General features: G+C 60.9%; 50 protein-coding genes (1 of these 50 only partly in view). 30 read left to right on the forward strand and 20 right to left on the reverse strand.

Annotation, left to right across the window (positions count from 1 at the left end; all coding sequences use genetic code 11):
• Nucleotides 1-805 precede the first annotated feature (805 nt).
• Nucleotides 806-1213 carry an NIPSNAP family protein gene (locus Q363_RS09055; RefSeq protein ID WP_035349495.1) on the forward strand — a complete coding sequence of 136 codons (408 nt, stop codon included), beginning with the start codon at nt 806-808 and terminating at the stop codon, nt 1211-1213.
• A gap of 425 nt (nt 1214-1638) precedes the next feature.
• Here Q363_RS09055 and Q363_RS40340 read toward each other — a convergent pair whose 3' ends face one another.
• The 5 genes from Q363_RS40340 to Q363_RS09085 all read right to left on the reverse strand — a co-directional run bounded on the left by Q363_RS40340 (nt 1639) and on the right by Q363_RS09085 (nt 10603).
• Complete coding sequence (locus Q363_RS40340; RefSeq protein ID WP_157466679.1) at nt 1639-1887, reverse strand: hypothetical protein; 249 nt, start codon at nt 1885-1887, stop codon at nt 1639-1641.
• Nucleotides 1888-2260: 373 nt separating this feature from the next.
• Complete coding sequence (locus tag Q363_RS09070) at nt 2261-5521, reverse strand: vitamin B12-dependent ribonucleotide reductase (RefSeq protein WP_035349498.1); 3261 nt, start codon at nt 5519-5521, stop codon at nt 2261-2263.
• A 596-nt stretch (nt 5522-6117) separates the two neighbouring features.
• A complete protein-coding gene (locus Q363_RS09075) occupies nt 6118-9354 on the reverse strand; it encodes a patatin-like phospholipase domain-containing protein (protein WP_035349499.1) in 3237 nt (1078 codons plus the stop codon).
• A gap of 239 nt (nt 9355-9593) precedes the next feature.
• Nucleotides 9594-10040: a hypothetical protein gene (locus Q363_RS09080; RefSeq protein WP_035349500.1), complete on the reverse strand. Its 447-nt coding sequence runs from the start codon at nt 10038-10040 to the stop codon at nt 9594-9596.
• Between the two features lie 20 nt (nt 10041-10060).
• Nucleotides 10061-10603 (reverse strand): HNH endonuclease, encoded by a 543-nt coding sequence (locus tag Q363_RS09085; RefSeq protein WP_084080171.1) that lies wholly within the window; start codon nt 10601-10603, stop codon nt 10061-10063.
• Between Q363_RS09085 and Q363_RS45840 the strand changes: the two genes are divergently transcribed.
• From Q363_RS45840 to Q363_RS09105, 4 genes are all read left to right on the forward strand, one after another.
• Complete coding sequence (locus Q363_RS45840) at nt 10602-10862, forward strand: hypothetical protein (RefSeq protein WP_342667401.1); 261 nt, start codon at nt 10602-10604, stop codon at nt 10860-10862. The two genes, Q363_RS09085 and Q363_RS45840, sit on opposite strands and share 2 nt — an antisense overlap.
• Before the next feature lie 111 nt (nt 10863-10973).
• On the forward strand, nt 10974-11546 hold the full coding sequence (locus Q363_RS09095; RefSeq protein WP_035349501.1) for a thioredoxin family protein: 573 nt from the start codon (nt 10974-10976) through the stop codon (nt 11544-11546).
• 13 nt (nt 11547-11559) lie between these two features.
• Nucleotides 11560-12210, forward strand: a complete 651-nt coding sequence (locus Q363_RS09100; protein WP_035349502.1) for a carbonic anhydrase — start codon at nt 11560-11562, stop codon at nt 12208-12210.
• A complete protein-coding gene (locus Q363_RS09105) occupies nt 12207-13115 on the forward strand; it encodes a bestrophin family protein (protein ID WP_035349503.1) in 909 nt (302 codons plus the stop codon). The genes Q363_RS09100 and Q363_RS09105 overlap by 4 nt, the downstream gene beginning before the upstream one ends.
• Nucleotides 13116-13118: 3 nt before the next feature.
• Here the strand turns inward: Q363_RS09105 and Q363_RS09110 are convergent, their stop codons facing one another.
• Nucleotides 13119-14006, reverse strand: coding sequence for a magnesium transporter CorA family protein (locus Q363_RS09110; protein ID WP_035349504.1), 888 nt, complete (start codon nt 14004-14006; stop codon nt 13119-13121).
• Between the two features lie 70 nt (nt 14007-14076).
• The gene (locus Q363_RS09115) at nt 14077-14856 is read right to left on the reverse strand and encodes an ABC transporter ATP-binding protein (protein WP_084080173.1); all 780 of its coding nucleotides are present in this window, start codon (nt 14854-14856) and stop codon (nt 14077-14079) included.
• A gap of 36 nt (nt 14857-14892) precedes the next feature.
• Here Q363_RS09115 and Q363_RS09120 point away from each other — a divergent pair, with 36 nt between their 5' ends.
• The 5 genes from Q363_RS09120 to Q363_RS09140 all read left to right on the forward strand — a co-directional run bounded on the left by Q363_RS09120 (nt 14893) and on the right by Q363_RS09140 (nt 19930).
• Nucleotides 14893-15501: a hypothetical protein gene (locus Q363_RS09120; protein WP_035349505.1), complete on the forward strand. Its 609-nt coding sequence runs from the start codon at nt 14893-14895 to the stop codon at nt 15499-15501.
• A 476-nt stretch (nt 15502-15977) separates the two neighbouring features.
• Complete coding sequence (locus Q363_RS09125) at nt 15978-17240, forward strand: hypothetical protein (protein ID WP_157466681.1); 1263 nt, start codon at nt 15978-15980, stop codon at nt 17238-17240.
• 73 nt (nt 17241-17313) lie between these two features.
• Nucleotides 17314-17751 carry a hypothetical protein gene (locus tag Q363_RS09130; RefSeq protein WP_035349507.1) on the forward strand — a complete coding sequence of 146 codons (438 nt, stop codon included), beginning with the start codon at nt 17314-17316 and terminating at the stop codon, nt 17749-17751.
• Nucleotides 17751-18452 carry a C39 family peptidase gene (locus tag Q363_RS09135; protein WP_051978586.1) on the forward strand — a complete coding sequence of 234 codons (702 nt, stop codon included), beginning with the start codon at nt 17751-17753 and terminating at the stop codon, nt 18450-18452. The genes Q363_RS09130 and Q363_RS09135 overlap by 1 nt, the downstream gene beginning before the upstream one ends.
• A 62-nt stretch (nt 18453-18514) precedes the next feature.
• On the forward strand, nt 18515-19930 hold the full coding sequence (locus Q363_RS09140; protein ID WP_157466683.1) for a transporter: 1416 nt from the start codon (nt 18515-18517) through the stop codon (nt 19928-19930).
• A gap of 243 nt (nt 19931-20173) precedes the next feature.
• Here the strand turns inward: Q363_RS09140 and Q363_RS09145 are convergent, their stop codons facing one another.
• Entirely contained in the window at nt 20174-20578 is a 405-nt protein-coding gene (locus Q363_RS09145; RefSeq protein WP_245632124.1) for a hypothetical protein, read from the reverse strand.
• A 134-nt stretch (nt 20579-20712) separates the two neighbouring features.
• On the opposite strand from Q363_RS09145, the gene acpS reads away from it, so the two are divergent.
• The 6 genes from acpS to tsf all read left to right on the forward strand — a co-directional run bounded on the left by acpS (nt 20713) and on the right by tsf (nt 25727).
• Entirely contained in the window at nt 20713-21123 is a 411-nt protein-coding gene (acpS, locus tag Q363_RS09150) for a holo-ACP synthase (RefSeq protein WP_035349509.1), read from the forward strand.
• A 13-nt stretch (nt 21124-21136) separates the two neighbouring features.
• Nucleotides 21137-22450, forward strand: a complete 1314-nt coding sequence (locus tag Q363_RS09155) for a hypothetical protein (RefSeq protein ID WP_035349510.1) — start codon at nt 21137-21139, stop codon at nt 22448-22450.
• A 439-nt stretch (nt 22451-22889) separates the two neighbouring features.
• Nucleotides 22890-23324 (forward strand): 50S ribosomal protein L13, encoded by a 435-nt coding sequence (gene rplM / locus Q363_RS09160; protein ID WP_035349511.1) that lies wholly within the window; start codon nt 22890-22892, stop codon nt 23322-23324.
• Nucleotides 23325-23421: 97 nt separating this feature from the next.
• Nucleotides 23422-23817, forward strand: coding sequence for a 30S ribosomal protein S9 (gene rpsI, locus Q363_RS09165; protein WP_035349512.1), 396 nt, complete (start codon nt 23422-23424; stop codon nt 23815-23817).
• Nucleotides 23818-24027: 210 nt separating this feature from the next.
• Nucleotides 24028-24945, forward strand: coding sequence for a 30S ribosomal protein S2 (rpsB, locus tag Q363_RS09170; RefSeq protein WP_035349513.1), 918 nt, complete (start codon nt 24028-24030; stop codon nt 24943-24945).
• Nucleotides 24946-25064: 119 nt separating this feature from the next.
• Nucleotides 25065-25727: a translation elongation factor Ts gene (gene tsf / locus Q363_RS09175; RefSeq protein WP_051978587.1), complete on the forward strand. Its 663-nt coding sequence runs from the start codon at nt 25065-25067 to the stop codon at nt 25725-25727.
• Between the two features lie 270 nt (nt 25728-25997).
• On the opposite strand, the gene Q363_RS09180 is transcribed toward tsf, so the two are convergent.
• Entirely contained in the window at nt 25998-26405 is a 408-nt protein-coding gene (locus Q363_RS09180; RefSeq protein ID WP_157466685.1) for a hypothetical protein, read from the reverse strand.
• An 888-nt stretch (nt 26406-27293) separates the two neighbouring features.
• On the opposite strand from Q363_RS09180, the gene pyrH reads away from it, so the two are divergent.
• Both pyrH and Q363_RS09190 read left to right on the forward strand, forming a co-directional pair.
• Nucleotides 27294-27998: a UMP kinase gene (gene pyrH / locus Q363_RS09185; protein ID WP_035349515.1), complete on the forward strand. Its 705-nt coding sequence runs from the start codon at nt 27294-27296 to the stop codon at nt 27996-27998.
• Nucleotides 27999-28074: 76 nt separating this feature from the next.
• Nucleotides 28075-29211, forward strand: coding sequence for an acyltransferase family protein (locus Q363_RS09190; protein WP_051978588.1), 1137 nt, complete (start codon nt 28075-28077; stop codon nt 29209-29211).
• Between the two features lie 77 nt (nt 29212-29288).
• Here Q363_RS09190 and Q363_RS09195 read toward each other — a convergent pair whose 3' ends face one another.
• From Q363_RS09195 to Q363_RS09210, 4 genes are all read right to left on the reverse strand, one after another.
• Nucleotides 29289-30539: a lactonase family protein gene (locus tag Q363_RS09195; protein WP_051978589.1), complete on the reverse strand. Its 1251-nt coding sequence runs from the start codon at nt 30537-30539 to the stop codon at nt 29289-29291.
• Nucleotides 30540-30609: 70 nt separating this feature from the next.
• On the reverse strand, nt 30610-31833 hold the full coding sequence (locus Q363_RS09200; RefSeq protein ID WP_035349517.1) for a lactonase family protein: 1224 nt from the start codon (nt 31831-31833) through the stop codon (nt 30610-30612).
• A gap of 97 nt (nt 31834-31930) precedes the next feature.
• Entirely contained in the window at nt 31931-33151 is a 1221-nt protein-coding gene (locus tag Q363_RS09205; RefSeq protein WP_035349518.1) for a lactonase family protein, read from the reverse strand.
• Nucleotides 33152-33421: 270 nt separating this feature from the next.
• The gene (locus Q363_RS09210) at nt 33422-35365 is read right to left on the reverse strand and encodes a M13 family metallopeptidase (RefSeq protein ID WP_245632125.1); all 1944 of its coding nucleotides are present in this window, start codon (nt 35363-35365) and stop codon (nt 33422-33424) included.
• Between Q363_RS09210 and Q363_RS43895 the strand changes: the two genes are divergently transcribed.
• Nucleotides 35364-35504, forward strand: a complete 141-nt coding sequence (locus Q363_RS43895; RefSeq protein WP_245632126.1) for a hypothetical protein — start codon at nt 35364-35366, stop codon at nt 35502-35504. The two genes, Q363_RS09210 and Q363_RS43895, sit on opposite strands and share 2 nt — an antisense overlap.
• 170 nt (nt 35505-35674) lie before the next feature.
• On the opposite strand, the gene Q363_RS09215 is transcribed toward Q363_RS43895, so the two are convergent.
• The 4 genes from Q363_RS09215 to Q363_RS09230 all read right to left on the reverse strand — a co-directional run bounded on the left by Q363_RS09215 (nt 35675) and on the right by Q363_RS09230 (nt 41511).
• Nucleotides 35675-36760 (reverse strand): MlaD family protein, encoded by a 1086-nt coding sequence (locus tag Q363_RS09215; RefSeq protein WP_035349520.1) that lies wholly within the window; start codon nt 36758-36760, stop codon nt 35675-35677.
• A 167-nt stretch (nt 36761-36927) separates the two neighbouring features.
• On the reverse strand, nt 36928-38619 hold the full coding sequence (locus Q363_RS09220) for a phospholipid carrier-dependent glycosyltransferase (RefSeq protein ID WP_157466687.1): 1692 nt from the start codon (nt 38617-38619) through the stop codon (nt 36928-36930).
• A gap of 256 nt (nt 38620-38875) precedes the next feature.
• Complete coding sequence (locus Q363_RS09225; protein WP_035349521.1) at nt 38876-39967, reverse strand: ABC transporter permease; 1092 nt, start codon at nt 39965-39967, stop codon at nt 38876-38878.
• Between the two features lie 29 nt (nt 39968-39996).
• Nucleotides 39997-41511, reverse strand: a complete 1515-nt coding sequence (locus Q363_RS09230; protein ID WP_035349522.1) for a hypothetical protein — start codon at nt 41509-41511, stop codon at nt 39997-39999.
• A gap of 367 nt (nt 41512-41878) precedes the next feature.
• Here Q363_RS09230 and Q363_RS09235 point away from each other — a divergent pair, with 367 nt between their 5' ends.
• The 5 genes from Q363_RS09235 to ahcY all read left to right on the forward strand — a co-directional run bounded on the left by Q363_RS09235 (nt 41879) and on the right by ahcY (nt 47486).
• Complete coding sequence (locus Q363_RS09235; RefSeq protein WP_035349523.1) at nt 41879-42301, forward strand: helix-turn-helix domain-containing protein; 423 nt, start codon at nt 41879-41881, stop codon at nt 42299-42301.
• 211 nt (nt 42302-42512) lie between these two features.
• Complete coding sequence (gene metK / locus Q363_RS09240; RefSeq protein ID WP_035349524.1) at nt 42513-43679, forward strand: methionine adenosyltransferase; 1167 nt, start codon at nt 42513-42515, stop codon at nt 43677-43679.
• Between the two features lie 162 nt (nt 43680-43841).
• Nucleotides 43842-44738, forward strand: a complete 897-nt coding sequence (locus Q363_RS09245) for a transglutaminase-like domain-containing protein (RefSeq protein WP_035349525.1) — start codon at nt 43842-43844, stop codon at nt 44736-44738.
• A gap of 94 nt (nt 44739-44832) precedes the next feature.
• The gene (gene ada, locus Q363_RS09250; protein ID WP_245632127.1) at nt 44833-45951 is read left to right on the forward strand and encodes a bifunctional DNA-binding transcriptional regulator/O6-methylguanine-DNA methyltransferase Ada; all 1119 of its coding nucleotides are present in this window, start codon (nt 44833-44835) and stop codon (nt 45949-45951) included.
• A gap of 104 nt (nt 45952-46055) precedes the next feature.
• Nucleotides 46056-47486 (forward strand): adenosylhomocysteinase, encoded by a 1431-nt coding sequence (gene ahcY / locus Q363_RS09255; protein WP_035349526.1) that lies wholly within the window; start codon nt 46056-46058, stop codon nt 47484-47486.
• Nucleotides 47487-48151: 665 nt separating this feature from the next.
• Here ahcY and Q363_RS09260 read toward each other — a convergent pair.
• Nucleotides 48152-48934 carry a DUF4397 domain-containing protein gene (locus Q363_RS09260; protein WP_245632128.1) on the reverse strand — a complete coding sequence of 261 codons (783 nt, stop codon included), beginning with the start codon at nt 48932-48934 and terminating at the stop codon, nt 48152-48154.
• 70 nt (nt 48935-49004) lie between these two features.
• Here Q363_RS09260 and Q363_RS35940 point away from each other — a divergent pair, with 70 nt between their 5' ends.
• A complete protein-coding gene (locus Q363_RS35940; protein WP_051978590.1) occupies nt 49005-50246 on the forward strand; it encodes an LssY C-terminal domain-containing protein in 1242 nt (413 codons plus the stop codon).
• On the opposite strand, the gene Q363_RS35945 is transcribed toward Q363_RS35940, so the two are convergent.
• Nucleotides 50247-52880 carry a SpoIIE family protein phosphatase gene (locus tag Q363_RS35945; protein ID WP_051978591.1) on the reverse strand — a complete coding sequence of 878 codons (2634 nt, stop codon included), beginning with the start codon at nt 52878-52880 and terminating at the stop codon, nt 50247-50249. It lies immediately after the preceding gene.
• 46 nt (nt 52881-52926) lie between these two features.
• Complete coding sequence (locus Q363_RS09275) at nt 52927-53250, reverse strand: ComEA family DNA-binding protein (protein WP_245632129.1); 324 nt, start codon at nt 53248-53250, stop codon at nt 52927-52929.
• Nucleotides 53251-53576: 326 nt separating this feature from the next.
• Here Q363_RS09275 and hisI point away from each other — a divergent pair, with 326 nt between their 5' ends.
• The 5 genes in view from hisI to hisB are tightly spaced (at most 41 nt apart) and all read left to right on the forward strand, a layout consistent with a single transcriptional unit that may run on beyond the window.
• Nucleotides 53577-53918, forward strand: a complete 342-nt coding sequence (gene hisI, locus Q363_RS09280) for a phosphoribosyl-AMP cyclohydrolase (RefSeq protein WP_035349527.1) — start codon at nt 53577-53579, stop codon at nt 53916-53918.
• Complete coding sequence (gene hisG, locus Q363_RS09285) at nt 53915-54802, forward strand: ATP phosphoribosyltransferase (protein WP_245632130.1); 888 nt, start codon at nt 53915-53917, stop codon at nt 54800-54802. The genes hisI and hisG overlap by 4 nt, the downstream gene beginning before the upstream one ends.
• Nucleotides 54803-54843: 41 nt before the next feature.
• Complete coding sequence (gene hisD, locus Q363_RS09290) at nt 54844-56103, forward strand: histidinol dehydrogenase (protein ID WP_035349528.1); 1260 nt, start codon at nt 54844-54846, stop codon at nt 56101-56103.
• A gap of 2 nt (nt 56104-56105) precedes the next feature.
• The gene (hisC, locus tag Q363_RS09295; protein ID WP_035349529.1) at nt 56106-57248 is read left to right on the forward strand and encodes a histidinol-phosphate transaminase; all 1143 of its coding nucleotides are present in this window, start codon (nt 56106-56108) and stop codon (nt 57246-57248) included.
• Nucleotides 57248-57511: the start of an imidazoleglycerol-phosphate dehydratase HisB gene (gene hisB, locus Q363_RS09300; RefSeq protein WP_035349530.1), read on the forward strand. 333 nt of this gene lie beyond the right edge of the window; only the first 264 of its 597 coding nucleotides appear in the window; the start codon lies at nt 57248-57250; its stop codon lies off the right edge, out of view. Before hisC ends, hisB begins: the two co-directional genes overlap by 1 nt.

Here is a 57511-nt window from a genome sequence, read left to right on the forward strand (position 1 = left end):
AACGCGGCGTGGAAGAGGTTTCTTGCGGACCCTGAGTGGATCGAGATCAAGAAGGTGACGGCGGCGAGATGGGGTGACCTGGTGGACGAGGTTCACGACCGCTCGCTGGATCTGTTGCCTTATACGCCTAAGCCGTCTCAGGTGCCTTGAAGCGGTTCGAGCTTCGCTCGAATGCCCACCTTAGACGCTTCGCGCCGAAGATGGGGCACCCGTTCGTTGGTTCAGCGCCAGATGTGGGCCACCCGTCCGGATGCAGGGGCCTGCGGAGTTGGCGACTGATATGCGAGGGTGTCACCGGGCAAGAGAGCAAGAATGCAGAGAATCGTCCACACAGATCGGGACACTGCGCCCTTCGAATACATAGGCACCTCCCCTGTCTTCGTACGGAGTGCGGCCCTCGCCAGATCGGCTTCGGGCCTTCGAAGCTATGATCCCAGCTTTCCGGAATGGCAGAGAGTACTTCCCGGGATGTCAATGTTAGGGAGGACATTCCCGGGAGGTCTACTAGTAAAACCCCTAGTTGCATCGGGGGCAGCGAAGCACTACCCCCCGTACTTTTTTGTGCAAAGTCTTCAAAGATTTAGAGTTAGGTCTCGACTTCGGTTCGGGCTGCGGGTTTGAAGTGTGCTAAATAGCGAAAGCCCCGGGGATCTCCGGGGCTTTGTGGTTCTTCTTACTTATTTAAAGTGTAGCGGATTGGAGGTAATTAATCGGCAACTTGTTTCTCTTTTAGTTTCAGGGAGTTGCGCGATATTGGGGCTTGACAGGTTTTAATGGATTGCCTCGGCCGGTCGAGGGGGTATTCATGTGGTTGAGAGCGTTGTTGATGGCGGGTTTGTGGGTCTTCGGGTGCGCGGCGGCGTGGGCACAGAGGCCGGTGTATCAGCTGCGCATCTACAAGCTACACGCCGGAAATGAGCCGCACTTCCACGAACGCTTCAGCGAGCAGTGCATGCCGATCATGCGGCGCTATGGCTTCGATATCGTGTTCACGAGCGAGACGGGAGAGCCCGGGCACAAGGAGTTTGTCTATCTGCTGCGATGGAAGGATCGCGATACGCAGAACGCGGCGTGGAAGAGGTTTCTTGCGGACCCTGAGTGGATCGAGATCAAGAAGGTGACGGCGGCGAGATGGGGTGACCTGGTGGACGAGGTTCAGGACCGTTCGCTGGATTTGTTGCCTTATACGCCTAAGCCTTCTCAGGTGCCTTGAACTAACTCTGCTGGCTACGAGGCCGCTCTGGCTGCGTATGAGAGTGAGGATTATAAGAAGGCGCTGGCGGTGCTTGGGCCTGAGGTGGAGAGGGATCTTCGGATTGCTGAGGGGGCCCAGGTTCGAGCTTCGCTCGAATGCCCACCTTAGGCGCTGCGCGCCGAAGATGGGCCACCCCATCTGTGGTTGGGTTAGATGTGGGCCACCCGTCCTTTATACAAATGTTTCGTCGAGCAAGTGTTGAAGAACCGTCTCTTGATAGTTCGTCTTGTAAACATCTTTGAAATACTTAAAATGTCCACTAAATTCTTGCACCCATTGATCAAGAATCACGAGTTTCTGTTTCGAATACATTCTTCGAAACATCGTGAACGATTGCTGCTTATTCAACTCAAGTACTTGCATGTCGTTCAAGATGGGTTGATTCAAAAGTTTGTCTGAAATCCGGAGGCAACGGGGCCTTTTTTCTTGCTTTCCTCGTCGTATGCGAGCGCTACGGCTTCAATTCTGGTGCCATTTACTTCGCCTACTTTTATGCTGTACTCAATTGCTCGTTTCAATTCGATAACGATATGATTCGCTGAATATTTTTGCTCTCTTCCGCGTTGAAGGTTCAGCTCAAATTGACCGTGTAAACTCCGAACGCCAACATTCTCGGGTATTTCGTAAAACACCTCGCGCCGCTGGTTGAAATAGTGAAATAGTAGTCAAACTTTTCAAATTTGAGCTTTTGCACTAGTGGCCAACAGTGTTTTTCCTCTTGCGATGAAAAAACACGGAAGATTGTAAGAGCTCGTCCCAGTTCGTCATACAGTGAGGCTTCCGCTCTCCTAGCGTCTAGTCTTCTAAGGTGACGTATCTTCATGGGTTCGAGAACAAATGCGGAAATAAGACCAAGTGTGACGCCAACGCCTACGCTCAGAATTGTCTTGAGCCATTCAGACATCAATTCCTCCACTTACGATTATTCGTTGTCGTAACAAGAAGCCCCGCCGGACGGCGGGGCTGTTCTTGCGCGCGAAGCGCGTTTCGCCGTCCCGCGAAGGACTAGCTGCAGCCGCTGGTGCTTCCGCACTCCATGCAGCGGTAGCAGCTTCCGTTGCGGGTCATGATGGCTCCGCAGGTGGAGCAGCTTGGGGCATCTCCCATGTCGTACATCGACTTCATGGCGTTGGCTGCGTGGTAGACGCCGCGATCCTCTAAAGACAGGTTGTCAGTTGCAGGTTGCAGGTTGCTAGTTGGGTCGGGGGCTATGCCGTGCTGTGGGGGTCTGGTGGTGTAGTAGTCAACCGCAGATCCTTCGACTCCGGCTGCGCCTCCGCTCAGGATGACACCTCTTTCCTCACCCGAGGAGGAGGCGTTGAGTGATGGGACGACTCGGCTGCCCGGGCTGGCGATGTGGCCAGTGACGGGAACTGTGGTCGCGGGCTGCTGGGGGGCGAGGTTGGCGAAGAGGGAGAGCTGGGTTCCGGAGAGGAAGCGGATCTGGAGCCAGCGGAAGATGTAGTCCATGATCGACTTGGCGTAGCCGATCTGCTCGTTGCCGGTCCAGCCGGAGGGCTCGAAGCGGGTGTGGGCGAACTTCTCGCAGAGGACGCGGAGCGGGACGCCGTGCTGGAGGGCGAGCGAGACTGCCGTGGCGAAGGAGTCCATGAGTCCGGAGACGGTGGAGCCTTCCTTGGCCATGCGGATGAAGATCTCGCCGGGCTGGCCGTTGGGGTAGAGGCCGACGGTGATGTAGCCCTCGTGTCCGGAGAGGCCGAACTTGTGGGTGATGGAGGCGCGCTCGGCGGGGAGACGGTGACGGACGGCGCGGGGCGGAGCCTGGGCGTCGGCGGCGTCGGCGTTCTGGCTGGCGGCCTCGGTGATGGCGAGGATCTGCTGCTCGAGAGCGTTGATGCGCTGCTGCGCGGCTGCCTTGGCGGCGGCGACAGCTTCTTCGATTTCAACGGTGCCGGCAGCTACGGGCGAGGCGGTGGCGTTCTCCTTCTGGGCCTTGCCATCGGCGCCGGAGACGTTGAGCGGCTGGGAGCCCTTGGAGTTGTCGCGGTAGATGGCGACGGCCTTGAGGCCCTGGCGCCAGGACTCGATGTAGGCCTCTGCAATGTCATCCACAGACGCGTCCTGGGGGAGGTTGACGGTCTTCGAGATGGCTCCGGAGAGGAAGGGCTGGGTGGCGGCCATCATCTTGATGTGGCCCATGTAGTGGATGGAGCGAGTGCCCTTGGAGGCCTTGAAGGAGCAGTCGAAGACGGCGAGGTGCTCGGGGCGAACGCCGGGCGCGCCCTCGATGGTTCCGGTGGCGTCGATGTAGGAGACGATGGCGTCGACCTCAGCGTTCGAGTAGCCGAGCTTGAAGAGGGCCGAGGGGACGGTGTTGTTGACGATCTTGATCATGCCGCCGCCGACGAGCTTCTTGAACTTGACGAGGGCGAGGTCGGGCTCGATGCCGGTGGTGTCGCAGTCCATCATGAAGCCGATGGTGCCGGTGGGGGCGAGGACGGTGACCTGGGAGTTGCGGTAGCCGAAGCGCTCGCCGTGGGCGAGGCCTCCGTCCCAGGAGTCGCGCGAGGCTTCGATGAGCTCGTCGAGCTGCGGAGCGACGAAGGGCTCGGCGGAGTCGAAGGAGGCGCCGATGCGGTTGACCTCGGCGCGATGCATGCGGATGACGTCGAGGAAGGGCTCGCGGTTGACGTAGAAGCCGGGGCAGGCACCTCCGGCGATGTGCGCCTGCTGGGTGAGCGGCGTGGCTGCTCCGAGCGGCGGGCAGAGTTCGGCAATGCGCGAGGACTGCCAGTAGGCGTCGCCGCAGAGGATGGAGGTGACGGTGGCGGCGAAGTCGCGGCCGGCGTCGGAGTCATACGGCAGGCCGAAGGCCATCAGGAGCGCGCCGAGGTTGGCGTAGCCGAGGCCGAGTGGGCGGTAGTCGTGCGAGTTCTTGGCGATGGACTCGGTGGGGTAGCCGGCGGCGTCGACGATGATCTCCATCGCGGTGGTGACGATGGCGATGCCGTGACGGTAGCTGGCGATGTCGAACTGGCCTCCCGGAGTGAGGAACTTCAGGAGATTGAACGACGCGAGGTTGCAGGCCGAGTCGTCGAGGAACATGTACTCGGAGCAGGGATTGGAGGCGTTGATGCGGCCCGAGTTCTTGCTCGTGTGCCAGCGGTTGATGGTGGTGTCGTACTGCATGCCAGGGTCGCCGCACTGCCAGGTGGCCTCGGCGATTTTGTTCATGATGTCGCGGGCGCGGTACTCCTTGACGGGAGTGCGGTGCTTGACGGTGCGGGTGACGAAGGTGGCGTCGGCCTCGACGGCGGTCATGAACTCGTCGGTGACGCGCACGGAGTTGTTGGCGTTCTGGAAGAAGATAGAGCTGTAGGCCTCGGAGTCAGGGCCGGAGCCGTCGTAACCTGCCTGGATCAGGGTGTAGGCCTTGGCCTCTTCCTTCTGCTTGCACTCGATGAAGTCGAGGATGTCGGGATGGTCGACGTTGAGGATGACCATCTTGGCGGCGCGGCGCGTCTTGCCGCCGGACTTGATGACGCCGGCGAAGGCGTCGAAGCCGCGCATGAAGGAAAGCGGGCCGGAGGCGGTGCCACCACCGGAGAGGGTCTCCATTGATCCGCGGATGCTGGAGAGGTTGGAGCCAGTGCCCGATCCCCACTTGAAGAGCATGCCCTCGGTCTTGGCGAGGTTGAGGATGGAGTCGAGCGAGTCATTCACCGAGTTGATGAAGCAGGCCGAGCACTGCGGCTTCTTGTAGCCGGTGACGGAGAACTCGACGGCGCAGGTGTGCGGGTTCCAGTGCCAGTTCTGCGCGTCTGAGTTGGGCTCGAGGCGATCGCAGCCGACGTTGAACCAGACGGGCGAGTTGAAGGCGACCTTCTGGTTGAGCAGGAGGTGACAGAGCTCAGCGTAGAAGGTGTCGGCGTCGGCGGTCGAGGCAAAGTAGCCGCCCTCCATGCCCCAGTCGCGGATGGACTCGGCGACGCGGATGACGAGCTGGCGGACGCCGGTCTCGCGCTCGTCGGTGCCGAGCTGACCGTGGAGATACTTGGAGGCGACGATGTTGGTCGCGGTCATGGACCAGTCGGCGGGGACCTCGACGTTCTTCTGCTCGAAGATGACCTTGCCCTTGAAGTCCTGGATGACGGCGTCGCGAAGCTCCCAGACGATCTCGTCGAAGGGCGAGACGCCGGGGCGAGTGAAGTGGCGCGAGAAGGTAAGTCCCGGAGCGCGCTTGGCGGAGGTGGAGGTCTGGTAAGAGGCTTGGGCGCTGGTGGTCTGGTTGGGAATGGTCGCCATGGGGAGGTTTCTCCTTCTCGTTCTGAATTGGATGCCCGGAGCGGCAGATCCTCCGGGGGGTGCTGGCCCAGACTCACGATCAAGGTGAGAGCGCGAGAGCGGGGCGAAATCTAAAATTTTGGGCTCCAGAGCGCTGGCTGGTTGAGGCCGGCCGGGAAGCTGGCGGCGACCTGAGTCGAACGGGCTGAAGTCATGCGGAACTGCTTTCGGGGTTGGCGGGGTACTTCTATGGTGCCTACGTCTCCCCTTGCAGTCGTGAAAGTACCGCCCCTTATGGGGTGTGTCAAGTATAAAGCACAACATGTAGTGTTGGCTGTGGGAATACCCCTGTTTACACGGTGTTCATTGAAAAGAATCGACGGAAATCCATGATTCTGCTGTGGAAGTCGCGAAATCGGCGCTTTTGGGGCGGGAATCGGCGACGTCTTTTTGCAGGGATTTTCCGGCCAACGGGTACAGCTTTCGGTGCACTTGTTAAGGGTAGGGGCCGGAGGGGTAAACCGCAAGGCGCAGGAGTAGTGCAGAGCCTGTGGATGGGGGTGGAAGGGGTGGAAAAACGGGACATAACTGCGTGCCACCCTCTTCGCAGGATCGACCTAGGGCCGATTTTGCGGCGGCGAGGTTTTCGGCCGTTCCGGCACGTGGCGGTCGAGCCAGGCGAGGACTCGTTCGGAGCGGGCGTAGTGTTGGCCGAGGCGGCGGTAGCTTTCGAACTGGGACTCGGAGAACCACTGGTCGGCGGTGGAGGTGTTGGGGAAGGTGGGGTTCTCTTTGCGGAAGTTGACGAGGTCGGCGGGGAGGTCGCGGGTGTAGGCGGACTTGATGTAGAGGACTTGGCCAGTGGCTCCGTTGGAGTAGCGGATGGTTCCGGCGATGCAGTTCTGGGGGCTGGCCGGGGGGTCGCCTGTGGGCTCGAGCAGCGTGAGGTCGATGGTGATCTCGGCGCCGTGGTCGATGCGGCACTTGCGGATGGCCATGCCGATGCCCTGGAAGGAGAGGTCAGCGTCCTGCTCGGCGTCGCAGATGACGATGGTGGAGCAGTGGCGGCGCACGAGTTCGTACAGCCCCATGTTTTCGAAGTGGCCACCGTCGGTGAGGTAGACGAAGGCGGCCGCGTCGTTGACCGTGCCGAATAGCTCGGCGGCGAGATAGAAGAGTCCGAACCACGGCGAGGAGGGATTGCTGAGGCGGGCGCGCAGGCGGAAGCGTTTGTGGCGCGGGTTGCGAATCCAGAGGCCGAGCCGGACGTTAAAGATGGTCAGCAGGAAGGCCATGGTCGGGCTGGAGTGAAACCCCCAGTTGGGGCTCATGGCGGCGCCGGAGGTGGCGACAGCGGTGGCCATGCGCGGGCCTCCGTCCTGGTAGGCGAAGCTGCGGGTGGGGGTGAAGCCGTTGAACTGGATGCGGTCGGAGTCGGTCTCGGTCCAGCCTACGTCGTAGCCGCAGTAGAGCGGGGTGAAGATGAAGGATGCGCCTTTGCGCTCCTGGTAGGCGAGGTCCTGGCCGAAGGAGAGGTTGAGGGTGGTGTTGAAGATGGGGAACGGTCCTTCGTAGGTGGGCGGCTGGGGTTCGGGGAGGCGGGGGTTAGGGCCGCAGGACGGCGCCCAGAGGGAGCGAAGGGCAGGCGCGTTGAAGCGGACGGGGAGAAGATCGACGAGGCGAAAGCGTTTGTCGCTGGCGGCGAATCCAGTGAAGCGGTTGGCGCGGCGATCGGGGTTGCTGGCGCCGGCGTAGCAGCGTGCGATGCGGTCGCGGTAGAAGGCGTGGAGCGAGAACTCGTTGATGTCGATGCGCCAGCCGAAGAGGACAGCCGCGCCGGCGAGGACACCGAGAAGGACGAGGAAATCGAAGTGCGGCAGGATCTGGTTGCCGAGGCGTGCTTCGATCACCAGGAGCGCCTTCTCGACTACCCAGGAGAGTGTGAGGACGAGGCCGGCGATGAAGACCGGAGGCCCGATAAGGATGAGCTTGTCGAGCACGGCAGTGAGCGTCGGCCGCTGTTGTCCGCCCTTTCCCGCGGTTCCGCTGGTCAAGCTGCTCTTGCCGGCCAGTACGCTGGCGAGCGTTGTGCCGATCCATCCGAGCCAGAGCGGCTTGCCGACGTGGGCGACGTGAAAGAGCCAGGAGACGAGGCCGGGGCCCAGGAGCGAGCTTCCGGTGAAGGCGAACCAGACGATGCAGGTGAGGAAGCTCCAGGCGCGCAGGCGGGCGAACCACTCGCGAACGGACTCGTCGACGAGGTTGCCGACGAGGCCGCCGGCGATCTCGATCGAAACGAAGACGACGGTGACTCCGGCCCAGGGAAGCAGAGGGATGGCCGCGCGGGTGACGTCTTCGAGCGGAAGGAAGAAGGAGGCCACGAAGATGACGAGGCGCGAGAGATTGATCAGCACGTAGGCGCAGCCCACGGCCCCGGCCATGCCGAGCAGGACGATCAGCCGCCTCCAGTTTCGCGGGATGGAGCGCGCTGCGGAGAGCACGAGCAACGCGATGCCGGCCAGCATGGAGGTAAAGACCCAGGAGGTGGAGGTGTCCTCATCGAAGTGATGGAGGATGCTCCACCAGTGGAAGGAGTAGGCGCTCTGCCATGCGCGGAGGTTGTCGAGCGCATCGGGTTCTCCGGGCGGCGGGAGTGTGGGCTTGGCGGGGTCGGTCGTCTTCGGCGCGGTCTTCGGAGCGAGTCGATGAAGGTGGCTGATGTAGTGGCGCGTGCTGGCCGGAACGATGCCGGTGTTGCGCGGCCAGTCCACGATGTCGACGACGCGAGCGTCGAAGTCCGGCAGGCGGACGCCGCTCCAGAAGGAAGCTCGGTAGAGGTACGGGCAGAGGGCGAGGACGGAGATGACGATGGGGAGATAGACGAGGCCCATGACTCCAATCTGCCCGAGGCCACGCTCCTCCTGCGGATTGCAGTGCGCTGCGGGAGGGTGCGTCATCTGCGTGAAGAAGATGACTCCGGAGGCGAAGAGGAAGCCGACGAAGATGATGGACGCCGTGACGAAGCCGTGGTCGAGCAGGAAGTGCGCAAACCGGCCGCGCGAACTGAGGTAGAAGTGGGGTATGAGAAGAACGAGCAGTAGCGACGCGATGAGCACGATCTGGTTGAGGAAGGTGTTGCGCAGCCAGATGGCGAAGGCGACCCAGGTGTCGGCGCTAAAGAGGCCGACCTGCGGAGTGAGGTAGTTAGAGTAGCGCCTGAGCCAACGGAGAGGCTCGGGCCAGAAGTCGCGCTTTGAGGGAGGGCCGGGCAGCGGCTCCAACTGCTCCTTAACCTTTTCGATGTTCTCGCAGGAGATCCACGAGGCGAGGAACTGGTGGATGTAGCCTCCTCCGGAGACGGTTGAGAGATAGTCGAAGGACTTGAGTCGGTTGACGGAGGCGAGGCCCTGAAGGATGCCGAGATTGAACGTGGCGCTGCGAATTCCTCCTCCGGAGAAGCAGATTCCGCTGAGCTTGAGTTCCGCGGCGACAGCGTAGGCGTCCTTGGCGGAGTCTTCGGGCGGCCATCTGCCGAGTGCGGCGAGCTCCTGCTCGAGGAGCCACTTGCCCGGCGGGTATTCGATGAGCGTGGCGATGCGGGCCTGCGCATGAGGATAGCGGTAGAGAAGGACGGCGATCTGCTCGGTAGTGGCAGTGGCCTCGACGGGCTCATCGCGAAAAGCCTGAATCCAGGCGGAGGTGAAAGCAACTTTCTCCGCGGCGGTGAGGAGCTTGTACGCCTCGTGTGCGCGCATCTCCTGGGCGAGACGAACGCAGTAGTCGCGCGCGGCCTCGTCGCGCAGCTGCTCCTCGAGGATGTTGGGATTGATCGTGCGGCCGTCTGGCTTTGCCATGAACGCTCCTTGAAAAGGATGCATGCTGCCTTACGTTCGCTGATGAGAACGGAGGAGCACGGGAGGAGTTCTGTGGGCCCAGGAGAAAAGGAGAGCAAGAATTAAGGAACGATACCAGGGGGATGCGCATGCGCAGCATGGCACGTACCGCCGCAGTAACGCTGAGGCGTGGAAGATCTGGACTATCTTGCACCGCCCGTGTTTCACTAGCAGGAGCCACGTTTCTATACTTGGTGGCGTTAGTCCTTAATGCGTTGGAGCATCTTACGGCAGATAGCCTGCCAGTCCTTGTCTTTCATTCCAGAAACCTTCGAGGTGAGCACTCCCATCAGAGCCGCATTGGCCCTGACATCGTAGCTCCCCGAAGCCTCCATACTCTCAAAGATCAACAGAATGTCCCTGATGGCGATATCGTCTGCACTGGCGTTTAGCTGATCCGTCAGGAAAGGCACCGCCGACGCTCCCCTCTCCGCAATCGGCCGCGCCAGTTCCGTAGCGGGCAGCTCTTTAACATCATTTCCGTATCTGAATATTTTGTATTGATCAGCCAAGGGGTATTGGCGCAGGCGGCTAACTCGGTCGCATGCCGGCTTATCGAAGAAGCTCTTTTCGAGACGATGATCCCAACACCCGAGCATGATGAAGCAAGCCAGAGTTAGAGTGATAGACCTCATTGCTTTGGACATCCGCATTTCTCCTTGCACGCCTAGGTTCCTGCTTTACCCTCCAAGGGCCCAGTTGCCCCGGTTGCGCGGATGAAAATTTCTGTGCGGCCGGGGCTGTTCTGTCTCTTCATGCGTGCGCGAAGCTGCGCGGTCGCCTCACGGTGGCAGAGCAGGCAGAGAGTGCGGATGTTGTCGAGGTCGCACTGGCCGCCGCCCTCGGCAACGGGAAGGATGTGGTCGGCGTCCCACAGGCTGCGGCGGCTGGTGACGGTCTTCATGCCGTAGAGGCGAAGGCCGGCGGCCCGCGCAGGACCGCGTGCGCGCTTGAGCGCGGCGTAGGCGGCGACGGTGTCGATGTGGCAGACGGCGCAGCGGCCGCGGTCGCGGGCGAAGACCTGATCGCGGAGGTAGCCGGGGTCGGTGCGCAGGCGCCACTGGTGAACGCAGTAGTCGCTGCAGAAGGTTCGGCGGCGCTTGGCGAGGATCTCGAGATCGCACCAGCGGCAGAGCGGCAGGCCGTTGGGGCCGGTGGGGAGCTCATGCCGCGAGGCTCGGCCGCCGGCGAGTGTGCGGGGGAGGCGCATGGATCTCAGGATAGAGTCAGACCTCGAAGTCGACCTCAAGAGGATCGATGAGGGGCATCAGCCAAGCCAGCAGCTTCCGGTGGACGGGATGGTCGTTGCAGGCCTCGAAGCTCGCCCGATCGGCGAACTTCATGACGCCCCCAAGCTCTTATCCCTGCGAGCGGGGAGAGATGTTGGGTCCGACCAGCGTCTCGACGAGGCCGGGAATCTGCCCTTGAAGCGACTGTATCTCCCGGATCGCGTGCTCTTTCTGGTCTGAAGTGACTCCGGGCTTCCAACGAAAGGCGAAGGTGTGAATGACCATGACGCCAGTGTAACGAGGCTCCGCTTAGAATGGGTCGAACGAATTCTTGAACAGCAGAGAGGGCCTATGTCGAGGACGCAATCGACGATGGTGGAGTTGGGAACGGTGGCTCCGCCTTTTGAGCTGAGGGATGTGGTAACCGGCAAGGCCGTGGGGCGCGACGACGTCGCAGGAGAGATGCGCGGGCTGCTGGTGATGTTCCTCTGCGTGCACTGCCCGTACGTGAAGCACGTGGAAGAGGAGCTCGCGAGGATCGGGCGCGACTACGAAGGAAAGATCGGCATCGTTGCCATCTCGTCGAACGATGTCGTGGCGTATCCGCAGGACTCGCCCGAGGAGATGAAGAAGCAGGCTGAGCGGCTGGACTTCCGTTTCCCTTACCTGTACGACGAGACGCAGGAGGTGGCGCGCGAGTACGATGCAGCGTGCACGCCGGACCTGTTTCTGTTCGACGGCGAGATGAAGCTGGTCTATCGCGGACAGCTGGACGACAGCCGGCCGCGTCGTGGGGACTATGGCAACGACATTCCTGTAACCGGCAAGGACCTGCGCGCGGCGATCGATGCTGTGCTTGTAGGCAAGCGGCCCGACCCGAACCAGCGGTTCGCCGTAGGATGCAATATCAAGTGGAAGGAATAGGAGCGGAGACGCTATGGACACTGTGCTGGAGAAGCTGAAGGAAGGAATTCTGCGATTTCAGTCTGAGGTCTATCCGGAGCAGGCGGAGACCTACCGCAAGGCGGCGCGTGAGCCGCAGCGGCCGGCGGCGCTGTTTGTGACCTGCGCGGACTCGAGGATCGACCCGGAGCTGATTACGCAGACCGGCCCCGGTGAGCTCTTCGTGACGCGCAACATTGGCAACCTCGTCCCCGCATACGGCGAGATGATGGGCGGCGTCAGCGCGGTGGTGGAGTACGCCGTCAGCGCGCTGAAGGTGAAGCACATCGCCGTCTGCGGCCACAGCGACTGCGGCGCGATGAAGGCGCTGCAGCATCCGGAGAGCCTGGAGCAGATGGCCACGGTGAAGCGCTGGATGCGCAACGCCGAGGCGGCGCTGAGCGTGGCCGACTCGCTGGCCGTGCCGGATGAGAAACCGAGCGAGCGCCTGCAGAGGCTGACCGAAGAGAACGTGCTGCTCCAGGTGCAGCACCTCAGAACCCACCCTTCGGTCGCCGGTGCCGTAGCGCGCGAAGAGCTCACGCTCTCCGGATGGATCTACGACATCGGGACCGGTGAAGTACGCATCTCCGAGAACGGTGAGCGAACCTTTCGCTCCGTCTCGAAAGAGAGCTCGAAGGCATGATCGTTCCGCAGACCAGGCGGCTCGTCTTCCTCACGATAAAGTACGTCGGTCTGCAGCTGCTTGGCCTCGTTGCGTACGATGTGGCGATCGTGATCCTGTACCAAGCGGGATACCTGAAGTGGACGGCGCTCGAGCAGATTCCGCTGTCGCTGTTCGGCTCGGTGATCGGCCTCATTCTTGCCTTCCGCAACAGCTCATCGTACGGACGATGGTGGGAGGCGCGCACACTCTGGGGGTCCATCGTGAACAACTCGCGCAGCTGGGCGCGCGCTGTGACCACGGTGATGTGCGGGGATGGCGATCGCGAATTCGCACAGGTTCGAAGGCAGATGGTCTACTACCAGATTGCGTGGGTTCATGCGCTGCGCCAGCACCTGAGGCTTCTCGAGCCGTGGGGGGAGATTGCCGGAGTGCTCACACCGGAGCAGATCGACGAGCTGCGAGGGCAAAAGAACGTACCCGTAGCGATCCAGCAGAGACAGAGCCTGCTGCTGCGGAGAGCACTCGATGTCGGCTGGATCGACATGGCCCAGTGGCATGCGATGAACCAGAGTCTCAATGATCTGGTCGACGCGCAGGGCGGCGCCGAGCGCATCAAGAACACTCCCATGCCGCGACAGTACGATTATCTTCCCCAGCTTTGCACGCAGGTATTCTGCTTTCTGCTTCCGCTGGTGATGGTATCCGCCCTGGGGTGGTTCACGCCGCTGGGCTCAACCCTGGTGGGCTTCATCTTCCTTGCGCTCGACAAGATCGGGCGCGATCTGGAAGATCCCTTCGACAATACCCTCCACGATATTCCGCTAACGGCGATGTGCCGGACGATCGAGATCAATCTGCGGCAGATGCTGGGCGAGACGGAGCTTCCTCCTGAGGAAAATCCGGTGGATGGAGTGCTCTGGTAGCGATCACAGCCACTTCATTCGGCGGAGAATCAGCAGCAGGGCGACCGTCGAGACGACGATGAGCCCGCTGACGTAGAGCGCGGCGTGCGGAGAATCCTCAAAGGGAAGGCCTTTGAGGTTCATGCCGTAGATGCCTGAGATGGCGAGCGCCGGCAGGGCGATGGTGCCGAGCACGGTGAGCACCTTCATCACTGCGTTGGTGCGATTCGAGACCGACGACAGATAGATATCGAGCGTGTTGTTGAGCATGTCGCGCTGTGTCTCGACCGAGTCGAGAAGGCGCGCGACGTGGTCGTAGGTGTCGCGAATATACAGTTGATGCTCGGCGTCGATGATGGTGTTGGGGTCGCGCTGCAGGTGCAGGCTGGCGTCGCGTGTATTGACGAGCACGCGGCGCAGATCGATCAGATCCCGCTTGAGGGCGAAGACCCGGTTCAGAATTTCGGGCGAGGGCGAGTCGAAGACTGCATCCTCAAGTTTGTCGATGTACTCGTCGAAGTGATCGATCGCCGTGAAGTAGTGGTCGACGATGGTGTCTAGGATCAGGTAGAGCAGGCGCGCCGGATGTGCATCGTCGCCGTCGCGGCGTGCGCGCTCGAGAGCCTCGCGGGTCGCAGGGCAGTCAGGATCATCGACGACGGTGATGAGGAAGTCCTTGCCGGCGAAGACGTCGATCGTCGAGAAGGCTGGCATCTCTTCACCGGGGTTATCGGGATCGGGGTGCAGAAATACGGGCTTGAAGACGGCGAAGGTGTAGAGCGCGCCGCTGTCAACCTTGACGCTCTCGTCCTGGCTGCGCACGTCTTCGACGTGCAGCGGGTGAAGGTTGTACTGGCGTGCGAGCTCATCGAGCCGGGGATCGTGCAGGTCTTCAAGCTGGTACCAGGGCATAGCGAGTATCTTTCCATTCTTGTGCCGTTCCGGGCGAGCAGAGCCGGTTGAGCCCGGCCGCCGGACGCAATCAGCATTCGTGAACCACGGCTCCCTGCCCCGACTCGATGTGCGTGATCTGGCCGTCGCGCATGTGCAGGATGCGGTCGGCGATCTGCGCGGCCTCGGGGTTGTGGGTGATCATCAGCACGGTCTGATTGAGTTCGCGGCTGGAGCGGCGCAGCATGTCGAGCACGGCGTCGGAGTTCTTCGTGTCGAGGTTGCCGGTGGGCTCGTCGGCCAGGACGATGGCCGGGCGCGAGATCAGCGCGCGGGCGATGGCGACGCGCTGCTGCTCGCCGCCGGAGAGCTCGCTGGGCCGATGGTCGAGCCGGCCCTGAATGCCGAGAATCTCGGTGAGGTGGTCCAGCAGGGCGCGGTCGATGGGCTGCTTCGACTGCTTGCCGAGGTTGGCGATGTCTTGCGCGATCTCGATGTTGCCCATTGCCGAGAGCGTGGGCAGAAGGTTGAAGCGCTGGAAGACGAAGCCGATCTTGGCGCGACGCATGCGCGTGCGCTCGAGGTCGGAGAGCCGGGAGAAGTCCGCGCCGTCGATGAGAAGGGAGCCCGAGGTCGCCGATGTGAGTCCACCGAGAATGTAGAAGAGGGTTGATTTGCCTGAGCCTGACGGGCCGACGATGGCGACGAACTCACCCGGCGTCACGGAGAAGCTGACCTTGCGCAGCGCCGGGACCTCAAGCTTGCCGGATCGGTAGGTCTTGCCGATCTCCCGAGCGACGATGATGGGTTCGATTGCGATTGCTGTTCTGGTGTTCGGGGCTTGCGGCGGAGTCGTGGTGGGGGTTGCCATGAGTTACCTTGAGTTTATCGTGAGTGGAACCCTTTGATGATGATGGGAATGAGCTGGGGCGAGCTTTTCCTGCTGGCGCTCGCCGCCTGGACCGCGGTGGGAGCGCTGGGAGTTACCGTGTCGTTGGCGCGGGGAGAGCGCACCCAAGCGAAGAGGCACATGGGCTGGATAGCGGCCGTCTGGCTCCTGTACCTGGCGATGCTCCTGACCGTATCGCTGACCGCCCGACCTCGCGAAGTGGCAGACGGAAAGGATCAGTGCTTCCACGAGATATGCCTTGCCGTCGTGAAGACGGACGTGATGCCGGGCTACCTGGCACAGAACGGCGAGCGCGTGGTGCGGGCGACGGTCCGGATGACCAATCGGTCCGCCGTGAGGGCGCGCCGCGATACCGGACTGCGCGCGTACCTGATCGACGCGCAGGGCCGCAGCTGGCACGAGGTTCCAGGACTGGAGGGCGTGCGGCTGACGGCAACCGTCGCTCCGCGGGGCTCAGTCATGAGCCAGCCGGTGTTCAAGGTGCCACAGGATGCCACGGGCCTCGGGCTGGTCTTCACCCATGGCCGCGGCCTGCCCGGCGCACTGGTGATCGGAGGCCCCGACAGCCTGCTGCACCCCCTCGTCATCGTCCCGTTGCGGCTCTAAGCGACGCTCTGCCCTCAGTTCCGTTGACAATGTAGAGACACAAAAAACGAGAGAGATTTCTTTTTTTCTGCAAAAGATTGCGAATTGAAGCGACTTAGCGCTGCATCCTCCACATTTCAAAGGGCCATGATTGGCATAGCAATTGCACTTAACGGTCCCCGTGCTGTACGGGCTCATTCCACGACGACCTCGGGCTGGATGCGACGTGGAGACGACACGACAAATGAATACCTTGAAGGGCTTCTGGCACGACTGGGATTACGAACGCAACTGATTGCAATTTGCCGGTTGCCTGCTGTTTTGCTCTTTTCCGGTTTCCTTGAGTTGAAGCCCTGAAGCAGATCCAGACACGCGATGCCCTGCCGCAAATGTTCCATGCGGAATACAGCGGCGTTTTGCTGGGCATCGGATTGGCCACTATGCGGCACGCGCCGCATAGACGGTGGAGCTTCGTCAACCAAGCCCTGGAGGCAGAAGTGAGAAAACTTGTTATCACACTAGTTGCAGCCTTAGTCGTCTCTGGCACGTCGTATGGTCAGAGCAATTCCAACGCAGGTACGGCGAAGAAGCAGAGCAAGACCAAAGCCCTGCGTGACAACCAGATGGATCGCGTGACTGCGGCCGGCGAGGAAAATACGGCGGCGGCAGCCAACAACTCCACCGTGACGGAGACCAATACCGGATCCGTGACCGTAGGTGGAAGCGTATTGCAAGGAGCTGCTGGCATCAATATCGTCAACTCCTCCGACGCCTTGGTCGCCAATGGCGTTAACGTAGTCAGCGCTACCGCTGGTGGTGCTGACGTTAGCCAGAGCAACGACATCTCCCAGGACAGCGCGCAGACGGCGAAGATCAAAGGCTACACCCGCGGAGCCAATATCCACGCAACGCTCTCGAAGTCTTCCGACGTTACGAAGAGCTTCTCGAGCAGCAGCAGCCTCGATACGTCCGTCGACGCGTCGAAGACGCATGATAAGAGCCTGACTCTCAGCCACGAGAAGACTGCGAGCCTGTCGACCGACTTCAGCTCCAGCCACGACTCGTCGCTGGATAAGACCTCGAGCAAGTCGGCTTCCCTGAGCGCGAGCAAGAGCTTCGACAAGTCGTCGGACAAGTCTCTGTCCGCTTCAGCCACCAACAACAAGTCGACGGATGCGTCGTTGTCCGCATCGGCTTCGAAGTCCCCCGACTCGTTTGACGCCTCGCTGGACGCCTCGTTCAGCAAGTCGCATGACAAGTCGGCCTCGCTGGATGCTTCGTCCAGCAAGTCGGCCAGCAAGTCGGCTTCCCTCGATGCCTCGTTTTCGTCGGATAAAGCCTTCTCGAAGACCAACTCGAGCAGCAAATCGGCGAGCCTGGACGCAAGCAAGTCCACCCACGACACCGCGGCCGCGACCGACAGCAAGAGCTCCACTTTCTCCGCGAGCCTCTCGAAGTCCAAGTCGAAGTCGTTTGACAGCCACTCGGTCAAGAGCCTGGACGCCACGCTTGACGTTGCCGGTGCAGTCTCCGTCGATTCCATATATGGCAAGAACATTGCCGTGGATGGATCGACAGTGACGGCGACCAACACCTACACGGTTGATCTCTCTGGCAGCGCGATGCAGGACGCCAAGGCGATCAACATCGTCAACGCAGCTGGCGGCATGGTTGCCAACGGCGTCAACGTGGCCCGTACGGCGAACATGAACTATTCTCCGTCGATCTGCCAGACCAACACCATCAGCCAGACCCGCTAACGCGAGGCGGGTGTGCGAGGCAGATCGCCTCTCACACCCGTTCGCTGCTCTTCACTGGATTCAAGGAGTGGTTATGCGACGAATTCTCGTGATAGCGGGCGTGATGCTGCTGAGTTCGGCGGGCCTCGCCCAGACCGCGACCCCAACCAGGGTTCCGGTCGGGGCTCAGACCAGGGCCAAACCCATGCCGATGAGCGACGCTGCGCTGGACAAGGTAACGGCCGGAACCGTCTCGGCCGGTGTCTCGGACGGCGTAGTGAAGTTCCAGGGGCAGACACCGACACCGAACGGGCTGGTCTCGAGCAGCGGTTCGCTTGCTCTTCAGGGCAGCTCCATCACCAACACCACCACCGGTACGCTGAGCATCAGCGGCAACGCACAGCAGAATCTGAGCTCGCTGGTGAACATCAACGCAGTGAACTCGAAGATCAACGTCCTGATGAATTTCAACATCAACATCAACTCGACCGTGGGTACGCTCACGCAGTCGAACCTGAAGGGAATACACTGATGCACTTTCCGTCTCATTGGTTCAAGGGCTTGACCGGGACGCTCGTCATCCTGATGGCGGGCGTCTCCCTTTGCCCTTCTTCCGCGCCGGCTCAAACCAGGGCCGACGCGGGAGTTCTTGGGGCTACCAAGAAGGTTCGCAGCATGAAAGAGATTCGCGGCGAGCGTGTCGTGCGGCAGAAGTGGGAGATGAGCTGCGGAGCCGCCGCATTGAGCACGTTGCTGACCTACGAGTTCAAAGACAACACACCGGAGACCGCGATCGTCGTGTGGATTCTGCATCGCGTAGATCCGGTGCGGGTAAGAGCGCGCGGCGGCTTCTCGCTGCTCGACCTCAAACGCTTCGCACAGGCCCGCGGCTACACCGCCGAGGGCTTCACCGGCATGTCGATGGAGGAGCTTGCAGCCGAGAAGTCCTCCGTCATCGTTCCCATACGGATTAAAGGCTTCGATCACTTCGTCGTCGTCCGAGGCATCGCCGACGGTCGCGTGGATATCGCGGACCCGGGCTTCGGCAACATCACGATGCGTGTCGATCGCTTCCAGACGTTGTGGAAGGAGGGGATCGTCTTCATCGTGCATCCTCCGAGCGATCTGATGATGACCGAACAGAAGCCCCTGATGTCCTCGCAGATCGTTCCGGACGCAACCATTATTCAGCGGGGCATCGGGACGGCACTCCCGGCCAACATGCTCTATTAGCAAAACGCAGTTCCGTCATGCAGAGTCTCGGTGCAGTCTTCAACAGGGGAAAGGCGGGCTCGATGTCGCAACAACGGGTGAGAAGATACGGCGCGAGGCTGTTGTGCGTCGCGGTATTGCTGTGGGCCGCAGGCATCGCATCGGCGGAACAGGCGGGCGAGGGCGGACAGAGCCCCCAGGCAGAGCACACTGCACAGGTCGAGGTGGCACAGGCACAGCAGGTGGCACAGGCGCAGCAGGCGCCGGCGCAGGCCCAGCAGACCTCCGCTCAGGCCCCGGCGCGGATACAGGATCCGATGGCCGTCGCCATCAATCAGCGTCTCCAGGATGCTCTGCGCGAACGCGACGCCATCATCCGCAATCTGCTGGAGCGCGTGCAGGAACTGGAGTGGAGGGTGAATGGAGGCTTCACCACCTCACCGAAGGATATGATGGCGGTGAATCCGGGAGCGAGCGGCCAGCCAGGCTCGAACAGCCCGGCCGTGCGCGTGGGAGCGTCGTCATCGGTGACCTCCGTGGTCACCAACTCTGGCTATGACGCCGAGGAACGGCAGGCGACACAGGCGCTCGACCAGGCGCTGATCGTGCGCGGCGGCCTTCTGCTGCCCAACGGAACGTTGGAGATCGACCACTCGACCTCGTACTTTAACTCGTCCTCGGACCGCATCAACATCAACGGCTTCGCTATTCTGCCCGTCCTCGTCGTCGGCGATATCGCGTCGCAGCGCATCCGCAAGGACCTGCTGCTGCCCACCTTCAGCACGCGCCTGGGCCTGCCCTACCGGCTGCAGTTCGAGGCCTACGTCCCCTACGGTTATGAGGTCTTTCGCACGGTCGATGCCAACAATCTGCAGACCTCGCAGAGCACCTTCGGGCTTGGCGATCTCACCTTCGGGCTCTCGCGGCAGCTTGTCTTCGAACACACCAAATGGCCTGACCTGCTGGCAAACGTGCGCTTCAAGACGACCACCGGCGTCGACAGTTTCAACCTCAGCAGCAGCCAGACCGCCCTGGGAACGGGCTTCTACGCCGTACAGGGCAACCTCACCGCGGCCAAGTCCAACGACCCGGTCGTCTTCTTCGGAAACCTCTCCTACACGGCGAACCTGAACGGAACCCACACGGTCTCTGCGAACGATCCGAACAATCCCGATCTGAAGATCCCCGGTCACTTTGAACCGGGCGACTCGGTCGGCTTCCAGCTCGGGTCGATCCTTGCATTGAACCCGGAGACCTCGATGACCATCGGCTGGGACCAGCGCTTCACCCGTTCGACGACTCTGAACGGGCAGAACATTCCTGCGTCGTATCTCGTCGAGGGCTCGCTGCGTCTCGGTGCCTCGTACCTCTATGCGCCAGGCAGGACCATCGACCTGAGCTTCGGCGTGGGACTGACGCCGGACACTCCTAACCTCCAGTTCTCGGTTGGACTCCCGTTCCGCCGCGCGCTGTGGAAACCCAAAGCCCGCGTGTACTGAACCGCGACGCGTTTCCTGTGGCTCAAGCAGCCGGGGAAACATCGGAAGACAGGGAAAATCACAATCTGATGACAACTCCGTGACACTTATCCGTCGCGGCGAGGCTAGTGTGGTTTCGTCGCTGGGTAAGTGCGACTCTCCTCCCCGTTGCGGAGAGAGGACGACCTTGTTCCTGCACAGGTTTTCCGTTCTTTTGGCGATGGAGTATGCATTGGGCGATGCTCCATCGCCTTTTTTTTGCGCTCAAGCCGGAGCGCTGCCCGCCGAGAGTAGCGAGTGAAGCGTCAGGTCCTCAATAAAACTGATCTCCAACCGCAGCGTCAGGATCTGGCCCAGGTCGGCCACCGTTGCTGCGTTCTTCCGGCAGTTGCACTGGTCCGTGAGGGCAAGGGGCGAGGCGCGCGTCAGCTCAAGCCCCGCGGCGATGATGGAGCCGTAGAGATCGACGATAGAGCGAAGCTGCACCTCCACACGGAACTCAACGGCGCTCGCCGAGAGCGTGCGCCGGTCGAGCACCCAGCCGCCGCAGTCTGCCAGCGCGCCGAGAACGTCAGGAAGCACATTGGCGCGGTCGTCGTAACTGAAGCTCTGGAGGTCGAGCGTTGGCAGGAAAGGCTTCTGGCTGCCGGGCTTGGAGTCATGCGTCATTACGCTCTTCATCGGAGACCGGGGCTTGAACCGTGATGATCGCCGCGGTACGGTGGTCATGTGACGGATGCGCAGGACAACGATGCGCAGATCACAGACGCGCAATTCAAAGACACGCAAACGGAGGCGGACAGATGGTTCTTGGGCTGGGCACGGACATGATCGAGATCGCGAGGATCGAGGAGAGCATCCGCCAGTTCGGTCAGCGGTTTCTCGATCGTGTCTACACGCCTGAAGAAATCGCCTACTGCCAGCGCAAGAAGAAGCACGCCGCCGAAAGCTTCGCCGCGCGCTTCGCCGCCAAGGAGGCCGGTGCCAAGGCACTCGGCACCGGCATCAGCCGCGGCATCAGCTGGAAGGAGCTTGAGGTGCGTCGCGAGCCGAGCGGCCGCCCCACGCTCCACCTCAGTGGACGCGCACTCGAGCGCGCCTCGGAGCTCGGCATCCGGCGCCTCTCGCTCTCTCTGACCCACGGCCGCGAGACAGCCCTCGCCATCGTCGTCGCCGAGGATGGATGTGGTGCCGATGCCATAAACTCCTTCTAGGAGACCTCCTCGTTTGACCGGCCAACAGACCCTCATCGCTCGCGCAGCCCTCGGTGTCCTTGCCGGCGCGTCCTCCTTTGCAGCCCTCTCCAGCCCCCGCCTCCAGCGCCTCACCGCCCCTCGCTTCGACCGCGTCGTGACCGCGGCCTTCCTCGTCAGCCGCCTCGGCCTATTCTCGATCATCTTTCTCGTCTTCCGCCTCACGCCCCGCGGCGACATCCCGGCCTACTACTGGACCGAAGCCCGCAATGTACAGGAGGGCCTGCTTCCCTATCGCGACTTCGCTTCCAGCTACGCCCCGCTGCACCCCTACCTCGACAGCCTGACCATCGCCCTCTGGCACACTCCGCTCGTCATCATCCTTCTCGCAATCCTGATCGAGGCCGCGCTTCTTCCGCTCTGGCTCCGCTTCGGGCGCACGCTGCTGGCCGAGCAGCAGCTGCGCACGGGCGCCCTGCTCTACCTCGCCAGCGCCGTTAGCCTCCAGTTCGTCACCATCGACGGTCAGGACACGGTCATCATCGGCGTTCTGCTCACCCTCGCTCTCTATCACCTCGCAAAGCAGCGGACGCTCTTCTCAGGAGCCTCCGTCGGCACAGCCGTCGCCGCCATCAAGTTCCTCCCTCTCATCTACGCCCCTGCCTTCTTTCTGGCTATACCTCGCCGGTGGCGCTGGGCGGCAGGCTTCCTTCTCCCCGTCCTCGCCGTCTACGGGGCGTTTACGGCGATGCGCCTGCCCATCTTCACGCCTCTCCGGCTGGAAGGAAACATCAAGAGCGCTGGCAACCTTCCCTTTCTGGTCGAGTCAGTCTTCGGGGTCACGCTTCCCTCGCGGCTCTGGGATGCGCTTTTGCTCGCTGTCTTTGCTGGAATCTTCCTCGTCGTCGTCCGTGCCAGCCGCAACTCCGGCGCGCCCGCACGGCTGCGCGTCATCGCCTTTGCCACCGCAGCTGTGACCCTAGCCCTGCTCCTGTTCTCGAAGAAGTCCTGGCCACCCTACCTGATGCTCTCGTTCTTCCCAATCTGCCTGCTGGTCGATGTCCGGCGCAGGGTCCAGACCCTGGGCTTCGTCTTCTTCAGCCTCGTCGCCGTCATCGAGCACAGCTACTGGGCCTCCCTTCTACACGAGCTCACTGCGCAGGAGCTCCACCAGGGCCTACTCTCCGGCCAACCGACCTATCTCGTCTTTCTGGGGCTTCAGATTCTGCTCGCGGCCGGCTACGGATGGCTGCTGGCGGCATCCGTCGGGCGCATTGCATCCTCCCCCGAAGCCACCCTGCCCACCGAGACGGCTCCCGAACCGCTGGCGGCCGCCAGCCATAGCTAGCGGGGCCCCCTGCGACCCGCATCTTCTGGTCCGCCATACCTTAACTCTCGAACTCTCGCTCCTCAGCAAGAACCTCGTTGACTCCCCATCCGTCCTCGGCTATTCTTAAATCTCGCGCAGTCTCGCGTCTGCACGACTGTGGGGGTAGTACGCCTCCGGTCGCGGCGGGATATCGTGGTGGATCCACCTGGGGCAGGTAATTCGCCCCCAAAGCACCCACACCTCAGGCCCCGAAACCAAGGCTCTGTGCGCAGCCTCAGACGATCGGCTTTCACGTGTTTGGGAGAACATCATCTCCCTGTCGCAGATTCCTTTCGTTAGGGACGTTTTTCGGTTCGTTACAGGCTTTCGCTTCAAACAGGCAGCACCCATTCGTTCCACCATTCTTCCGCAGCACGCCGAACAAGGAAGACGGCAGAAGTAAGGAGTAAACAAGACGATGTCCACCAGGATTCCGAGCGCGAAAGAGATTCAGCGCAAGTGGTTTGTCCTCGACGCCAGCGGCAAGACGCTTGGCCGCCTCGCCACCCAGGCAGCGAACGTGCTGTCCGGCAAGCTCAACCCGCTCTACACGCCCTACATCGACACCGGCGACCACGTCGTGATCATCAACGCCGAGAAGATCGTTCTCACGGGGCTCAAGGCTGACCAGAAGCTCTATCGCCGCTACACCGGCTTCCCCGGCGGTCTTCGCGAAGAGTCCTTCGTCAAGCTGCTCGAGCGCCGCCCCGAGGCCATCGTCGAGCAGGCCGTCAAGGGCATGCTGCCGAAGTCGAAGCTCGGCCGCCAGATGGCCACCAAGCTGAAAGTCTACAAGGGCGACAAGCACCCGCACCTGGCCCAGAAGCCAGAGCCGCTCGCAGTGACCGCCTAAGTTTTGTTAAGGGCACGGCTTCAGCCGTGCCGAGAGAGTTTTGAATCAACGATGGGGCTTTATAGCCCCTGAGGTTCTAGAAGGTTCAAGGAGCATCATGGCAGATCTCGTCCAGTACTATGGCACCGGCCGCCGCAAGAGCTCGATCGCGCGCGTCTTCCTGCGCCCGGGCAGCGGCAAATTTTCCGTCAACAAGAAGGACGTTGACGTCTACTTCGTTACCGCGCAGCAGCGCGCCGCCGCCAAGCGTTCGCTCGGCATCAACGACATCGGCGAGACCTTCGACGTCATCACCACCGTTCGCGGTGGAGGCGTGATGGGTCAGGCCGACGCCGTCAAGCTCGGCATCGCCCGCGCGCTCATGCAGTTCAACCCCGAGCTCCGCAAGGCGCTCAAGAGCGAAGGCCTCGTCACTCGTGACTCGCGCGCCAAGGAGCGCAAGAAGTACGGACAGAAGGGCGCTCGCGCACGGTTCCAGTTCTCGAAGCGCTAAGAGAGCTTTCCAGCGGATTCTTCTGCTGGTGCCCTTCGCCTCTGAGAACAATCGCTTTGGCAGGGGCCTGATCTGCACGATCGGGCTCCTGTTCGCATCACCCGCGGGACGGGCCTCACCTGCGGCAAGGAGTCCAATCTCCCCTGCGGGGGATAAATCCGGGTCCCGGATGTGCACACTCCGACAAGGGCCTCAACCAAGGAGCTCAATTTGGCAAACATCACGATGAAAGAACTGCTCGAAGCTGGCGTTCACTTCGGGCATCAGACCAAGCGCTGGAACCCGAAGATGAAGGAGTACATCTTCGGCGAGCGCAATGGAATTTACATCATCGACCTCCAGAAGACCCTCAAGATGTTCAAAGAGGCTTCGAAGTTCGTCACCGACCTCACCGCTCAGGGCAAGCTCATCCTCTTCGTCGGCACCAAGCGCCAGGCGCAGGATGCCGTCGCCGAAGAGGCCAACCGCGCGGGCATGCCGTACATCAACTCGCGCTGGCTCGGCGGCCTGCTCACCAACTGGGTCACCGTGCAGAAGTCGGTCAAGCGCCTGCAGGAGCTCGACGACATGTCGACCGACGGCCGCTACGAGCTGCTCACGAAGAAGGAAGTCATCAAGCTCGAGCGCGAGCGCAAGCACCTCTCGACGAATCTCGCCGGCATCAAGAGCATGAAGCGCCTTCCCGACGCGATCTTCGTCATCGACTCCAACAACGAAGCCATCGCCGTCTCCGAGGCCCGCAAGCTCGGCATCCCGGTCGTCGCCGTCGTTGACACCAACTGCGACCCGACCGTTGTCGACTACGTCATCCCCGGCAACGACGACGCTCTCCGCGCCATCCGCCTCTTCACCACGAAGATCGCCGACTCGGCCTACGAGGGAGCCCAGATGGTCTCCGAGCGCGCCTTCTCCGACGAGGTCGCCGACGTCCAGCAGGCCGAACTCTCGCCCGAGCACATCGGCGAAGAGGGCGAGCTTGCCGAGGTTCAGGCCTCCATCACCGCCGCCGATGCCGATGAGGACGACAACGTCGACCTCGCCGCCGTCCTCGGTGGCAACATCCGCAAGGCGCCAGCCGCTGCCTCCGTCGACGAGCCCGACACCGCCATCGCCGACGCAGGAGCCTAAGCCCCCAGGCACCGTATTTGCAGTGCCGTAACCGTCATCTGGTTTCATCAAGGGGGCGCGGGACAGATCCCGCGCCCCCTTTTCCTGAATCACGCTCTACACCAAGAAGGGAAACATCAATGTCTGAGACCGCTGTGAAGATCGATGCAAAACTCGTCAAGGAACTCCGCGAGAAGTCCGGTGCCCCCATGGGCGACTGTCTGAAGGCGCTCCAGGAGGCCAAGGGCGACATGGAAGAAGCCTTCGTCGTCCTCCGCAAGCGCGGCATGGCATCGGCCGCCAAGAAGGCCTCGCGCACCACCAACGAGGGCTCGGTCGGAACCTACATCCACGCCGGCGGAAAGATCGGCGTCCTCGTCGAGCTTAACTGCGAGTCCGACTTCGTCGCCCGCACCCCTGACTTCCAGGAGCTGCTCCGCGACATCGCCATGCACATCGCCGCCGCCGATCCGCGCTACGTCCGCCGCGAGGACGTCACGGCCGAGGACATCGAGCGCGAGAAGGAGATCTACCGCGCCCAGGCTGCCTCCACCGGCAAGCCACCCGCGATCATCGAGAAGATGCTCGAGGGCAAGATGAGCAAGTTCTACGAGGAGGTCTGCCTGCTCGACCAGCCCTTCATCAAGGAGCAGTCGCACACCATCGCGCAGATCATCTCCACCCGCGTCGCCAAGCTCGGCGAGAACATCTCCGTCCGCCGCTTCGCGCGCTTCAAGGTAGGCGACCCCAACTGGACCGTCGCCACCACCGCCCAGACCGCGTCGGAAGAGCCAACGGCATAAGCCAACCTCCGAATCCGCAGGATTCAACGAGCCCGGGCGACAGCCCGGGCTCTTCTTTTTGCACAGGTAAAAGGACCGATCATTCTACTGTCTGTCTTTCGTAAACTTGTCTGATTAGGAGCCGAAGAGGTCCGTTCGGTTTAGCAGATAGCGTCGCTCCTGCCGGGACCTTACCGTGCGTGAGTGCGTCAGAGCCGTCCAGATTCATTTCCGTGTACTGCTGTACCTGTGGGAACTCCACGCGGAGAGTTGACCCTGAAATACTTGTTACTAAGGTCTCATGTTCTGTGGTCGACGCTGCCGTGCTTTTCCAACCACCGGCGAATCCTGTAGACCAGACGTGCGCACAAAGGTGATGGTTTTGGTTTCCTTCGTGCCGTCCTCATGGATTCGGGTTGAAGTTTGCGTTAGCGTCTTCCCATCTGAAGAAATCTCTTGGTGCGATTTCGCGCCAATCTTGCCGTTTTCTTTCAACATCGTATCCAATTCTGTCGCCGTTGCCCGAGTGCACGTGACGGTAATGCGATCAATCTTCGGATATTTTTTGCCGTCACAGAAAAATCGATAACTGTAATTTCCATTGTCGATCTCGTAACCGTTCTGCTGAGAATCGTCATCGTGAAGGTTGGCCCTATTCGCGGACTCTTCGCGACGTTGAGCTTCCATGTAGCGTTCCATGCATTGTCCTTTGCTGAGCACGGTGTAACACTCGCCAAAGTCGATAGGAGGCCTGCGAGGACCATCGATCGTACCTTCATGCCTCTTATGATGAGGCACCATCGATTGACGCAGCAACAGAAAACATCTTCGACTCAAGCAGGCCACCGGCGTCATCGATCGCAAGACCGGCGAGGTCAAGCGCGAGGGCCTCATCAAGCCTGGAATCGGCGCACTGCTACAAGCGCCTCCCCGAGGTGCTCGCAGCACACGGCTCAACCATCCGCGTCCTGCACACGCTCACTCCCCTCGGAGTAGCGATGGCTGGATCCAACGACTTCGATCCCTACAAGGATTGACTCTTCCGAAAAGAGGGGCCGGGCATCTCTGCCCAGCCACTGCGAAGCGAAGAATCCCAGTATTCTGCCTTTGCCTTTGTTGCTGTTGCCGTTGCTTCTGAGGTAGCCCGGGCCTCTAAGGATCCCTGCAATAAGAGGGCTTTTAGCCCCTGAGGTATGCCCTCCTATCCGCCGCCATTCCCCAAAAAACCCAGCAAAATCGCCTGTCAAGGCCCAATTTGGCATATCTGTATGAAACCAAACGAGATATAAAGTGCCGATTAATTACGCTCCACCTGCCACACTGGATTTGTAGGCAAGAAAAGAGCCCGGCCAATGTGCCGGGCTCTTTTTATCTGCTCATAAGCCATTTCGTTTCAATATTTTTACCCATAAACCCTTATCTTTGAAGATTTTACCTTGTGGAAATCACATAAGTTCATGAAAACATGAGGCTTGCAAATATACCCTTGGGGGGGGTCCCCCAACAGTCAGTTCGGGCAAGCGCCTCGAACTCGAACAGACAGCGTCATTTAAGGCCTATCCACGCCATGCGATACTTGTACATAGCATGTACAAAAGAGTCCTCCTCAAGCTCTCAGGCGAAGCTCTGGCCGCAGGCCGAGGCTTCGGTATCGACGCCGTTTTCATCCACAAAGTAGCCGAAGAACTCGCAGCCGTTCATGCCCTCGGCTGCCAGGTCGGAATCGTCGTCGGAGGAGGTAACTTCTTCCGCGGCGTCGCCCAGCAGGCCATTGACATGGATCGCGTCGCCGCCGACCACATGGGAATGCTCTCCACGGTCATCAACGCCATTGCCCTGCAGGACGCCATCGAAAAACGAGGCATCTACTGCCGCGTCATGAGCGCCATCGAGATGCATCAGGTAAGCGAGCCGTACATTCGCCGCCGCGCCATTCGCCACTTCGAAAAAGGCCGCATCGTCGTCTTCGCCGCTGGCACTGGAAACCCGTTCTTTTCTACCGACACCGCAGCCGCGCTGCGTGCCATGGAGATCAAGGCCGATATTCTGCTCAAGGCAACCTCGGTCGACGGAATCTATTCGGCCGATCCCAAGAAAGTGCCCGATGCCGAGCGCTTTCCGCAGATCACTTACAACGACATTCTGCGCCTCAATCTAGGCGTCATGGATACGACAGCCGTCTCGCTCTGCCGCGATAACAACATGCCCATGATGGTCTTCAGCATGCGCGAGCAGGGCAACATCGTCCGCGTCGTCTCCGGCGAAAAGATCGGCTCGCTCGTCACTGCCTGAAAAACACGCTCCGCGTTCTTCGATTCTCCGCATCAAACGCCATCGGAAGCGCGTCCTAAACATACAGGATCGAACTTTGGCCTCCACCGCAACGACGCCGCTGGTCAAGCCGGCACGCAAGCCGCCGCTGCCTGCACTTACAGGCATTCGCACGCTGCTCGCGTTCAACATCGTCCTCTTTCACTTCACGCCTCCTCATCTCGGCCCGATTCGCCCCTTCGTCGAACACGGATTCGTCTTCGTCAACGTCTTCTTCCTGATCTCAGGCTTCATCCTCTCGTATAACTACTTCGATCGCGGCGCAAACCTGAACAAACGCGACTTCTGGTTCGCCCGCTTCTCGCGCCTCTATCCTGTCTATCTGCTGGTCCTGATCCTCTCCTTCAGGATGCTCGAGAACGAATGGTACGCGCGCTCGCACACCGAGTTCTGGCAAGGCCTCGTCCTCTCGCCACTGCTGCTGCAAGGCTGGAGCCCGTCGCTGGCCACCTTCTGGAACACCGTTGCGTGGACGCTCTCCTGCGAGGTCGCCTTCTACGCTGCCTTTCCCTGGTTGATTCGCCTTCCGTGGCCGCGCAAGCCATCGCGCCTCATCCTGCTGATCCTCGCGCTCTGGATCGTGAACCTCGCTCCGGCTGTGCTCTACATGCTGCGCAACCCAGATCATCTGACTGAGCCGATCACGCGATACACCTCGACCACGCTGATCCGCTTCCTGAAGTACACGCCGCTGCCCTACGCTGCAACCTTCCTCGCAGGAGTCGCACTCTCGCGCCTGCAGCTGACGACAACAGTCACAGAACGCCAGCGCCTTGCGATGGCCGCGGCGGCTCTCACTGCGCTCTTCCTCTTCTTCTATCTGGTGTCACCGCACGTTCCGTATCTCATCATTCACGGAGGACTGCTGCTGCCGCTCTTCGCCGCGCTCGTCTTCGGACTCAGCGGACCGCATGCAATCTCGTCCGTCTTCTCGTGGGGACCGCTTCTGCTGATCGGCGAGAGCAGCTACTGTCTTTACCTGCTCCACTTCAACGTCTTTCAGCTGATCCACATGTACCGTCTGCCGGAACGGCTGCATGTCGCGGCGCTCGACCCGTGGATCTCTTACGCAGCGCTCATCGTGCTCTCAATCGTCGTCTACCGCTTCGTCGAGAACCCTGCACGAAAGACGCTGCTGCGCCTCTTCCCTCCTGCCTCGCGCAGGCCTGCCTGAAGCAGGAGTTGCTTCGGGAGATGCGGAAAGGCCTCGCTTCCGAAGCGAGGCCTTTCGTTTTTGAGTTTGTCAGGAGCTTATGGATTGACGACCTGCGTTGCATGCGCGCCGTTTGCGACTGCAACAACACAGCTTGGAGTTCCGGTCGCCGGAAACGGCGTGTTCTGGACGTTCTTCAGCGTTCCGTTGTGCGGATCCAGCTGCAGGCCGGTGGTCGTGTTGTCGAGGTTGTTCGACGAGTAGAGGTAGATTCCCAGCGCCGGCTCGATCGCGAGGCACGTAGGTCCAGTTCCCACCTTGGTGGAACCCGAGCCAACCGAGCCGACCGGAGCTCCAGTCGGCTGATCGATGGCATACGCACTGACCGTGTTGTCGTTGAAGTTGGAGACATACAGGAACTTGCCCCGCGGATCGACCGTCACCGCAACCGGAAGCAGTCCGGTGGCGAACGGCGAGTTCTGCATGGCCTGCAGGATGCCGCCCGCAAGGACGACGCTGGCGTAGAGCTGATTGGTCGCGCGATCCGTGACGTAGACGAAGCGCGAGGTCGGGTCTTCGGCGATCGCGCTCGGAACCGTTCCTGCTCCGTAGCCTTTTGCAACCGTCCTTCCGCTTGCATCGGTCGAGATCGTCGTGGGCCCAATCGGAGTCAGCGCTCCGGAGGTGGAGTTCTGCGAGAACGCCAGAAGCTGTCCGAACGGCGAGGCCGAGCCGACCGCAGGCTCCGCATCGATCACGTAGACGAAGTTGTTGAAGTCGCTGGCGACGACTCCCACCGGATTGTTGCCCAGAAGCAGATTCGCGGGCGTGCCCAGCGAGTTATCCGAGTTGACGGGGAAGATGTTGACTCCGCCCGGACCAGGATTCGCCGCCGAATACCCGGTCTGATAGGTATAGGTGACGTATAGGAACTTGCCCGCCGGGTCGATGGCCGCGGCCGTCGGATGGCTTCCCGTATTGTAGGTGTTCTTCGAGGTCAGCTTTCCGTCGCTGGCAACAGCGAACACCTGCACGGTCGAGTCGCCCTGGTTGATCACATAGAGGAAGAAGCCCGCGGGAGCGGTAATGATGGCGACGGGAGTGTTGCCAGCTGCGACCGGCGATCCCGGCAAGGGGACCAGAGCGCCGGACTGATAGTCGGCAGCGTATTCGTTGATGCCACTGGACGACGTTGCATAGACGTAGGCGACCGTGTAGTCGCGGGTGCATGCGGTGAGGCCAACCACCGCGCTCAGCAGCGCCGCCGAGGCAGACCGTGCGATCACGGAGGCCGGCGTTGCGGCCTTCCCTCTGGACATCGATCCGAAGATCTTTCCTGTCAAACTCATCTGTTTCCTTCATCCCGGCGGTTTCGCCCGCCGTCTTCCATCAAGTCTAACGTCACACTCTGCTACCGGATCAACGTCCCGGAATGGCCGGCACCGTCACCAGGCAGGAGGGTAAAAGGTTCGCCGTAAAGGGCGTGTTCTGAATCTGCCTCAGGCTTCCATCGGACGCGCTCAACTGCGTTCCCGAGACGGAGTTGCTCAACTGGTTGGAGGCATAAAGATAGATGGCATGCGTCGGCGAGCCCGTGCTGGGAGCGCCGATGATCGACAAGCACGTCGGGCCAGTACCGACCTGTACGCTCGTGGCAACGCTGGACGGAACCGGTGCGCCGTTGGCAGCAAAGGTGTATCCGTTGATCGACCCCGCACTGTAGCTTGCGACGTAGAGATACTTGCCGCTCATGTCGATCGTCATGCCCGCGGGCGCGGAGTCAGTCTTCGCCGTCGCGATCAGGCTGGGTACGCCGTCGGCGGCAATCGAGTAGCCTATGACCGCGTTCGAGGCACTGTCAGTCACGTAGAGATGGCTCGCCGCTGCATCGATGATGATTCCCGCGGCGTTCACGCCGGACTGGAATCCGGTCGAGGGCACGTTGCCCGGATTGATGGTCACGCCAGGCAGCGGAGTCAGCATGCCATTACTCGTGTTCGCCGAGAAGCCGAAGAGGTTCGCCGTGGTCGCGGAGTCCTGCGCGATGACGTAGACGAAGTGATTCTTGCTGGTGGCGGTGATCTTCACCGGATTGCGCCCCAGATTGAACGTCGAAGGCGAGCCGAGCGAGCCGTCACTATTGATTGGGAAGATGGTCACGCCGCCGGGACCGGGATTCGCCGGAGTGTAGAGCTGCTGCAGCGAGCCGTCAGGAAGGATCGTGTTCTGGTAGGTGAAGGTGACGTAGAGGAACTTGCCCGCGGCGTCGATGGAGGCATCCGTGGCAAAGCTGCCGGTGATGTTGTAGGTCTTCTGCGGGTAGATCTTGCCGTCGGTTCCGATGAGGAAGTGAACGACGCTGGAGTCGTCGCGATGGATCACGTAGATGGAGAGGTTGTCCGGCGAGGCGACCACGGTCACGGGATTCTTTCCGCCCGAGGGGATGGGGGAGTTGGCGAGCTGCACCAAGGAGCCCTGCTGGTAGTCAACCTTGTAGCCGTTGACGAGGCCGGCCGTAGACTGCGCCGTGGTGGCGTAGACATAGCCGACCGTGTAGTCGCGGCCGCACGCCGTCAGGCCGAGCCCCATCGCCACGGACACAATCGAGGCTATCGCTCTTTGGCCCACTGTCTTCAACGTCATGCGATTCCCTTACTCCAATTGCCGATCATCTCCACAGACCCTGGCTGATTCCCAAGCCAAGGCTGCGGCACTGTGCTGTTCCGTTGATCTGCCCCGGCTAGTTGACGTTTCCGCTGAGCGTCAGGCAGGTTGGCTGCCCAACCGTCGGGAACGAAGAGCCACGCGTCAGTTCTCTCAGCTCGCCGGTGTTGGAATCGATTCGCCTACCAGTGAGCGTTCCATCAATATTGTTCGAGGTGTACACGTACTGATTAGTCGGATCCTCGACCATGCACATCGGCCCTGCGCCGACAGCATACGGATTGCCCGCAGAGGGGCTTCCTCCGGTACCGAGCGGAAAGACCTTGCCGGTCGTCGCATCGATGGTGAAGGCCGAGATGGAGCTGGTCTTGTTCTGTGGGTCGAGCGACGACTCGTTCAGCACATAAAGCGTCTTGCCCTTGTTGTCCGCCATCGAGTAGACCGGGTTCGAGGTGAGCGGAAGGTTGTTGACAGGTCCTCCGGTCAGGGTGTTCAGCGAACATGCCGCTGATCCTGTTCCCACGGTGTAGGGCAGGATGCGGCCGCCCGGGCTATCAGACGTCGGCGCGGCATCGGTGAGATAGACGTAGTTCCCGCTGGTGCTGATCGAGGTCAGGTTGCCGGCGCCGGTCGTGATGGTCGAGTTCGCCGTTAGCGTAAGCTGCCCGTTCGAGCCTACGGCATAGGGGAAGACGGTCTGATTACCCGAGTCGACGGTAAAGACGCAGCCGCCGGAGACGCGCATCATCAGAGGCTTGGGTCCAACCGGGAAGAAGGTCAGCTGCGTCTGGTTGCTGTCCTTGATCTGCTGATTGGGAACCAACTGCAGGCGGCCCGTATTCTGGTCGATGGCAAAAACCGTGATGTCGCCCAGTCCATTCGGATTCGGATACTCCGGCGTGTCCGGATAGAGCGTGTCGAGCACGTAGAGGAAGCCGCCGGTCGAGTCGACCGTCGCCCACACAGGAGTCGATCCGCGACTGGTGAAGGACTGCTGGAAGGTCAGAACACCGTCGCCGCCCACGCTGTAGAGCGAGATATTGCCGCCAGTCGTGGCGTCGCCCTTATTGACGATGTACACGTATCGGCCGCCTGGCTTGAGGGCGATGGAGACGGGATTGGTTCCGTTGGAGCTGAAGGGCGAGCGTACGACCTGCGTGAGGTTGCCGGTGAAGTCGTCGACTTTGAATCCGCCGATCTGGTTGTACTGCGTGCCGAGAACCCAGATGAATGCGATCGTGCCACCGCCGCACGCCGTCATGCCCAGACCCATTGCAACGGACACTACCAAGGCCATTGAAACCCGGCCAATCCTGCTCAACCTCATGCGCTTCCTTAATCCTCGCCGGCGCCGGCTTCCTGCGCCGCCTGTTGCGAGCAAACTCTTTAGGGATAAATTCCTCTGCCAATTGTAGAAGGAGAGAGGAGTTTGTGCCACCTTCGGGTCATGGAATCCTCCATTCCACCATGCTCTTCGGCGCCGAGAGTCTGTCTTCGAGGGCAAGTTTCCGACGGAAAGCCCGGACCGAAGCCCGGGCTTTGTATCGGAGATGGAGCGGTTCCTCTGTTACCAGACGCGGCAAGCGTTTGCCGGCATCATCGGCTGACCCACCTTGCACCCAAAGGCCTTGCCGAACTCATCGAAGTTCTGCACCGAGCCGTTGGCACGCCATTCGCCGGAGGAGTGCGGATCGGTCTTCGCCCGCAGCCGCGCCGACTGTTCGGTCTGGTTCTGGCACCACACCTGTCCGAAGCTGAGAAAGAACCGCTGCGCCGGAGTGTAGCCGTCGATCTTCTCGGTGGTCGACGCGTTCTGCTCGGCGAGTGAATCCATCAACGCCTTGTACGCGATGCGCAGGCCGCCGTTGTCGGCGGTGTTCTCGCCGAGCGTCAGCTTGCCGTTGAGGTTCTGCCCGGGAGCGACCTCGAAACCCGAATACTCCTTCACCTCGCAGTCGGTGCGCTCCTCGAACTTCTTGCGATCGTCGGCGGTCCACCACATCCTGACGTTGCCCTGCGGATCGAACTGGCTGCCCTGGTCGTCGAAGCCGTGCGTCATCTCGTGACCGATGACGACGCCGATGCCACCGAAGTTCACCGCCGGATCGATCTTGAAGTCGTAGAACGGCGGCTGCAGAATTCCCGCCGGGAAGTTGATGTCGTTCATCGACGGCCGATAGTAGGCGTTAACCGTTGGAGGCGTCATGCCCCATTCCTTCTCGTCCACGGGCTTGCCGATCTTGGCAAGATCGCGGCGATCGTTGAAGGCGGCGACCTGCTGCACGTTGCCGATGGGGTCTTCGCGCTTGATCGTCACCGACGAGTAGTCACGCCACTTCTCCGGATAGCCGATGTTGCGCCGGAAGGCGTCGAGCTTCTTCTGTGCCTCGACCTTCGTCTCTTCGCTCATCCAATCGAGCTGCCTGATGTCCTCGGCAAGCGCCTTCTCGAGCGCCGTCACGAGCTTCTCCATGTTGTCTTTGGCGGCGGGTGGAAAGTTCTTGGCTACCCAGTCCTGCCCGACTGCCTCGCCCAGCGCGCGATCGGTTGCAGCGGTGCAACGCTTCCATCGCGGAGTCTGCTCCTTCTGCCCGGCCAGCGTCGCCGCGTAGAAGTTGAAGTTCTCCTCGACATAGGGATCGCTCAGATTGGGGGCGAAGCGATGGACTGTGTGCCAGCGAAGATAACTCTTCAACGCATTCACGTCCGCTGTATCGATCTGGTGATTCAGCGCCTTGAAGAACTCGGGCGCGATCACATTGACCGTCGTGAGACTGCCCTGCTTCTTGGCAGCGAGATACACCTTCCAGTCGAAGTCCGGCGTCAGCGCCTGCGCCTCGGCGATGGTCTTGATGTGGTAAACATTGGCGGGCGTGCGACGATCGACGCGCGACATCGACGCCTCGGCCAGTGCCGTCTCGATCGCAAGAACGCTCTGCGCTTCCTTTGCGGCCTGCTCGGGAGTGTCGCCCAACAACACGAACATCTTCGTCACATGAGCGACATACTGTTCGCGAAGCTTCCTGGAGCGCTCGTCCGAGTTGAGATAGTAGTCCCTGTCGGGCAGTCCAAGGCCTGCCTGATCCAGCTCACCGATCTGCTTGGTGGAGTCCTTCTGATCCTGGCCTGACCCGAAGCCGAAGAAGTAGTCCACACCATATTTATCCTCCGTCGTGCCCAGCAGCGTAGCCAGCTTCTTCCGATCGTTCCACTCGGCGATCGTCTTCAGCACGGGCTCGATCGGCTTCGCCCCCAGCTTGTTCGCCAGGTCGGCATTCATGCAGGCGGCGAAGTAGTCGCCGTACTTCTTCTGCAACGTTGTCTTGGGCGCGTCAGCCGCGGCCTTCAGCTCCGAGTAGAGCAGATAGTTGTTGTACTCCGACAGCTCGTTGAAGCGGCCCCAGCGGACCTGGTCGGACGGAATTGGATTGTTTTTTAACCAGTTCCCGCAGGCGTACTTATAGAAGTCGGTGCACGGATCGGCGGTGGTATCGATCGCAGAGAGATCCATGATGATGGGCTTCTTCGGCGCGGACTTCGGACCCGAAACATCTTCTGCTGGCGAAACGGCAGACAACAGGCCAGCGGCCAGCATCAAGGCAGGGACAACGGACTTCAACGAATTGACGTTCATGACGCTCCTCAAATGAAACGATTCAACTCTGTTACAGAAAGTTAAACCCTGCTGTAAGGGTAAAAGAAAAGACGTCTTCTACAGAGAGAGGATGAGGCTCTCCAGTGCTGCATGGTTAGCGGCTCGTCACAAAAAAAGACAAAAGCTGGAAGATTGGAGCGATTGTGACGCATCCAGGCGCCTTACCTAAAAGATCTTCATATGGATCGTCAGATATTTCTTTGGATCCTTGCGAATGGCCGTTACCAGGTCCGAGCTGTTGATCATAAGATTGTTCATGTTCGTGTGCAGGGAGTCCTCAGTGGCCAGCTTGCCCAGCGTGCCCTTGCCCTGATTGATGCCCGTAACCAGCTGGTCGACCTGCGTGACGGTGTTCTGCAACTGCTGGCGGAACTGGGGATCCTTGGCGATGTAACCAAGCCCTCCCTTACCCGCATCCGCATCGGCCATCAGAGAGTTGGCGTGCTTCAGCGTCGAGTTCAGGTTGTCGAACAGCGAGGGATCCTTGAGCAGCTTGCCCGCCGTTCCTTTCCCGCTGTCGAGCTCGTTGGCGATGTTGTCAAGCCTCGCCGCCGTGTCGTTCAAACGGTTGTACAGCGCATCGTCGCTCACCAGCTTGCCGATGGTTCCCCTGCCGTTGTTCACGTTGACCGTCAGCTTGTGCAGTTCGTCGACGGTGCCGTTGACTTTGTTGTAGAAGTCGGGACTGTTGATCAGCTGGCCGATCGACCCCTTGCCGGATTGAAGGTTGTCGACGATCGTGTTCATCTTGGCCAGAATCACATTAAGGCTCTCGATGGTTCCCTGGCTCGCCTTGACGACATCGGTCAGGCTCGGGGTCTCGAGCGTCCTCAACTCATCGCCGTCGCGCAGAGGCGGACCGACGGCGAACTGACTGTTGATGTCGACCACCGTATCTCCGAGGACACCGACCGTTGTCAGCGATGCCTTCGAATCCTTCCTAAGTTCCTCTGCGTACTTCTCATTCAGCTTCATGACGACACGCACGGGCGTCAGCTTACGCTCCGGCGTCGAGACGACGGTGACGGTCTTTACGGTGCCGATCGTTACGCCCTGCAGATTGACCGCCGCGCCCGGCTTCAGACCGGCGGAGTTCTCAAAGTAGGTCACAATGGTCAGCTTACGCGAGAAGATTCCAAGGCCGGCCGAGCTTGTCATCAGGAACAGCAGTGCGACCAGGATGATCGAAGCCACCAGGACAATGACGCCTATCTTCAACTGCGACCATCGGACCTCCTGCTGGCTCGGCATAGCACTCCTTGAGAATCAGTGTGCCGGGATTCACTCCATCGGAGCAACACCCCGGGGTCATCGTCTGCGCATCATGCAGGTGGCTGACAATTCAGAGGATACATTAGTCCCCCTTCGACACGTCGCGATGGCGCGATCACGTACGAAATGAGTCATGGAACGCTGCATCAGTGTTCGAGTTGGACGGGGCTTGGCTGCTGACCGAAGCTGGTCTGCAGCAGTTTTGGAATCGGCTTGGGGCGACGTCGGCGCGGCGCGGGGGAGGTCGCCGGATCGAGCCGGTAAAGAATGAGCAGATTGCGCTCCGGGTCATCCATTGCGGGGAAGGAGGCGACCCGCTGCAGGCGGTAGAGGGGCGTGAGCGCATCCATCTTGTCGTCGTCGACCTGGTTCCAGGCGACGTACCAGCCGGGCTGGTACTGGCGCACGCGGTCGGACAACTCCAGCGTTCCGAAGTCGTCACAGATCGACGGCAACCCCGTCATCAGCGAGAGGTCGGAGCCGCTGATCGAGAGCACCAGAGAACTATGCGTGTGGTCCGTGGAGACGATCTCGCGAATACGATCGGCGGCATCGGCGAAGGTGTACTCCGGATGGACGGCGTAGTGAATGGTCTGGCGCGCGTCGGCAATCGCGACCACTGCCACGGCGACCACCGCTATGCAAGCGGCCAGATGGTGCAGTGGTGCGATCAGATCGCGACGGTTCCAGATGCTCTCGAAGACGATCGCAGCCAGCAATGTCAGAGGGACTGCGACGACGAGGTAGTACCGCGGCTGCAGATTGTTGTGATAAGCGAGAAACGCGGCATAGCCAGCCGCCCAGAGCAGGAGCGCGGGAACCAAAGGGTTCCGAAGCAAACGCGGCTTGAAGAATAACGCCATGACGACTGCCAGAAGCGAGAGCGGATAGAGAAGGCGCCCAATCCATATGCCATCGACGAAGGTGTCCCGCAGCACCTCGAAGGCGTTTTCGCCGGTAATTCCGGTGTAGGCGTTCGCGCTGAACAGATACTTGTAGTCGCTGAGAAAATGTGGCCGGACGATGAGGCCATAGTAGGCGGCCCACGCCACGGCAGCCAGCCCGAGAGCCGGAACTCCGATCCTCAGGAAGGGCCGTAGTCGATATCCGGCGCGCGCAAACAATATCCACGCGACAGACGGAAACAGAAAGACGGCTGTGGTCTTGGTGAGGACCATCAGGGGCAGCAGAAGCCCGAGGGCCACGATGGGCGCGATGCGTCGCAGGCGAGGCGGCCATGAGATCGGCCTTCCTTCGTCTGCTACGACATAAGACGAAGCCAGCAGCGCCAGCAGCGTAAGCAGAATCAGCATCGGCTCCAGGATGGCGAGCCTGCTGAAGGCGTAGCAGAAGGGACTGACCGCGAGCAGAAGCACGGCGATGGCGGCAGCAAGCGAAGGGCTGCGCCGACGCTCTCGATCGAACGCAAGGGCCTGCCAGCGGCGGACAAGAAGGTAGACGCTGACCAGGATCAGGGCGAAGATGCCGACCGCGAGAGCACGCGCGGCGACGACGTTGACCCCGGTGAAACCGAAGACGACGGATTCGACCAGCGGCCAGACCGGAAGAGCGGCAGCGGGATTGAAGTCGCCGGGAACGTACCAGTGCCCGCGCTGGAAGTGGCGAATCGCGGCGTCGCCGTACCAGCCCTCATCCGTGTATTTAGACCAGTCCATCCAGGGGGAGTGATTCGGGAAGTCCGCACGGAGATGGACAGCATGCAGAACGAAGAAACAGGCTGCCGCAACAAGTAGAAGGAACTCCACGAGCTTACTTGCGCTGGAGAATTCGGTCGCTCGCTGGGCCGGGATGGAAGGAGCCGATGTGGGCCGTGTCATGGACAATGCAAACCTGAAACAGTTCAGACATGATGCAGAAAAAGTACTGCACTGCCACAGGTGAATCAGCGACATGCAGTTCAGAACTCGGAGCACGAAAATTGGGGCAGATCAAGGCTTCATGGCCTGCTTCCCTGCCGATCCATACGCGTACCGGGTGACGCGTGCGGGGCCCGCAGGTGACTGCCCGTAACAAGGGTAAGTCGAAAGCATCGAGGGTGCAAGACTAACTTATGAAGCGGCTTACCCCGGCGGTCTATTCGTAGGCTAGTGCGTCGATCGGGTCTTTGCTGGCCGCCTTGTATGCCGGGTAGACAGCCCCCAGCAATGCGCCGGTAAACGCAATCACGACGGCCTTCCATACCCATGGCAGGTTGATCACGAAATCCAGCGTTGGGAAGCGCGCCTCAAGCCCCGCGCTAAGGGCATAGCTGCCCACGACACCGAGCGCGATGCCAACCGCTGCGATCGTGCCGGTCTCGCGAAGCACCAGCGCAATGATGTAGAGACGGGACGCTCCCAGAGACTTCAGGATGCCGATCTCGCGCGTTCGCTCCATCACCGCCGTGTACATCGACTGGAAGATCACGAGAAATCCAATCACCAGCGCGATACCCACCACCACATTGATGGCCGTGCTCATGTACGGCAGCCTGGTCGGCGAGATGGCGGAGAGATACTCCTCGGCGGTCGCCACGTTGTACTGGCTCATCCCAGGGGTCGCGAGAATGGCTTTGCGGACATCCTCTTGGTACTTCGGAGGATCGTCTGTTCTCAGATAAAACAGCGAGGCCTTGCCCTGGGTCCCTGTCAGGTTGCCCATCGTGTCGATTGGAACAAACTTGCGCCCTCCCTTGCCGTGCTCAACGATGCCGCTGATGCGGAAGGTATGATTGAGGATCGAGATCGTGTCCCCGACCTTCTTGCCGGTCGCGCTGAAGTCATCCACGATCACGTCATCCGGCCCTTGAAACGGTCCGCCGGAGATGAAGGTGAACGGCTGAAGATCGTTGAAGCTCTTGTAGTCGACGCCGTAGATGCTGTCGAGCGACGCATTCAGCTGGATGTTCACAGGCGCGGCCACTGCCACATGAGGAATCTTCGCGACCACATCGGCGACCTTGATTGACGCGGCCGCCGAGCTCATCCCCAGAAAATTATTCGTCGTCGCCGGCCGGACGATCATGTCCATGCCGATGCCGTTCTGCCGCGCCTTGAAGCCGCTGATCTTGCCCAGCAGGATCGCCGTGATCGAGAGAATCATGATCACCTCGATGGCAATGGCAAGCGCGCTGATGAGGGAACGGAGGGGCCGGTGGACAAGATTGCCGATGACAAGTTTATTCATGCTGGTTCCAGTGTATGGCAGCGGGGCAGTTACTGGCCGATGCTTTGCGACGGAGCAGGCCGGTTACGCCGCGGTATGCTGCGGATGGGTGCGATGCGGCGAACGGTAACCTGTTCGGGTCCCTTCGCAAGGGTCCCGAAGATCGGCATGAGATACGTTGCCGACAGCGCTGCCACGATGAGTCCGAAGCTCATGTAGCCAAGCGCGTAGATGATGCCGCTCAGCATCCCCTCCGGCGCAATGTGGGCAAAGAAAGCGATCATCAACAGCCCCCAGGGAGATGTTCGTGTATCTCCGCAGAGCGAATCGAAGACGGTGAAGAGCATGATCCAGAGCAACGGTGCGATAAGAAAGATACCCAGCCACCGGGCCATGTGGTAAGCCTCGCCGGTGGGACTGAAGGAGATGCCCGTCGTGACGTCATCGTCAGCGAGGCCGCCCGTCTCGTGGGCGTACAGATTACCGAAGTTGAGAGATGGCTTATTTGGCCATATAAACCGCGGAAGGAGGTTTGCAAATCCCATGGTTACGGGTGAGAGTCCAAAGGTTCCCTTCTTATCCGTAAGGTCGACAAGGGAATCATCCACTGAGATCATCTGAAGGCGATCGCCAAATCCCTGCGGAGTATTGAAGTAGCCCTGGATTCGGTTTGAGTAGTCATCCTGCGCCATGAGTGTGTACTTGTTTCGAACGTCTTCGAGATTGCCCAGAAGTTCCAACGATACCTTCGCCCGGCCCGATACAGTGTCAACGGTGACGTTCTTTCCGAATTGCGAATAAGGCACAAAGTAACGAACCATGAGGAAGATCACCAAAACAACACTAGCGACCTGAAGACGCGACATCCGATAACCCTGCGAGCCGGCAGCCACCAGCCAGCATGCGACTGGAGTAAAGATTCCCTCCTTGGAAAAGCCCAGGAGCCCAAGGGCAAGGATAGATGCGCCGGAGATGAGCACCGGCAAACCCATGCTGCTTCTACCGCCGCTCCGGCGTATTTGATGAATGACGCCCAGAATCATCGCCATGGGAAGAAAGCGGTTAATCTGGGCTAACGCGCTCAGGAAGCCGCCATTCTCGCGGGAAAGGAAGGTAAGAGCTGCGGTCACCACCAGACCTGTGACCAGGCAGCCGACCGTTGCGTTCTGCAGGTTGGCATCCGTCACTAAACTCCCAAGGAGGGGACGCCGAAGGGTGAGCTTAGTGCTGAAAAACACTGCGATCAACATCGCGGTGATACCGCCTACATACACCTTCATGGTCTGAAGCGGAGCAACCAGGTTGGAGTCGGCCGGTTCTCCGAGAACTGCCTTCCAGCAAAGGCCCACGATGACTCCGAGGACCGCATAAAAAAAGACATACGCGCCCGAAGGGCGTGAGAAACCACCTGCCAGATTGAAGGCGATTCCCGCGATAACAAGAAACAGGAAGCAGCAGACCGCAAAGAGAGGCGTCGTCCCCTGAAAGAGCTGCACCGCAAACAGCACAATGGCAAAACAGACCAAGTGCCTGAGCGGGATGTGTGCTGGAAAGGGAAGGCGCACTCGATCTCTCTTGTCGATCAGCCGACTGACACTGTCAGATCTCAGGAGTAACTGGGTTTCAAGAGCATCCTGGAGGGCCGAATGCCGATCAAGCCTTGATCATAGAAGGGGCTTCCAGTCGCGTCAAAGAAGACCAGGGACACTCGGACTGTCGCTCCATCTGCCTCGAAGTGGGATCACCACGATTCCGTGAAACAAATGACTGGAACGATTAGAGTTGCGGTAGATACTAGTTTGGTTCCGGCCGGTAACAGGCAGGGCTGTGGCTTTGACTTCACTCGAGCCCAGTTCTATTCTGCCGGAAACCGTGCAGAATCTGTGCATGGGTCACAAACAAACTGTCCTGGAGCAGCTAGAGCGAAGCAGAATGGAACGATTCGGCGACGAGTTGCGGATAGAGCGCGAGCGGAGGCAGGTTACGCTCGAAACTATCTGCGCGGTAACGAAAGTTTCGATCCGCCATCTGGAAGCTCTTGAGGAAGGGAAATACTCCGACCTACCGGGCGGAGTCTTCCGTAAGGGAATCGTCCGCAGCTATCTCGGTGCGGTGGGTCTTGACGAGGCTGCATGGTTGCAGCGGTTTGAGACGACCCTGCGCGAGATCGGTACGATTCCGTCGACGGATGACAACGACTGGGTCGAGTTTGCCGAGAACGTCCGACGAAACAGAAGCGGAGTAAAGCCCGGCACCAGCTCCCGCTGGATGGGCGTCGCCATGATGGTGGTCATGCTTGTCGTGCTGGGATGGAGCGTGTGGAAGTTTGTCCTGCACGGCCGGCTGTTCCTTTAGCTGTTGGCGCTCCATCGCAGTCTGGGTTCGCCGCCAGAACACTCTTCGCAAAGGCACGCGCCATTCGCTGCGAGATTTCGCCATTGGACCGCGGAACGGTGCACGTGCCTGTTCGCCTTTGATACGTCGCGCACCCGCAGGTAAAATAAATGAGTTATCCCAAAGCGCGGACGGGGTTCCCTGTCCGCAGCCTTCCCTGAAGGAGTTTCTTTTGGCTACACGCGAGCGTTTCCTTTTCACCAGCGAGTCTGTCACCGAGGGTCACCCGGACAAGATCGCCGACCAGATCTCTGATGCCATTCTCGATGCCTGCCTTTCGCAGGACCCCTACAGCCGCGTGGCGTGCGAGACGCTGACTTGCACCGGCCTGGTCGTCATCGCCGGTGAGATCACCACGAAGGCTTATGTCGACTTCCAGAGCCTGGTCCGCGGTACCGTCGCGGCGATCGGGTACGACAACGCGCTGTACGGCTTCGACTCGAACACCTGCGCGGTGATCTCGACGATCAACAAGCAGTCGGGCGACATCGCGATGGGCGTCGATACCGGCGGCGCCGGCGACCAGGGCATGATGTTCGGCTACGCGACCAACGAGACCCCGGAGCTGATGCCAACGCCGATCTCGCTTGCGCACCGCCTCGCTCTGAAGCTCAGCGAGGTGCGCAAGAACGGCACGATGGCTTACCTTCGTCCCGACGGCAAGAGCCAGGTCACGGTGGAGTACGACGCGAATAGCAAGCCTGTGCGCGTGGATGCTGTCGTCATCTCTACTCAGCACGCTGAGACCGTCGGCAACGACGAGCTGCGCGCCGATATCCTGAAGAACGTCATCCAGGCCGTCATTCCCGCCGAGCTGCTGGACGAGAACACCAAGTACCACATCAACCCGACCGGACGCTTCGTTGTGGGTGGACCGATGGGCGATACCGGCCTGACGGGACGCAAGATCATCGTCGACACGTACGGAGGCATGGGCCGTCACGGCGGCGGAGCCTTCAGCGGCAAGGACGCTACCAAGGTGGACCGTTCGGCTGCCTACATGGCGCGCTACGTGGCCAAGAACATCGTCGCCGCCGGTCTGGCCGACCGCTGCGAGGTTCAGCTTGCCTACGCCATCGGCGTCGCCGAGCCGGTCAGCGTGCTGGTCGATACCTTCGGCACCGGCAAGGTCGATGAGACGAAGCTCGAGGAGCTGGTGCGCAAGAACTTCTCGCTCACTCCGAAGGGCATCATCGAGAGCCTGCAGCTGCGCCGTCCGATCTTCAAGGCGACTGCTGCGTACGGCCACTTCGGCCGCAAGGGCGAGAGCTTCACTTGGGAGGCGACCGACAAGGCTGCTGCTCTCAAGGAGCAGGCTGCGGAACTCGTGGCGAAGTAATTGCACCAGAACGAAGAATGAGTAAGGGGCGAGCCCTTCGGGCTCGCCCCTTACTGTTGTGGCCCGGAATCGACCCTTTGCGAGGCACAACGGGGAGACATCCGGATTGCATCTAAAACCTCAGTAGAATCGCCCGCCGACTGTATTTGAGACTCCTCGATTATGCTGATCCGCTCCGAGTATGACATTCAGTTTCATCTTCCGGCCCCGTTGACCGTCGTAGCGATGCTGCGACTTCATCCCATTCTCGACTTTGCGATCCGCGAACCGGAGACGCTGACGATCGAACAGATCGACTTGGAGACCAGGAGAGTCCTCGAGGCCACGGAATACATCGACGGCTTCGGAAACCGATGCCAGCGCTTCACCGCGCCGATGGGAGCGTTGCGGCTGTGCGGTTCGAGCATGGTTGAGTGGTGCGAGGAGCCCGACGAGACGGGCGCAGGAGCCGTTCAGCATCCTGTGGAAGAGCTGCCCGCTGATGTGCTGCAATTCCTGTTGAGCAGCCGCTACTGCGAGGTCGACAAGATGTCGCAGATTGCCTGCGAGCTCTTCGGGTCGACTCCGACGGGATGGGAGCGGGCGACCAGGATTCGCGACTGGGTCCATGACCACGTGCGATTCGACTACAATGCAGCGCGCCCTACGAAGACAGCTCTCGATCTCTTCACGGAGCGGGTCGGCGTCTGCCGTGACTTTCAGCATCTCGCCATCACTCTGTCGCGGGCGATGAACATTCCAGCGCGCTACGCTACGGGATATCTCGGAGACATTCGCGTGCCGTATGGCGGTCCCGGCGATTTCAGCGCATGGTACGAGGTTTATCTTGGCGGCCGTTGGTGGACGATGGATGCGCGTCACAACACGCCGCGCATCGGACGGCTGCTGATGGCAACGGGGCGCGACGCGACGGATGTGGCGCTGACGACGAGCTTCGGTGCGGCAAATCTGACGCACTTTTATGTCGAGAGCAATGAGGTGGATGCGGCGGGAGAGAAGGTTCCTCTTCCAATCGCGTCGGCCATCAGAAGTGCAATGCCTGAACCGGTGGTCGAGTAACCTTCTGCGCGTGTTCGTTAGTTCGGACTATCCCTTCCACTTTGAATGAACAGAACGGAGTGTGGCGGTAATCCGCTGGTGGGAGGATACTGACATGATTGAGACCATGAGCAGGACGACAACAGCGAATTCCGTACCGAGCGTCTTCTCCGGCAAGCAGTGGCAGCAGGTGCTGGAGCGGGACGCGCGCGCCGATGGGCAGTTCTTCTACGCGGTGAAGTCGACGCGAATCGTCTGCAAGCCGAGCTGTCCGAGCCGCAGGCCGACGCGGAAGCAGGTGCAGTTCTTCCCGACACTGGCAGCGGCGCAGGCGGCAGGGTATCGGCCGTGCAAGCGGTGCGAGCCAGAGCGAACGGCTCCGAAGGCCGATCCACAGGCGAAGGTGATCGCGCAGGTGACCAAATACCTGCAGGAGCACGCTGACGAGCGGGTGAAGCTGACCGATGTGGCGAAGGCAACTGGCGTTGGACGGCTGACGATTCTGCGCGGATTCAAGCGCGTGTTCGGCGTGAGTCCGGGGCAATATGCCAAGGCGCAGCGCATGGAGAAGTTCAAGGACAAGGTAAAGCAGCCGACGATGCGGGTTACCGATGCGATTTACGATGCTGGATTTGGCTCGAGCAGCCGGTTGTATGAGAACAGCAGCGCGCGGCTGGGTATGACTCCGCGGGAGATGCGAAACGGCGCGGCTGGCGTTGAGGTTCACTATGCCACCGCCGACAGCCCGCTCGGGCGCATGCTGGTTGCCGCAACGGACAAGGGCGTCTGCACGATTGCGTTTGGCGAGGACGATGCCGAGGTCGAGGACGTTCTTCGGAGCCGCTTCCCGAATGCAATGCTGGCCGCCGAAGATGCGAAGAGCGGCTGGCTTGCTGAGGCAGTCGCGTTCGTTACGAGCCAGATGAGCGAGCATCCTCTTGCTGCTACCTTTCCGCTGGACGTGCGTGCTACTGCGTTCCAGCAGCGTGTGTGGAAGGCGCTGCAGGAGATTCCGCGCGGCGAGACGCGGACTTACTCGGGACTGGCTGCGGAGTTAGGCGCGCCGTCGGCGACGCGGGCTGTCGCAGGCGCCTGCGCGGCGAATCCGATTGCGGTGATCGTGCCATGCCATCGCGTCGTCGGCAAGAATGGTTCGCTGACTGGATTCCGCTGGGGCGTCGAGCGCAAGCGGAGGCTGCTTGAGGCCGAGAAGAAGGCCGCGCGCGTCGTATGAGCGCAGTTAGAGTAACGGCTGAACGCGGGTCGGAAATGATATTCTTAAAAGAGGGTTCGGTTCCTGAATCCTCAACATTTTCCATAAGAAAACGAGGTGCCTTTATGGCAACAGCAACCATCGACAAGGTAGCGGCGGAGTACAAGATCGCCGATCTCTCGCTGGCAGAGTTTGGACGCAAGGAGATCGACATCGCCGAGCAGGAGATGCCGGGACTGATGTCCATCCGCAACAAGTACGCTCCTTCGAAGCCGCTGGCCGGCGTTCGCGTGACCGGGTCGCTGCACATGACGATTCAGACGGCCGTGCTGATCGAGACGATGGTTGCTCTCGGCGCCGACGTTCGCTGGGCGAGCTGCAACATCTTCTCGACGCAGGACCATGCTGCGGCGGCGATCGCTGCTGCGGGTGTTCCGGTCTTCGCCTGGAAGGGCGAGACTCTGGAAGAGTACTGGTGGTGCACGGACCAGGCGCTGCGCCACAAGGGCGGGCTTGGGCCGCAGATCGTGATCGACGACGGCGGCGACGTGACGCTGCTGATCCACAAGGGCGTCGACCTTGAGAAGGGCGACGGCTGGGTCAACACTCCTTCGGGCAATCAGGAGGAGCAGGTGATCAAGAACCTGCTCAAGAAGATTCACGCCGAAGATCCGACGCACTTCCAGAAGATTGCGAAGGAGTGGAAGGGCGTTGCAGAAGAGACGACGACGGGCGTTCACCGGCTCTACAAGATGATGGAGCAGGGCAAGCTGCTGGTTCCGGCGATCAACGTCAACGACTCGGTGACCAAGTCGAAGTTCGACAATCTGTACGGCTGCCGCGAGTCTCTGGTCGACGGCATCAAGCGCGCGACGGACGTGATGATTGCTGGCAAGGTTGCTGTTGTTTGCGGCTACGGCGACGTGGGCAAGGGCTCGTCGCGCTCGCTGCGCGGACTGGGCGCTCGCGTGATCGTGACCGAGATCGATCCGATCAACGCTCTGCAGGCTGCGATGGAGGGCTACGAGGTCACGACGATCGAGGAGACACTGGGCATCGGCGACATCTACGTCACGTGCACAGGCAATCTCGACGTGATCACGTATGAGCACATGCAGGCGATGAAGGATCAGGCGATCGTCTGCAACATCGGGCACTTCGACAACGAGATCCAGATGGACGCGCTGAACTCGGCTGCGGGCGTGAAGAAGCTGAACATTAAGCCGCAGGTGGACAAGTATACGCTTCCCGGCGGCAACAGCATCTTCGTGCTGGCTGAGGGCCGTCTCGTCAACCTGGGCTGCGCGACGGGACACCCGAGCTTCGTGATGTCGAACAGCTTCTCGAACCAGACGCTGGCAGCGCTGGATCTCTGGGCGAATAAGGACACGTACAAACCGGGCGTCTACATCCTTCCGAAGAAGCTCGACGAGGAGGTTGCGCGGCTGCATCTTGAGAAGATCGGCGTGAAGCTGACGACGCTCTCGAAGAAGCAGGCAGATTACCTCGGCATTGCGGTGGAAGGGCCTTACAAGTCGGAGCAGTACCGGTACTAAGAGCTGTTCGAAACGAGACTGGAACACCCAGGGCCCCTCTGGGTGTTTTTCTTTAATTCTTTTGAATGAATGGCTTATGCGTTTTTAGCAGGGCAAAATATTCCATTCAAAGGGTTTAAGCATCAAAATATAGAAAATAACGGACTTATCGCTTTGAAAAGAAAGAGCCCGGGATGAGTGCCCGGGCTCTTTTCTACTTCTGTATTTAGCTTATCAAGTCGAAGGTAATTAATCGGCAACTTGTATTTCTTTTTGTTTCAGGTATTTAGGCCATTTCTGGACTTGACGGACGATTTTGCTGGGTTTTTTGAGGTATTTGGTGGCGGGGGATGGTGAGAGGGCATACCCCAGGGGCTAAAGCCCCTTTTCTTCTGGAGCGTTAGAGACCCGGGGCTAAAGCCCCGGGCTACCTCAGAAGCAACAGCAAGGGCGGTTCGAGCTTCGCTCGAATGTCCTACTTATGCGATGAAGCCGCAGGAACGGGGCACCCGGCATCGGTGGCGCTCCGAGCGAACTACTGAGATTCTTCGCTGCGCTCAGAATGACGGTGTAGGGAAGATGGAGCGACGGGAGCGTGGGGCATCCCAGACAGCGACGGGAGCGTGGGGGCAGCAGAGACAGCGACGGGGGCTTGGGTGCAGCAGAGGCAACGACTTTGCGGCAGCTTAGCTGGCGGCGGTGGGGGAGACGTAGTCGGGTGCGATGATGACCTGCATGCCTGGCGTCGTCACCAGCTGTTGGTCGATGAGGATGATGGTGGTGGCTGAGCCCGCTGAGTAGGTGACCTGCGCTCCGGTGTAGGTGGCGATGGTGTCGCTGGCGGGGATGGTTCCGGTGGGAACCATAACGAGCGTGTAGGTCCCGGTGGGGATGTATAGGTAGCCGGTGTTGGTGTTGAAGTTGATGTTGGTGGTGAGGGGCGTGACGTCGGTGAGCTTCTTGCCGGGTGGCACGAGATAGATGTCGAGAGCGCCGATGCGGGTGGCCTGGTCGATGAAGCGGAGAGCGATCTGGCCCAACGGGGCGGGCTGGCTCTGGTCCTTGAGAATCAGCTGCTGGAGGTTGGCGGCGAGGTTTCCGATCAGCACGGTGTATTGACTTCCCGTAGTGAAGGTTGCCTTGGACGAGGTCAGAATCTGCTTGGTTCCGGCTGTCGTGGCGCTCGTGGTGTAGATGCCGGGGTCGATGGGGACGTAGGACGTGATGGTTCCGAAGCCGAGGTTGTAGGCGATGGCCGCGTTGTTCTGGTAGATGTCCAGCCCCGGGGCGTCGGGCGAGGCGTCGATGATGCGGACCTGGGAGCCTGTGAGGCTGGAGACGATTCCCTGGCAGCCGGAGAGGATGAGGGCACACGCCGCTGCAGCCGTCAAAGAGACAGCTTTTTTGGCGAGGACGTGGAGCGACATACGCGGCTGGGCCGTGTTCAGCATCTTAAGTCGGGGAATCAATATGAAACACTCTAAACGATTTCAAGGGGGTGGGCGATGGCGGAATCGCGTGCCATCGAGAGCGGTACTGTTGTCGATACTGGTTCTGGGTGTGGAGCTGAGCGTTACCGGAGGGAAGGGCGAGGGGCAGACGAGCACGGTGGTTCCGCCGGCTCCCCCGGTGACGACGCCGGTGGTGGCTCCTGTGGTCGCTCCGTCGGGCGTGACGCCGGTGGTTGGCCCGCGGGTGGAGGCGATCGTCAGCATGCGCGACAAGGACCCAAAGAGCGCAGCCGCTGTTCCCGCGCACAAGCGGAGCTACGAGTTTACGGTGAAGGACGACGACTGGATGGACACTGGCGTTGTCCTGGGGGCGGGCGAGGTGGCGAAGTTTACGGCGACGGGCGACGTGGAGATGGCGGATGGACGCACGGCCTCGGCGGACGGAATCGACCGCGGATGGAAGGACCTTCTCCGGCAGTTTCCTCTGAACCAGGCGAAGGTGGGTGCGTTGATTGGCCGCGTGAGCGATATGGGCGCCTCCGTTCCCTTCTCTATTGGAGCCTCGGATGAGGTACCTATGCCAACTACCGGAAAGTTGTACCTGCGGGTGAATACGAGCAGCGACCTGACGTTTACGGGGAGCTACAAGGTGAAGGTGAAGTTTTCGCCTGCACCGAAGGTGGATGCGAAGAGCGCTTCTGCCGTTCCGGCAGCTGCGATCAGCACGCTGATTGGGCCGGATGTGTTCACGGGGATTCCGCGGCGGGTCTCCGACAGCACGACGGCGCGGGCGAATCCGGGCGACATGGTGAACTTCGCGCTGGTGGGAACGAAGGAGCAGGTGGAGTCCGCGTTCAAGGCCGCGGGATGGGTCGCGGTGGACAAGTCGGTGGAGGAGGCGATCCTGAACGGGCTGCTGAAGACGCTGAACAAGGAGGCGTACACGGAGATGCCGATGAGCACGCTGTATCTCTTCGGCAGGCCGCAGGACATGTCGTTTGCGCGCGGCGATCCTCTGATGGTTGCGGCGGAGCGGCACCATCTGCGGGTGTGGCAGACGGACAGGACGATCGGTGGGCGGCCGCTGTGGGTGGGGTCGGCGACGCACGATGTCGGCTTTGAAGAGGACCAGAGGAACGGCAATGTGACGCACAAGATCGACCCGGAGATCGACAAGGAGCGGGAGTATCTGCTGCAGAGCTTCGATGCGGCGGGAGCGTTTTCGAGCGCGGCGTATGTGACGCCGACGAATCCTCTGTTGGAGGCGAGGACCGCGACGGGCGGGAGCTTTCATTCGGATGGGCGGATTGTGGTGATGGCGCTGAAGTAGCTAGCGGATGATGGAGATGAGCAGCGTCATGTCGTCGTGCTGCGGGGCTCCGGCAGTGAAGCGGTCGGCGGCATTGAGGATGCAGTGAAGCAGCTGGTCGGCGGTGCAGCCGGGCTTACCGACGAGCGTGCGCGCGGCGGCGACCATGTTGTCCTCACCCCACTCTTCGTCTGCGGAGTTCATGGCCTCGGAGATTCCGTCGGTGAAGGCGATGAGGATGTCTCCGGGGCGAAGGACGGCGTTGGCGCGCGTGTAACAGACGTCGGGGAGAATGCCGATGACGGTTCCTGTGGCCTCAAGAAGAATGCTCTCGTTGCCGCGGAGGATGATGGGCGGGTTGTGGCCAGCGTTGACGTAGGTGAGGATGCGGGTGTGGGGGTCGTACTCGGCGTAGAAGAAGGTGGCGTAGCGGTTGGATGTGGAGGACTCGTAGACGAGGCGGTTGACGTGACGCATCAGCGTGGCGAGGTCGCCGGGCTGGAGCTGGGCGGCTGAGCGGAGGCTGGCGCGAAGGCTCGCCATCAAGAGTGCGGAGGAGATGCCTTTGCCGGAGATGTCGCCGAGAGCAAGGGCGAGACGGTCGCCATCGCTGGAGCTGTTGGGGAGAAGGAAGAAGTCGTAGTAGTCGCCGCCAACTTCCTGAGCGGGACGGCAGTAGCCGGCGAGGTCGACGCTGGCGAGTTGGGGATAGACCTGGGGGAAGAGGCGCTGCTGCACCTCGCGGGCGATCTCGATCTCGCGGGAGACGCGCTCGCGGTGGGCGATCTCGGTGGAGAGGCTCTCGAAGAGCTCGGCGTTCTCGAGGGCGAGGCCGGTCTGGGTGGCGACGGACTGGAGGAGCTGGCGGTCGGTGCGGGAGTAGGGCTCCTCTGAGAGCTTGGGGCCGAGTGCCATGACGCCGGCGAGGCGGTTCCGGCCGGGGAGCGGGACGAGCAGCTCGGTGGAGAGGTCGTTGAGCGTGGCGCGCTCGGCTTCGGAGGCGTCGACCAGCCAGCTTGAGGGGTCGTCACGATAGACGCTGGCGGGGGCGTGGCCGTTGGTGAGCGCGGTAATGGTGGCAGAGGTGGCGGCGAGAGAGAAGGAGCCGAGGGTGGGCGACATCGTGGGAGCGACGGAAATGCCGGTGGCGAACTGGAGGCGGTAGCTGTCGCCGGAGCGAAGGAAGACGGCGATGCGCTCGATGTGGAGTGCGTCGCCGATGCGCTGGGTGATGGTGTTGAGCAGCGGCGTGACTTCGGTGAAGTTGCGAGCCTCTTCGGAGAGCTCGGAGAGGATTCGTTCGGAGGAGTAGGCCTCGCGGAAGAAGCGCTGGTCGAGCTTCTGCTGGAGCCGCCGTGCGAGCCCGAAGCGAAAGGCGATGAAGATGCCGACGACGGCGAGTATCTTGACGATGTCGTCGATGTGATGATGGCCGGGCCCTTCGCGGAGGAATTGGCGAAGCGAGAAGGCCATCCAGACCGCGAGCAGGACTGTGATGATGCCGATGGAGCGGCGGGCAAAGGCGTACTTGGTTCCCTGCCGGATGAGGATGCGCAGGTCCATCGCACGCTGAACGACGACCACATAGGCCAGTGCGAGCGGGAAGAGGAAGAGGATGCCGACTGCGGTGAGGACGATCCACTCCGGCACGTCCTGGCCGACGTCGGTTTTGCGGAAGAGCGCGATGATGGCAAGGATGAAGAAGGGCGTGAGTCCGATGGAGGTTCCGGCGAAGAGGATGCGCAGGCGGCGGCGCGCATCGCCGGTTGCTGTGCGGACCTTTGGCGCGAGGCAAATGAAGAAGTAAGAGATGGCAGAAAAGCTGACGATGGTTTCGAAGGTATTGATGCCGACGGCGTAGGGGGTGAGCCAGTTGCAGAGGGCGAAGTTGTACGGACGGCCAAACTCCTGAAGGAGGTCGATTGGCAACAGCAGGAGGATCGGCGCGATGAAGAGCCATTTGATCCATGGATAGCGGATGTCGATTTTGGAGCGGTCGGGGAAGTAGATGCCGAAGGCCATGAGACAGAGCGGCATCGCGGTCTGCGCGATGGCGGACCAGAACAGCGCCACGGGCTTGAGCGGACTGAGGAGATAGTAGACCGAGGTGAAGAGCGAGTTGAAGTAGGCGAGGATTCCGAGGATGAGCCAGGCGTGAGGATTGAGAGGACGAGCAAAGACGACGTAGAGGCCGGTGGCGAGGCAGAAGAAGGAGGCGGTGGTGACGACGAGCCAGACGATCCAGGCCCACAGCGGCGTAGGCACGGCGTGCATCGGACGGAGCACTACGGTTGCCGTGCGCAGGGCGACGTGATCGAGAGGGATATATTCGTCCGCCCGAAGATAGCCGAATGTCATGGTCTGGTTGGGGCGGCTGCGGCGAAGCTCCTGAACGAGGACGTTCAGTCCCGTGTAGTTGCGCTGATTGACGGTGAGGATGACGTCGCCGGGCTGGAGGCCGGCCTCTTTCGCCTCGGGCAGGACCATATTGATGGCGCTGCCACGGAAGCCGTTGAAGAACGGCGAGCGCGTCAACGAGGTGCCGTTTTTCTGCATGTTGAAGTTCTGTCGCGTGCCCAGGACGAAGTGGGTGAGCGCGAAGAAGGCTACGAGCGCGAGAAGCAGGTACTGAAGACGTGCAGATCGCTGCAGCATAGGAGTAGAAAAAGGCTGGCTGCATGGTAGCAGCCAGCCGGGGTTTTCAGCAGGGATGTTGGCTACTTCTTTGCAGGCTTGTTGGCGATGATCTGGTCCTTGATCTTGTCGTAGGCGCCCTGGGGCAGGAGACGAGCTGGTTCTTCGCGGAGTAGGGGCGGCCGTCGATGATGCGTTTGGAGTAGGCGTCGCCGATGCCGGGGATGGCCTTGAGTTGGTCGGGGGTGGCGGTGTTGATGTCGATCTTGTCGGTCGTCGCGGCAGTGGCGTTCGTGGCAGGCTTGGAGGCGGGGGCCTTCTGGGCTGCGAGGGAGAGCGGAATGGTCGCGAGGAGTGTGGCGGCGAGGAGCGTGCGGCGAAGGATGCCCATTGCGGGACTGGAACTCCTTTGAGATGACGGCAGGTTCACGGGAAGAGTACGAGAGCATTTGGGTTGCGTCAATTGGCCCGATCAAGAAGTGCGCGGCCGGTTTGACTTCCTGCGCGGCCAACGCTAGTCTGGAATTGCGATGCGTTCGCTGAACCTCCATCACTGGCATCATCACCATCATCATGCGCAGAGCGTGTTGGCGGCTGTGTCCGGTGTGGTGAAGTAGAAGAAACGCAGACCACAAGGATTCTGAAAGGCCCGCTCAACGCGCACTCCGCGAGCGGGCCTTTTTACGTTTCATGCATCAGAGAGAACGGGAGATTGCGATGGCTGACGCTGTAAAGATCGACTTTGCCAAGATGGACGGACTGGTTCCGGGGATCGTGCAGGATTGGAAGACGGGCGAGATGCTGATGCTTGGCTTCCTGAACGAGACGAGCTACCAGAAGACGCTCGAAACGGGCTTCGTCACCTTCTGGAGCCGCACGCGCGCCAAGCTGTGGATGAAGGGCGAGACCAGCGGCAACCGGCTGCGCGTGATTGAGGCCTCGACCGACTGCGATAACGATGCCCTGCTCTTTCGCGTGGAGGTGGAAGGCGACGGGCTGGTGTGCCACGAGGGCACGGTGAGCTGCTTCACCAAACCGATTGTGAAAGGAACGAAGTGATAAGCGACTCACCGAAGAAGCTGAGGCTGGGGATCCCGAAGGGCAGCCTGCAGGATGCGACGATTGCGCTGTTCGAGCGTGCAGGGTGGAACATCTTCGCGAGCGGACGGAGCTACTTCCCTGCTATCGACGACGCGGAGATCGAGTGCATGCTGGTGCGCGCGCAGGAGATGGCGCGCTACGTGGAGCACGGCGCTCTGGACGCCGGGCTGACGGGCAACGACTGGGTGCTCGAGAACGAGAAGGACGTGGAGTATGTCACGAGCCTGACTTATTCCAAGCAGAGCCGGCAGAAGGTGAAGTGGGTGCTTGCGGTGCCGGAGGATTCGCCGTTTCAGAAACCGGAGGACCTGGCGGGAAAGATCATCGCGACGGAGTTGGTGGAGTTTACGAAGCGCTACTTCGCTGCGAAGAATATTCCGGTGACGGTGGAGTTCAGCTGGGGCGCGACCGAGGTGAAGCCTCCGATGCTGGCCGATGCGATCGTCGAAGTGACGGAGACGGGGAGCTCGCTGCGGGCGAATCGGCTGCGCATCATCGAGACGCTGATGGAGAGCGAGACGCAGCTGATCGCGAACAAGGAAGCGTACAAGAACGAATGGAAGAAGGCGAAGATCAACAACATCTCGCTGATGCTGAATGCGGCGATTGCGGCGCAGGGTCGCGTGGGTTTGATGCTGAATGCGCGGAAGGACGACCTGAAGCTGGTTCTTGCGGTCCTGCCTGCTCTCAACTCGCCCACCGTATCGCACCTCAGCGATCCTGAATGGGTTGCGCTGAACACGATTCTCGACGAGGCTGAGGTGCGCGATGTCATCCCCAAGCTTAAGGCAGCAGGCGCGACAGGGATCGTGGAGTATCCGCTGAGCAAAGTTGTTCTGTAGCTGCGGGGTTGTTCTGTAGCTGCTGGACGGGAGCTTGTTCGATGAAGCTGGTGAAGACATATGGCCGCACCGCGAAGGCTGCCGCCGCGCTGATCAGGTCGATTGAACAGCGCGGCGCCGTCTCGACGGCGAAGGTTGAGCCTGTGGTGCGGAAGATTCTTGCCGACATTCGCAAGGGCGGCGACGCTGCGCTGCGCAGATATGCCGCGAAGTTCGACGGACTTCAAAAGACGCAGACTCTGCTGGTCTCTCGCGAAGAGATGGAGACGGCGTGGCACGCCACATCGCCTGAGTTGCAGGCGGCGATGATGATTGCGCGTGGCAACATCCTTGCGTTCGCCGAGGCGCAGATGCCGAAGGAGTGGATGATCTCGCCGGCGGACGGTGTTGGCACCGGTCAGATCGTTCGCCCCTTGGGGAGCGTTGGCTGTTATGTGCCGGGAGGCCGCTATCCGCTGCCTTCCACGCTGTTGATGACGGCGACGCCTGCGCAGGTCGCGGGTGTGGAGCGCATCGTAGTGTGTTCGCCTAAGCCTGCGCGCGAGACGCTTGCCGCGGCGTGGCTGGCGGGCGTGACGGAGTTCTATCGCGTGGGCGGCGCGCAGGCGATTGCAGCGCTCGCCTATGGGACGGAGACGATCGCACCAGTGAACAAGATCGTTGGGCCGGGCAATCTGTATGTGACTGCGGCAAAGATGCTGGTCTCTTCCGAGTGCGGGATCGATATGCCCGCGGGGCCGACGGAGATCGTCGTCACCAGCGAGCGCGGCTCGGCTGCGGGGATTGCGGCTGACCTGGTCGCGCAGGCTGAGCACGATCCTGAGACGCTTGCGGTGTTGATTACGAGCAACGAGGCTCTTGCGAAGTCTGTCGCCGCCGAAGTGAAGGTGCAGGCGCGAGATAACAACGTCGCGAAGCAGTCGCTCGCGGCTCAGGGAGCGATCTTGATCGCGGAGACGGTTGCCGGGGCCCGCGAGCTGACGAATCGTCTGGCGCCCGAGCACCTGACTGTGGACTCGCCTGCGGACTTGAAGTGGGTGCAGAACGCGGGTAGTGTCTTTGTCGGCGACTATGCACCGCAGTCGATGGGCGACTACGTCTCCGGGCCGAACCATGTCTTGCCCACCGGACGCGTGGGCCGCGTTCGCGGCGGCCTGAGTGTTCTGGACTTCGTAAAAATTATTACCGTGCAGGAGTACAGCCGCAAAGGACTGGGTAAACTGGGTCCCCACGCGATTGCACTGGCAACGGCAGAGGGACTGACCGGCCATGCTGAGAGCGTGCAAGTAAGGATGAGGTGAGCATGAGCATAGCCATCGAAACAGCAACCGTGAAACCGCGCCGCGCCGTTCTGGAGATGCCGGAGTATCATCCGCCGCTTGCGGGACGCGATGTACTGCGGCTGGACTTCAACGAGAACACGCTGGCGCCTTCGCCGTTGGTGATGGACCGGCTGAAGCAGATCACAGCGGAAGGCCTGACGAAGTATCCGGAGCGCGAGCCCGTCGAACGCAAGGTGGCGGCGCACCTGGGGCTTGAGCCGGCCCAGGTTTTGTTGACCAACGGTGTCGACGAGGCGATTCACCTGATGTGCTGCGCGTTTCTGGATGAGGGAGATGAAGCGCTGATCGCTACACCTTCGTTCTTCATGTACGACGTGAACATCCGCATGATGACGCGCGGACTGGTGAAGGTGCAGGCCGACGAGACGCTGGAGTTTCCCTTTGAGCGCGTGCTGGCTGCGATCTCCGAGCGGACGAAGCTGATTATCATCCCCTCGCCCAATAACCCGACCGGCGCGACAGCCAGCCGTGCGCAGTTGCTGGCGGTCGCGAATGCAGCTCCGCATGCCGTGCTGATGGCCGATGAGGCGTACTTTCACTTTCACGGCGAGACAGTGATCGGCGACACCGCGACGACGCCGAACCTGATTGTTGCACGCACGTTTTCGAAGGTGTATGGGCTGGCGAACCTGCGCATCGGGCTGTTGGCCGGAAATGCGGAATTGTTGAAGTACTTGCGCAAGGTCAGCTCGCCGTACAACGTGAATGGCGTTGCGCTGGATTGTCTCTCGGTGGCGATTGAGGACGATGCTTACATCACGTGGTACGCCGACCAGATTCGTGTGGGACGCGAGCGCATGATGGGCGGGCTGGATGAGCTGGGCGTCTCTTACTTTCCCAGCGCGGCGAACTTTGTGCTCATGAAGATTGGGCCGAAGCACGCGGAGCTGGCTGCGGCGATGCGCAGGAACGGCGTGCTGGTTCGCGACCGGTCGGCTGACCCTGGCTGCGATGGCTATGTGCGGATCACGATCGGGGTGGGAGATCAGGTGACGCGAGGACTTGAGGCTTTGAGGGCCTCGCTCAACGAGATCGGCTGGAAGAGGGAGCGAGTCAGCGAGTCAGCGAGCCAGCAGGTCAGCGGAGAGAGGGAGTTCGAGTAATGGCGAAGGCGCGGACGGCAACGATTAAGCGCGACACTACGGAGACGCAGATTGCGCTGAAGCTGAATATCGACGGAACGGGCGTCTACAAGGTGACGACGGGGATACGGTTCTTCGATCACATGTTGGAGCTCTTCACGCGGCATGGGGGCTTCGACCTGACGCTTGCGTGCAAGGGGGACCTTGACGTCGATCAGCACCACACGGTGGAGGACGTCGGCATTGCGCTGGGCGAGGCGTTCAACAAGGCGCTTGGCGATAAG

Source organism: Edaphobacter aggregans DSM 19364 (genome assembly GCF_000745965.1).
Lineage (GTDB): Bacteria > Acidobacteriota > Terriglobia > Terriglobales > Acidobacteriaceae > Edaphobacter > Edaphobacter aggregans.

What these genes read in the sequence shown, in the direction of transcription:
- Q363_RS09055 (WP_035349495.1), top strand. Translation starts at nt 806, where the DNA reads ATGTGGTTGAGAGCGTTGTTGATGGCGGGTTTGTGGGTCTTCGGGTGC.
- Q363_RS09070 (WP_035349498.1), bottom strand. Translation starts at nt 5,521, where the DNA reads ATGGCGACCATTCCCAACCAGACCACCAGCGCCCAAGCCTCTTACCAG.
- Q363_RS09075 (WP_035349499.1), bottom strand. Translation starts at nt 9,354, where the DNA reads ATGGCAAAGCCAGACGGCCGCACGATCAATCCCAACATCCTCGAGGAG.
- Q363_RS09080 (WP_035349500.1), bottom strand. Translation starts at nt 10,040, where the DNA reads ATGTCCAAAGCAATGAGGTCTATCACTCTAACTCTGGCTTGCTTCATC.
- Q363_RS45840 (WP_342667401.1), top strand. Translation starts at nt 10,602, where the DNA reads ATGGATCTCAGGATAGAGTCAGACCTCGAAGTCGACCTCAAGAGGATC.
- Q363_RS09085 (WP_084080171.1), bottom strand. Translation starts at nt 10,603, where the DNA reads ATGCGCCTCCCCCGCACACTCGCCGGCGGCCGAGCCTCGCGGCATGAG.
- Q363_RS09095 (WP_035349501.1), top strand. Translation starts at nt 10,974, where the DNA reads ATGTCGAGGACGCAATCGACGATGGTGGAGTTGGGAACGGTGGCTCCG.
- Q363_RS09100 (WP_035349502.1), top strand. Translation starts at nt 11,560, where the DNA reads ATGGACACTGTGCTGGAGAAGCTGAAGGAAGGAATTCTGCGATTTCAG.
- Q363_RS09105 (WP_035349503.1), top strand. Translation starts at nt 12,207, where the DNA reads ATGATCGTTCCGCAGACCAGGCGGCTCGTCTTCCTCACGATAAAGTAC.
- Q363_RS09110 (WP_035349504.1), bottom strand. Translation starts at nt 14,006, where the DNA reads ATGCCCTGGTACCAGCTTGAAGACCTGCACGATCCCCGGCTCGATGAG.
- Q363_RS09115 (WP_084080173.1), bottom strand. Translation starts at nt 14,856, where the DNA reads ATGGCAACCCCCACCACGACTCCGCCGCAAGCCCCGAACACCAGAACA.
- Q363_RS09120 (WP_035349505.1), top strand. Translation starts at nt 14,893, where the DNA reads ATGATGATGGGAATGAGCTGGGGCGAGCTTTTCCTGCTGGCGCTCGCC.
- Q363_RS09130 (WP_035349507.1), top strand. Translation starts at nt 17,314, where the DNA reads ATGCGACGAATTCTCGTGATAGCGGGCGTGATGCTGCTGAGTTCGGCG.
- Q363_RS09135 (WP_051978586.1), top strand. Translation starts at nt 17,751, where the DNA reads ATGCACTTTCCGTCTCATTGGTTCAAGGGCTTGACCGGGACGCTCGTC.
- Q363_RS09140 (WP_157466683.1), top strand. Translation starts at nt 18,515, where the DNA reads ATGTCGCAACAACGGGTGAGAAGATACGGCGCGAGGCTGTTGTGCGTC.
- Q363_RS09145 (WP_245632124.1), bottom strand. Translation starts at nt 20,578, where the DNA reads ATGACGCATGACTCCAAGCCCGGCAGCCAGAAGCCTTTCCTGCCAACG.
- acpS (WP_035349509.1), top strand. Translation starts at nt 20,713, where the DNA reads ATGGTTCTTGGGCTGGGCACGGACATGATCGAGATCGCGAGGATCGAG.
- rplM (WP_035349511.1), top strand. Translation starts at nt 22,890, where the DNA reads ATGTCCACCAGGATTCCGAGCGCGAAAGAGATTCAGCGCAAGTGGTTT.
- rpsI (WP_035349512.1), top strand. Translation starts at nt 23,422, where the DNA reads ATGGCAGATCTCGTCCAGTACTATGGCACCGGCCGCCGCAAGAGCTCG.
- tsf (WP_051978587.1), top strand. Translation starts at nt 25,065, where the DNA reads ATGTCTGAGACCGCTGTGAAGATCGATGCAAAACTCGTCAAGGAACTC.
- Q363_RS09180 (WP_157466685.1), bottom strand. Translation starts at nt 26,405, where the DNA reads ATGGAACGCTACATGGAAGCTCAACGTCGCGAAGAGTCCGCGAATAGG.
- pyrH (WP_035349515.1), top strand. Translation starts at nt 27,294, where the DNA reads ATGTACAAAAGAGTCCTCCTCAAGCTCTCAGGCGAAGCTCTGGCCGCA.
- Q363_RS09195 (WP_051978589.1), bottom strand. Translation starts at nt 30,539, where the DNA reads ATGAGTTTGACAGGAAAGATCTTCGGATCGATGTCCAGAGGGAAGGCC.
- Q363_RS09200 (WP_035349517.1), bottom strand. Translation starts at nt 31,833, where the DNA reads ATGACGTTGAAGACAGTGGGCCAAAGAGCGATAGCCTCGATTGTGTCC.
- Q363_RS09205 (WP_035349518.1), bottom strand. Translation starts at nt 33,151, where the DNA reads ATGGCCTTGGTAGTGTCCGTTGCAATGGGTCTGGGCATGACGGCGTGC.
- Q363_RS43895 (WP_245632126.1), top strand. Translation starts at nt 35,364, where the DNA reads ATGATGATGGGCTTCTTCGGCGCGGACTTCGGACCCGAAACATCTTCT.
- Q363_RS09210 (WP_245632125.1), bottom strand. Translation starts at nt 35,365, where the DNA reads ATGGATCTCTCTGCGATCGATACCACCGCCGATCCGTGCACCGACTTC.
- Q363_RS09215 (WP_035349520.1), bottom strand. Translation starts at nt 36,760, where the DNA reads ATGCCGAGCCAGCAGGAGGTCCGATGGTCGCAGTTGAAGATAGGCGTC.
- Q363_RS09220 (WP_157466687.1), bottom strand. Translation starts at nt 38,619, where the DNA reads ATGACACGGCCCACATCGGCTCCTTCCATCCCGGCCCAGCGAGCGACC.
- Q363_RS09225 (WP_035349521.1), bottom strand. Translation starts at nt 39,967, where the DNA reads ATGAATAAACTTGTCATCGGCAATCTTGTCCACCGGCCCCTCCGTTCC.
- Q363_RS09235 (WP_035349523.1), top strand. Translation starts at nt 41,879, where the DNA reads ATGGAACGATTCGGCGACGAGTTGCGGATAGAGCGCGAGCGGAGGCAG.
- Q363_RS09245 (WP_035349525.1), top strand. Translation starts at nt 43,842, where the DNA reads ATGCTGATCCGCTCCGAGTATGACATTCAGTTTCATCTTCCGGCCCCG.
- ada (WP_245632127.1), top strand. Translation starts at nt 44,833, where the DNA reads ATGATTGAGACCATGAGCAGGACGACAACAGCGAATTCCGTACCGAGC.
- ahcY (WP_035349526.1), top strand. Translation starts at nt 46,056, where the DNA reads ATGGCAACAGCAACCATCGACAAGGTAGCGGCGGAGTACAAGATCGCC.
- Q363_RS35945 (WP_051978591.1), bottom strand. Translation starts at nt 52,880, where the DNA reads ATGCTGCAGCGATCTGCACGTCTTCAGTACCTGCTTCTCGCGCTCGTA.
- Q363_RS09275 (WP_245632129.1), bottom strand. Translation starts at nt 53,250, where the DNA reads ATGGGCATCCTTCGCCGCACGCTCCTCGCCGCCACACTCCTCGCGACC.
- hisI (WP_035349527.1), top strand. Translation starts at nt 53,577, where the DNA reads ATGGCTGACGCTGTAAAGATCGACTTTGCCAAGATGGACGGACTGGTT.
- hisD (WP_035349528.1), top strand. Translation starts at nt 54,844, where the DNA reads ATGAAGCTGGTGAAGACATATGGCCGCACCGCGAAGGCTGCCGCCGCG.
- hisC (WP_035349529.1), top strand. Translation starts at nt 56,106, where the DNA reads ATGAGCATAGCCATCGAAACAGCAACCGTGAAACCGCGCCGCGCCGTT.